Genomic DNA, 56,855 nt, shown 5'->3' on the forward strand with positions numbered 1-56,855 from the left:
GCACCAACTGCAGGCCGCTTAACCTTTAATGTCGATGAGCCAGAACCTCCGTTCCGAATAACCTGAAACTGTCTCAAATCATCTGACGACGGACACTCCGGATAAAATTTCCGTATCGCGCTTTCATCTTCGCCAAGAATTCCCGCAAGCGTTAATTCCAGGGCGGCGGTTTCGGAGTGATATTCCAATCCTAGTCCAATCCGAGCCCGCCCTTCGGATTGTTCCTCGCAGCTCTGTTGTTCTGTGATTGAAAGCTCCGCCAGAAAATCGCGACCTGCTTTCAGGATCAAAGCGTCACCGTTCGAAAGCAAAGAAATGATTTCTCGCGCGTCTTCGCGTTCATGCTCCGCCGTGCTCGTAAATTGCGGCTTTCCGTAAGGCGCGAGTGCAGCCTGCAAATCTTCCAGCGAGAATAATGTTTCCACTTAAATCACTCCGGCCGATTTGATTAAATCTGACAATCTCGGATCGTTAATCGCGCGCGCCAAATCGACCATTGCATGCCATTCGCCATCAGGAATGAATTCGCCCGCCAATTTCCGCTGGCGAGAGCCCATGAATGCCCCCTTGGTTTCGGAACCGATGACATATTTCCGCCCGCTATGGTTCTCTGCTTTCTCTGTCTTTTTCAGCGCGGCTTTGATCCGGCGGGTTGACATCTGTTTTTGCGCACGCGCCCGCGTGTCGGCAGTCTTGTAGGATAATTCGCCCGTTGCGTGACGGTCCGCGACCTTCTCAATTGAAAGCTTTTCGCCAATAAATTCGGCGTTGCGCTTCGTTTGATATTGGCGTTTCGAAATGGACGCTGTTTTCGACGTGACGCGCTTTACCGTCGAAGGGACATATCGTTCGGACAACGGCGAGAAGCCCGCCTTAATCAGTTCCGATGGATCAAGCTTGCGAAATTGTATCGACGTGGCGCGCTCTAGCCGCCGGGCAGTTCTTTCGCTGAATTGGCGGCGAAGCCATGACAGGAGACCCATGGCTTAAACCTCTTTCTTGGTAATGAGATGCGGCAACGCCGACGTGCGCTTTGTATCGGCGCGTCCGGCGCATCGAAACAGTTCGGTCACATCTCCGACAATTGTCAGATGATCGATGGCGCGAGAAACCGAAGTGTAGACACTTGATTTCGAGACGAACCGCGTCGGACGCGCCGTCACGAGGATCACCTGTGCAAATTGCGATCCTTGCGCCTTATGAACCGTCATCGCGTAGCCGAAGGCAGTGTGTTCCGGCAATCCGGCTCCGACCTCCGCCCGCAGTAACCGGACGTGACGCTCGTCACGGCGACCTCGTGCGGCGAACAGCAGGTCTAGCGTGTCGGGACCGACTGCGGTCACAACGCCGCGTTCGCCGTTGAAGATTTCGCAGTCAGTTTGCTCGCCATCTTCTCCAGGCGTAAGAGACGCCGCCGCATAGTTATTTTTCGTGACGAGCAATAAGTCTCCGGGTTCGACACGAGGTCCAAAACCAAGCGTCTTGCGAATATCGATATTGAGAGACCTTGTGCCATCATCGCCAACGTTCGCAGGCGTCAAGACCACGATGTCGGCATTGTCGACACTGTGCTCGTTCAACTCGCGCCATAGGTCTCCGGCAATCCTTCCGCGTTCGCCGAAGCGCGCGGCGATATAGGAAACGCCTTTCTTGTAGGATGCGAGGGACCAGCCTAAATCATCGGCAAGCTCGTCCGGAGGCTCGCCTTCTTCGGCGAGGATGTCTGCGCAGAGCGTGCGAATACCTGAATTGTCGGTCCGATAATTGCCACTCAGCCTTGTAATCGGCAGAGCGTCTCCCTCAATCAAATCGGCAAACGGCTTGCCAGCGCCAATCGGCGGAAGCTGATTGACGTCGCCGACGAAGACATAATGTTTCGCGTGCGCGGCCTTGACGAGATGCGCGGTAAGAAGCGAATTCGTCATGGAGCTTTCTTCGGATATGAACGCCCCGCACGAAATCTCTTTGCGTCCCGCAAGTTCTGAATTGTCATCGCCGCACTCGGGGTCCATGCCAAATGCGCGATGAATTGTAGAGGCTTTGAACTCAATCACTTCGCCGTCGCCGGTAAAGACTTCGGCGGCGGATGATGCGATAGACGCGGCGCGACCGGATAAGGCGACGCATCGGATATGATCCTCGTCGCCGGGGAACAGTAGTCGGGAGGCGGCGTTTGCGATGGCGAGGATCGCGGTTTTGCCAGAGCCAGGCGGGCCTGTAATGACGGAGACCTTGTGCTCGAAGATGCGACGCACTGCGGACGCTTGCTCCGGATCAAGTACAAAGCCGGGCCGGTTGAGAAGGTCCGCCGCGTTGGCGATACACCTATCAACAATCGCTTTGGATTTGCCTTTAAGAGCGGTTTTCGGGTTGTCGGCGATAAACGCGGCAATACGGCGCTCGGCTTGAATGATCGGCGCAAATCCGAAGAGGCGAACGTTATTGGTTCCAAACAAGTCTTTTTTCTCGAATGAAAAATCTTCGACAAAGCCAAGCGTTTTTAGCGCAGACAGCGCTTCAATCGTCGTCTCGCGTAATTGTTGAAAATTTGTCCATGCTGCTTCGCAAAGATCGTCAAGCGGTACAATGCTATCGCCTGGCATTTCGGCGCGACGGATTAGCGTATCGATGACGATGGCGCGAGAGCGTTCGCTTGCCAAACCTTTGGCGTCGAACGCAAACGCGAAACGATCTGCTTTGAGAAACGATTGTTTGCCAGAGTAGAGAAACTGGTAGACCGATGCGTCGCGATCATAAGCCTTCGCCAGGGCGCGGCTTTTCGAAAGGGTTTCGCCCGCGAAGCGGAGAGTGTTCACAACGCGAGACGAGAGCTTTCCGTCTCCCTTACGAGCGGCGACTTCGGCTGCGACTGCGGCGAGAATAATTTCGATTTTCGCGGTAGAATAGCGCGTGGTCTCTGACAAGAGAGAGGGCGCGGCGGTCAGAATGGAAACGAAGTCCGCGCCGAATTTCTTAAGCAGAGCCGCGCAGGTATCGGAAGGGAGACCGTCGATTTTGGCGCTAGAGGATTTTGGCGCGTAAGGGATTGCTTCGAGGGACGTCGCATCGAAAATTAGCGCGTTGGTTTTCCAAGGATGCGGACGTGTTTTTCCATCGATGATTTCAAGAATATCGGTAACTTCTAGCGGGCGCGCTGATATAGGCTGTTCGAATTGAATATCCGACACGACATTTTTGCCCGAACAATTGAGATACTTCGCAAAGGTTTTTTGTTGTGCTGTTGAAATAAGGATTTCATAGCGAATTGTTTCATCCGGTCCGAAAAGCCGTTTCGTGATAATCGGGTTTGAGAGGCGAAATCCAAGGGAAGCATGATCTAGGGGCGCTTTGGATTTGGCGCTGCGAGGGCGCGTGGGCGCGTTCATCGGGCGGCCCTTCCAACAATACGCGGACGAGGGGCGTCGCCACGTCGTGGGTGTCCCTCACCGTCGTCAGAGCCGCCTCCGTCACTGGCGCGTGCGTGGCGTTGCGCGGGTGAGCGGATTGCGCGGACAGTGCGGCGGGCGATGGGGCGGAGGATCAGGAAGGGACGGCGGACAATGCCTTCGAGACGGTCGAAGGCCATATCTACGCGCCGACGCCAGATAAATCTATTCCATGCCTCAATGGCGATTTCAGGCTGTGTGGGGGCGGGCAATTCTTCGACGCGGACGAAATCGACAGGGTCTACAGCAATTATGCCAAAGGGGATTTGAATATCGTCGGTTTCATTGTGAAGCGCTTGCTTTAATTGGGTGGAATTGTTATATCTCGCCATGACGCAATAAATCCTTTTCGGGTGTTGCGTGATTGCCCTGCCACAGGCATTTTATTCGAAGACGGAGAACCCCCTTGCACGGCGAATGCGGGGGGTTTTTCTTTATGCGCTCCGCTGTACGCCGAGCCGCTCAACCTTTTCCCGCAGCGCCTGTCGAGTTAGCTCCGCGCGAGTAGTGCCATGGGCCGCCGCGACCTCTCCCAACATGACGTATTCCGGCCAAGAGACAGACGTCGCGAGCGTGACGATGGCACGACCATCGCGCGTGGCTTTGCCGTTTTTAAGCTTGCGGTTGAGTTCCATCGAAAGGGGTCTCCAAACATCGTCTCCAAGAAGGTAAGATAACTAAACGTAATTACAAGGGCAAAAGCGCCGTCAAAACACGATTTATACTGCCTCACCCGCCCATAGGCCTCGTCATAGACTTCAATCTAGGGGTATAAATCTGGAAAAACTGTAAATTTGCGTGGGAACGCGAATAACGCGATGCAAGGCAGAGATGTCGAGACTTCGGAGTATTTCGACGGGAAGCGGAAGAACCGCGAATAAGCGCTAGAAGTGAGAACTTTCCGAAACAAATGACGGAATAGGCAAAACCGGATCAAACTGGAGATAACAGAAACATTCGTTCGTCAAAGCAAACAACACGCAGAATGCAAAGCAAACGCTAAAAGCGGGAGCAAACGTTAAAAGCCGAGAAATGCCGAAAGAAACGGAAAAACGGCCCAAAGAAGCGCGTCATTCCGGCAATTAGGTAAAGTTGCCGAACACACTTAGGCCAACGCCAAGAACGCGGTCGAGGTCGAGGGTCCGGCCGTGCTCGCGGCAAGAACGAGGGCGACGGCCAGACCTCGGCGCAAGTCCGCGCTCTCGCGCGAGGGCGAGGCTTTGCACTAGGGATAGTGTGTAGCACAGATACAACAGATGTGCGAAATGTCACACATACTAGATGTTGTCGCTACCGGACCCCCCGTTCCCCCCATTGACCGGATTGCGCGCCTCGAAAGCGCCCTTTCGCCGCAACCGGGACAAGCGGCGAGCCACGAGTGGTGATCGGGGCGAAGCAGACGAAGGACTTGCGGGACGAAAGACCCGCCAGACGAAAGACCTGCCCAAAGCCGGCCCATAATTATGCGGCGGTCGACTTCCTCGCCGGACCTTTGTCCCTGCGGCGCGCTTCTTCAAAACGCTGCATGATCACAAAAACCGATGGCGCGAAGACGACGGTGAGGAGGGTCGAGCCGAGCATTCCGGTGAGGACCGCGATGCCGATCGACTTCTGCGCGTTCGCGCCGGCTCCCGAACTGAGGACAAGCGGCACGACGCCAAGAATAAAAGCGAAGGAGGTCATCAGGATCGGCCGAAAACGCGCGCGCGCCGCTTCGATCGCGGCGCTGGCGATACCGCGCCCTTCCCTGATCCGAAGCTCGCGTGCGAACTCGACGATGAGAATGGCGTTTTTGCTCGACAGCGCGATCAGCAGGATCAAGCCGATCTGCGTGTAGAGGTTGCTCGCGACGTGCAGCGCCAGCAGTGCGAAAGCCGTTCCAAGCAGGGCGAGCGGCACCGAGGCGATCACGGTCAGAGGCGCGATCCAGCTTTCGTATTGGCCGGCGAGCACAAGATACACCAGCAGCAGACTCAACGCATAGATCCAGTAGATCTGATTGCCGACCTGCTTCTCCTGAAACGACATTTCCGTCCACTCGAAGCCGGCGCCGGCCGGCAAGGTGTCGGCCGCGATCTGCTCGAGAACCGACAGGCCCTGCCCCGAACTGTAGCCCGTCGCGGTCCCTGTGATGATCGTCGCGGCGGGATAGAGATTGAACAGGCTGATGAGCGGCGGCCCGGCGACGGTCTTGATGTTGGCCAGCGTGCCGAAGGGAACCATGTCGCCGGAATTGTTGCGCACCTGCAGGGTTTTCAGCGATTCCTCGTTGACGCGCGCCGAGGCCTCGGCCTGCACATAAATCTGGAACACCCTGCCGAACCGGTTGAACTGCCCGACGTAACTGGAGCCCATGTAGGAGCTCAAGGCGTCGAGGGCGCTGCCGAGCGGAACGCCGAGCGTTTCCGTTTTGACGCGATCGAAGGTCACGTCGAGCTGAGGCGCGCTCGCCGAGAAATAATTGCGGGCGAAAGCGAACATCGATTGCTGCGCCGCCCGACGGCTGATCGCGTTGGCCAGTTTCTGAAGTTCGGCGTAATCGAAGGAGCCGTTGCGCAGCTGCACCTTCATCGTCGAGCCGGCGGAATTGCCGACGCCCTGGATCGGCGGCGGCGGCACGACCAGGGCGACGCCGTCGGGCAGGACTTTCATCCGCTCCGACAACGCGGCGTAAAGCCCGCGCAAATCCTCTCCCTTGCCGCGCTCGCTCCAATCCTTGAGGATGACGTAGGCGACGCCCGCATTGGACAGGCTGGCGTTGTCGTTCAGCGCGGCGATTCCGGAGATCGCGACCACCTGTTCGACGCCCGGCTGCATCTTCGCGCGCCGTGTGACGTCATCCAATGCGCGCGTCGTGCGCTCCAGGGAGGCGCCGTCCGGGAGCTGCACCGCGACCACGAAATATCCTTGGTCCTCGATCGGCATGAAGGCTGTCGGAACAAGGCTGAGGGCATAGACGGACAGAACGACGAGCGCCGCGACGACCGAGCTCATGAGCGCCGCCCGCTTCACCATGAAAGCGATCAGCCGGGCGTACCAGTTCTCCGCCGCGTTGTAGGCCCGATTGAAGCCGCGATAGAAAAAGTTCCTTTCCTCCGGCGGCGTCGACGGCCGCAGCCAAAGCGCGCATTGCGTCGGCTTCAGGGTGAGGGCGTTGACCGCGCTGATCAACGCCGTCGCCGCGATCACCATGGCGAATTGCCGGTACATCTGGCCGCTCAGGCCGGGCAGGAACGCCGCCGGCACGAAGACCGCCATCAGCACCAGCGTAATGCCGATGATCGGACCCAGAAGCTGGTCCATCGCCTTGATCGCCGCGTCATGCGGCGTCATTCCCTCGTCGATGAACTTCGCCGCGCCCTCGACGACGATGATGGCGTCGTCGACGACGATCCCGATCGCGAGAATGATCGCGAACAAAGTCGAGAGATTGATCGTGAAGCCGAAGGCCGCGATGGCCGCGAAGGCGCCGATGATGGTGACGGGAACCGTCGTCGCCGGGACAAGCGTCGCGCGCCAGTCCTGAAGAAAAACCAGGATGACGATGAGGACAAGCAGCGCGGCCTCGATCAGGGTCTTGTAGACGTCATGAATCGCCACCGCGACGAACTTCGTCGTATTGAAGGGAATGGTCCATTTTATCCCCGGCGGAAACGACGGCGCCAGCTCGCGCATTTTCGCCTCGACGCGTTTTGCGACGTCAAGCGCGTTCGCCTCCGGCAACTGGAAAACGGAGAGTCCCGCGGAGGGATGACCGTCCAGCTTGAACGTCTGGCTGTATTGCTGCGCGCCGAGTTCTATCCGGGCGACGTCCTTCAGCCGGGTGATGCTGCCGCCGTTCGTCTGCTCGGCCTTGACGATGATGTTTTCGAACTCCGCGGCGTCGTCAAGATTGCTCGGCACGTTGATCGTGTATTGAAACGCCTGGCCTGGAGGAACCGGCGGAATGCCGACCTGCCCCGCCACGGTCGAACGGCTTTGCAGATTAACCGCCTTGATCACGTCGCTCGGGGACAGCTTGCGGGCCTCGAGCTTTTGCGGATCGAGCCAGATCCGCATGGCGTACTGACCGGCTCCGAAAATCGACACGCTGCCGACGCCGTCGAGCCGGGAGATCTGGTCGAGAAGATTGATCGTCGCAAAATTGGAGAGGTACAGCCCATCAAATTCGTCGCCAGGCGAGGACAAGGAGACGATTTCCAGGATCGACGTCGATTTCTTGTTTGTCTGCACCCCTTGCGTCTGCACCGCTTGCGGGAGAGTCGGAAGGGCGGTCGCGACCCTGTTCTGCACAAGGATCTGCGCCTTGTCCGCATCGGTTCCGATTTTGAACGTGACGGTCAGCGTGTATTGCCCGTCGCTGGTGCTCATCGACGACATGTAGATCATGCCTTCGACCCCGTTCACCTTCTGCTCGATCGGCAGGGCGACATCGCGGATGACCGTCGAGGGACTGGCCCCCGGATAGCGCGTCGTCACCTGTACGGTCGGCGGCACGACGTTCGGATAATGGGCGACCGGAAGGTTGAGCAGCGAGACCAGCCCGAGGATCACGATCAACAACGCGATGACGTTGGAAAGGACCGGGCGCTCGATAAAGAATTTTGCGATCATGGCGCGCCCGGCGGCGGACTCGCGCCGCCTTGAACGGGATGAACCTTATTGCCCGGCACCGCGAGTTCAAGGCCCCCGACGACGATCCGCTCTCCGGCCCGCAGGCCCGACTCGATGATTCTGAGGCCAGGGTCGACCTGCTCGCCGACGACGACCACCCGCTGCTCGACGATATTCTTGTCGTTGAGGACAAGCAGATAGCGGCCCTGCTGGCCCGTGGAGAGCGCGACCTCCGGAGCCAGCAAGGCCTCGGCGTTCCTTTCCACAGGCACGCGCACGCGCACGAAGAGGCCCGGCAACAGCCGCGTGTTCTTGTTGTCCAGAACGGCCCGCACCGTCAGGGTGCCCGTACTCGAATCGATTTGCGGCGCGACATAGTTGATCGCGCCCTCGTGAGGATAGCCGTCCTCGGTCTGGAGTCCGATCCCGACCGGGATGGGACCGAGATCCTTCAGCGAGAGGCCCATGCTTTTCAGCCGCTGACGGATCTTGAGCACCTGCTGTTCGTCGATATTGAAATAGACATAGATTGGATCGGTCTGGACAATGGTCGCGAGCTTTGTCGGACCATTGGCTCCGACAAAGGCGCCGGGGTCCGCGAGCCGGGCCGAGACCGCGCCGTCGAACGGCGCCGCGATGGTCGTATAGTCAAGATTGCGGCTCGCCTGCGCCACCTGGCCCTTTGCCTGGGCGAGGGCCGCGAAGGTGGAATCGCGTTTGGCCTTGGCTTCGTCGAGGGAGGCGACGGAGGAGGCCTGACGCGCCACAAGCTCCTGTTTGCGTTTCAGATCTGCGTCAGCCTGAACGAGAAGCGCGGCCTGCTGGTCCTGCGCGGCGCGGGCGATGTCGAGCGCGATCTTGTAGTCGTAGGGCTGGATCTGAAACAGCAGATCGCCCTTTGCGACCCTCGCGCCGTCATTGTAGCCTACCTTTTCGATGAATCCCTGGACGCGCGCGACAAGGTCCACCTTGTTCACGGCCGCGGTCGCGCCGGTCAGTTCGATGAACAACGTGACGCTTCGCTGTTCAGGCGTCACAATCGTGACGTCGGGGGGCGGCGGCGGCTGATAAGTGTTCCGGTCGCCGCAAGCCGCAAGCATGACAAGCATGGGCAGGGCGCCGGCGGCGGCGATGACGCCCCTGCGCGGTTTGGCCGCGATCTCGATCATGGCGTTCCCGATCAACCGTAAAAAATTCCGGTTTTGACTGTGAGTCCGTTTCAAACGCCCGGTTAAGCTGACGCTCGCCGGGCGGAGAGCCAGGACTTTCCCGCTTTTGAGGTCGCTTGCCATAGGACCGGCATAGGGTCTACCTTTATCGTCATAATGACATTCAGAATCAGATTTTTCGTTGCGGAAATCCACGTGGAAATCCTAGCTTCGGTTTCTGGGAAGGCGTTTTGATGAATGTTCGACGAGACTGACGCCACATCAAACGAGAGCAGGCGACAGCGTGACGGCCTCCCGGCCGCGTCCGCCAGCCCAAGCGAAGATCCGTCAAAAACCTTGCGCCAGGCGCGCAAGCCGTGGATGCGCGGTCTCTCGGCGTTGAGACATTGGTGGCGGCCTTGGAAAGATCGCCTTTTTAGCGCCGATCTCGCCGCGGTTCACTTTATCGCCCGGTCGGCGCGCACCGCCGCCGGACGCCAATCCGCGATCATCGTGAGCAAGCTGGGCGACGGTTGGCTTTATCCGTTGCTTGGCCTATTCGTGTTCGAATTCCTCGGGGATCAGGAAAGAAGGGTCATCCTGCTGGCGGGCGTCAACGTAGGGCTGCTGCATTGTCTCTATCCCCGGATCAAGCGCTTCGTGGGCCGGCCGCGCCCGTTCAATTCAGACCCGACCTTGTCGCCGCCGTTCAAGGCCATCGACGAGTTTTCGTTTCCGAGCGGGCACGCCATGACCCTCTCCGGCGCTCTCGTGCCCATCGTTCTTGCCTGTCCCGGCTTCTCCCTCTCGGCGGCCGCGCTGATGCTGACAATGGCGTGGGCGCGGATCGCGACGACTCACCATTATCCAAGCGATATTTTCGGCGGAATTCTGCTCAGTCTCGCCCTCGCCTATCCCCTTTCGGCCTGGGCTCTTGCGGAATGACCCTCCCTCACGAAACGATCCGGGGCGAGGATGCGCAAGGATTCGGAGCAGAATGAAGCGGATCCTCGTCGTCACCGATACATGGCGCCCTCAGGTCAATGGCGTCGTCCGGTCGCTTGAAGCGCTTTCGGCCGCCGCGCTCGAGCTCGGCGCCAGCGTTCAGTTCCTGTCGCCCCAGGGCTTCCGGTCGTTCCGCATGCCGACCTACCCGGAGCTTCGGCTCGCCTTGACGACCGCCGGGATCGTCGGACGGCGGATCGAAGCGCTTTCGGTGGACCATGTCCATATCGCCACGGAAGGCCCTCTTGGCTTCGCCGCCCGCCGGTACTGCCTGCGAAACGACATCTGCTTCACCACGAGTTACCATACGAAGTTTCCCGAATATGTCTCGGCCCGCGCCTTCGTCCCCAAAAGCCTCGTTTACCGCTGCCTGCGCTGGTTCCACAATGCCGGGTCAGGCGTGTTCGTCTCGACGGACAGCCTCGCGGCCGATCTCGAAGCCAGGGGCTTCAAACAGTTGATGCACTGGTCGCGCGGCGTCGATCACGATCGCTTCCGCATGCGGGAAACCTCCGTTCTCGATTTTCCCCGGCCGATCTTCCTGTCGGTCGGCCGGCTGGCGGTGGAGAAGAACCTGAAGGCCTTCCTGGACCTCGATCTTCCCGGCACGAAAGTCCTCGTCGGCGACGGGCCGGACCGGGCGAAACTTGAAGCCGCCTACCCGCAGGCCCGCTTTCTTGGCTCACGCAGCGGCGACGAACTCGCCGAGATCTATTCGAGCGCGGATGTGTTCGTTTTTCCCAGCATGACCGACACGTTCGGCATGGTCTTGCTGGAGGCGATGGCGAGCGGACTGCCTGTCGCCGCCTTTCCCGTTCCGGGGCCGCTCGACGTGGTCGGCGAAAGCGGCGCGGGCGTCCTCGACGAGGATTTGCGAAGCGCCTGCCTGAAGGCTTTATGGGTGCCGCCATGGAAAGCCCGCGCCCACGCCGAAACCTTCAGCTGGCAGGCGAGCGCGCGGCAATTTCTGGAAAATCTGTCGGCGGTAGACCCCTCTTTCACCATCGGGCTTGCGAACACCTGACCCTCAAATGTTCCGGCGCCGGGATTCACGCGCCGCCCCATGAAATTGCGGCGGTTCGCTCCGCGGCGCCCAACTCCAAAGCTTGCGATTCAGGGATCCGCGCCTTACCTCTCGGTCGTACGCCGAAGCCGGCGACCCGTCGAACCGGGCGCCGCTGGTGGTCGCCCAAGCCTAGGTCAACGCGTCAGGAGAGCCAGAAGTGCCCTTTCTCAGCATAGGCTTCATCATTGCGGCGAGCGTCTGGGCGGCTCTCTCCCTTTATCTGTCGATGCGTCAGGTCTCCTATGTGCTGGCTCGCCGCGACGCCGTCCCGGCGGATTTCGCCGGCGCGATTTCGCAGGAAGAACACCGGAAAGCCGCTGACTACACAGTGGCGCGCGAACGGTTCAGCCGGTACGAGACTCTGATCGAACTCGCCCTTTCCGCGGCTTGGGTTTTCGGCGGGATCAACCTCCTTTACGGCTCCCTTGCATCGGTCCTTTCGCCGTCGCTTTGGCTCGGCGTCGCTTTCTTCATCGGAACGATGGCCGTCGGCGCCATCGTGTCCCTTCCCCTCGATCTCTACAAAACCTTCGTCCTCGAGCAAAAGTTCGGCTTCAACCGGACGACGCTCCAGACTTTCGCAGCGGACCGCGTCAAGGGGGCCGTGATCTTCCTTGCCGTTGCGGTTCCGCTGCTGTTCGCGGCCCTCTTCGTCATGCGCGCCTTCGCCGGTCTGTGGTGGCTGTGGGTGTGGCTTGGCCTCGTCGTCCTGATGGTCGCCGCGCCGACCGTGTACGTCCGGCTGATCGCGCCTCGCTTCAACCAGTTCGCGCCGCTCGCCGACGAGGCGCTGCGGCTTCGCATCGAGCGGCTGCTGAACCGTTGCGGATTTCGCTCCTCGGGTCTCTTCACCATGGACGCGTCAAAGCGCTCCGCCCACGGAAACGCCTTTTTCATCGGCTTTGGCGCGGCGAAGCGGATCGTGCTGTTCGACACGCTCCTGTCGCACAGCACCCCCGAGGAGGTCGAAGCCGTCGTCGCCCACGAACTCGGGCATTTCAAGCATCGGCATGTTCTCTACTCGATTGTGCGCAGCGCGATCGTCACCTTCGCCGCGCTCGCAGCCTTCGGCTGGCTCGCAAAACAGCCCTGGCTGCTTCCGGCGTTCGGGATCGGCTACAAGGACGACGCGCTTGCGCTCTTTGTCTGCACGCTCCTCGCCTCCGTCGTCGGTCCGCTCGCCGCTCCCGTCGGCAACTGGATTTCGCGCCGCAACGAGTTTCAAGCCGACGATTATGCGCGCCAGAACGTCGGCGCGGGCCCCATGGTCAGCGCTCTGACCAAACTGGCGCGAGACAACGCCTCGACGCTGACGCCCGACCCGGTTTACGCCCTGGTCAATTACTCGCATCCTCCAGTGCCGATCCGCATCCGGCATCTGCGTCGCGCGGAAACGCCCGGCTCCGGCAAGATGGCCGCCCCCATCTCGGCCTGACCGCGCGCCGTCCGGCTCACCCCGCCCTCAAGCCATCACGGGCCGGCGCAGCGCGAGCATCCGTTTCAGCTCCGGAATGCACGAGCCGCAATTGGAGCCTGCCTTGAGGCTCTTTCCGATGGAAGCGACATCGTTGCAGCCGGCCTCGATCGCGGCCTCGATCCGGCCGCGAGCGACGCCGAAACAGGCGCAGACGTTCGGCCCTTCGTCCGGCATTCCGCTTGCGCGTCTGCCGGACAGCAGGCTCCGCCGCGCGGCGGGATCGAGGCGTTCATCCGCAAAGGCCTCGCGCAGGACTGTCCAGTCTGACGGCGGCGTTTGCGCCGCGAGAAATGACGCCGCGACCAGGCGATCATTAAAGATGAGGCCCGAGCGAAAGACGCCCTGGCCCGTATCCCTGAGCGAGAGCGCAGACGCCTCGCGCGGCCCAAGCCCCCGCAGGGCGTCCACCCATTCCTCGTCCGGGGCGTCGGTCTCGACGCGGGCGGTAAAGCCGCCCTCGATCGCCTGCCACGCCCAATAGGATTGCGCGGGCAAAGCGGCGCGCCGCCGCGCGAGCACGAACCCGGCGCGGCGCATCTCGACCGGCGCCAAGGCGACCGGCGTCGCCTTCGCGTCGGGCTGTCCCGATTCCGGATCGACGCAGCGATGGACCAGCGCCCCGACGCACGAATCGCTGGAGGTTTCATGGCTCCAGTGGATCGGCGCGAACACCTCGCCGCGCTGCTGCGTCCCGGTTACCTGCACGCGAAAGATCGCGGCGCCCTCCGCGCTCGCGACGCGCGCCAGGTGGCCGTCCTTTAGCCCGGCCGAAGCCGCGTCGTCTGGATGAATCGAAAGGCAGGGTTCGGCGCTATGGCCGCCAAGGCGCGGCGAAAGGCCTGTGCGGGTCATGGTGTGCCATTGATCGCGCAGCCGGCCGGTATTGAGAAGGAACGGGAAGCGGTCCGACGTCGCTTCGGCGAGCCGGGGCGGGTCGATGGGGATGAATCTCGCCTTGCCGGACGCCGTGTAGAACAAACCGTCGGAGAAAAGACGCCGCCGTCCCGAAGCCTCGCCGCGACGGACCGGCCATTGCGCCGGGGCGAGGCTGTCGTAGTCCCTCGGCTTCAGATCGGCGAGGCCGCTGATGTCGAAATCCCGTGCGCCGTCGTTTTCGAACCCAGAAAGAGCCGCGTGTTCGGCGAAAATCTCCGAGACGTTGTTGAATTCGAACCCGGCGAAGCCGAGGCGCCGCGCCGCCTGAGCCACGGCCCACCAATCGGGCCGCGCTTCGCCAGGGAGCGGCAGGAAAGGTCTCTGGCGCGAGATGCGGCGTTCCGAATTGGTGACGGTTCCGTCCTTTTCGCCCCAAGCCGCCGCCGGCAGGATCACATGCGCGCCCGCGCGCAAGGTGTCGTTGGAGCGGACGTTCTCGGACACGACAAAGAGTTCGAGCTTGCCCAACGCGGCCCGCACCCGGTTGACGTCCGGCAGGCTCACGGCGGGATTGGTGCCAATGACCCAGAGCGCCTTCACCTCACCCCTACCGATGGCCTCGAACAGATCGACGGCTTTGAGGCCCTCGCGGACCGCCATATTCGGCGCGTTCCAGAATCGCCGCACCCGGTCGATGTCGGCCGGCGAAAATCCCATATGCGCGGCCAATTGATTGGCGAGGCCGCCGACCTCGCGCCCGCCCATGGCGTTCGGCTGGCCCGTCAGCGAAAATGGTCCCATCCCTTCCCGGCCGATGCGTCCCGCCGCGAGATGGCAATTGAGGATGGCGGAGACCTTGTCGGCGCCCTGCGAGGACTGGTTGACGCCCTGACTGTAGAGCGTGACCACCCGTTCGGTCGAAATCCAGAGATCGAAAAATTCCTCGACGTCGCGCTCGCTGAGCCGCGCGGCCGCGGCCGTCGCGGCGATGGTCGGCGCGATCTGGCGCGCGCGCGCCAAGGCTTCAGTGAAGCCCTCGGTGTGCGAGTTGACGAACGTTTCGTCGACATGGCCGCGATCCGCGAGCTGGACCAGCAGGCCGGAAAACAACGTCCCGTCCCGTCCCGGCGCCACGGAAAGATGCAGGCTGGCGGCCTCCGACGTCGCGGTCCGGCGCGGATCGATGGTGACGAGGCGCGCGCCGCGCCGCTCCTGGGCCTTCGCCATCCGCTGAAACAGGACCGGATGGCACCAGGCCGCGTTGGACCCGGTGAGCACCAGGAGATCGGCCTCGTCGAGATCCTCGTAGCATCCAGGCACCGTATCCGACCCGAAGGCGCGCTTGTGCCCGGCGACCGACGAGGACATGCAGAGCCGCGAATTGGTGTCGACATTGGCCGAACCGATGAAGCCCTTCATCAGCTTGTTGGCGACGTAATAATCTTCGGTGAGCAGCTGGCCGGAAAGGTAGAACGCGACCGCATCCGGTCCGTGCTCCGCGATGATGCGCCCGATGTTCGACGCGACATGATCGAGCGCCGCGTCCCACGTGGCGCGCGCGCCACGAACAACCGGATAAAGCTGTCTCGTCTCCAGCCCGAGGGTCTCCCCGAGAGCCGAGCCTTTGGAGCACAGGCGGCCGAAATTCGACGGATGCGCTTCGTCGCCCTCGATCGCCGCGCCGCCGGCGCCGTCAGGGGAGGCGAGCACCCCGCACCCGACGCCGCAATAGGGACAGATCGTCCTGACCGCCGCGCGTCCGAGGCGCGTTTCCGCCAGCGTGTTCACGCGGCCTCGCTCAATGACGACGCCGCCTGTCCGAATGCAAGGGTGTCCCGTATCGATTCAATCGACGCTCCGGAGCGGATCAGATCCTGATACCAGAGCCCGTCCACTGCGTCGCCGAACAGCACCGCGCCGACGAGGCGGCCGGCCTCGATCACCAGCTTCTTGTAGACGCCGGCGGCGGGATCCTCGAAGACGATCGCCTCGCGTCCCGCATCATTAAAATCGCCAGCTGAAAACAGTGCGACCCCCGCGATCTTGAGATTGGTGGCGAGCGTGGAGCCCGCGAAGGCCGCGCGGGAATCGCCGGTAAGACGCCGGGCGAGAACCTTCGCCTGTTCATACGCCGGCTCGACGAGGCCATAGGCGACGCCGCGATGTTCCGCGCATTCCCCGAGCGCGAAAATGTCGGCGTCGCTCGTCGCCATTGCGTCGTCGACGACAATCCCACGGTTGACGGCAAGTCCCGCCGCGCGCGCGAGGTCCGCGTTCGGCCGCACGCCCACCGCGCAGACGACGAGGTCCGCCTCGATCTGAATCCCGTTCTTGAGCGCGACGCCCTCGGCGCGATCCGTCCCGACGATGAAATCGGTTTCTGCTTCGAGCATCACCTCGACGCCCTTGGTCCTCATCGCCTCGGCGAGGAGCCGCGCGGCGGACGCGTCGAGTTGGCGCTCCATCAGGCGGTCCACGACATGGATCAGCGTCACCTTCACGCCGGCTTTCGCAAGACCATAGGCGGCTTCAAGACCAAGAAGGCCGCCGCCGATCACGGCGGCGCGGCGACCCAGCGCCGCTTCGCGAAGCATCGCGTCCACATCGCCCATGGTCCGAAACGTCATGACCCCTTGCAGGTCCATGCCAGGCCGCGGCAGCCGGATCGGATGCGAGCCGGTGGCGAACACGAGCTTCGAATAGGGAAGCTCCAGCCCGCTCTCAAGACGAACCGTCTTCGCGTTCCTGTCGACGCCGGCGACCGGGGAGCCATAAAGATTGGTGACGCCGCGGCCTTCCCACCATTGCGAGGGTTTCAGTTCGATGTCGGCGGCGGCGATCTCACCCGCAAGGACCGACGACAAAAGGACGCGGTTATAGGCGCGGAAGGGTTCCGCCCCGATCACGACGATCGCATACCGGCCGAGGGCCCGCGCCGACAGTTCATCGGCGAGGCGGGCCGCCGCCATCCCCTGCCCCACGATCACCAGTGGCTCGCTCATCGCAGCTCCGCTTCGCCGTGAGGACGGCGCTCTGGCGCTCTCACGCCGCCTCCACGAAATGCTGACGCTCGTAGAGAAATCTGAGAACGGATTCGCGCGCGCCGATGTAGGCGGGGTCGGCGGCCAGTTCGAGCCGCTCGCGGGGTCGTGGAAGCGGAACGGACAGAACCTCGCCGATGGTCGCCGCGGGGCCATTGGTCATCATCACGATCTGGTCGGACAGCAACACAGCCTCATCGACGTCGTGCGTTATCATGAGGACCGTATTGCCGAGCGAGCCGTGAATGCGCATGAGCGAATCCTGCAGATGCGCCCTCGTCAGCGCGTCGAGCGCGCCGAACGGCTCGTCGAGCAAGAGAACCTTCGGCTCCATCGCGAGTGCCCGGGCGATGCCGACGCGCTGTTTCATTCCGCCCGAGATTTCCGATGGACGCTTGTCCCTGGCATGGACCATCTGAACGAGCTCAAGATTGTGCATTGTCCAGTCGTGGCGCTGCGCCCGCGTCTTGGCGCCGCTGAACACTTTGTCGACGGCGAGGCGGACATTCGCGTAGACGCTGAGCCAGGGCAGAAGCGAGTGGTTCTGGAACACGACGGCGCGGTCCGGGCCGGGACTGTTGACCTCCCGGTTATCGAGAATGACGCCGCCAGTCGTCGCCTGCGTCAACCCCGCGACGAGATTGAGCATGGTCGACTTGCCGCAGCCCGAATGGCCGATGATCGAGACGAACTGGCCTTTCTCGACGCCAAGGTTGATGTCCCGCAGCACTTCGCTCTCAACGCCGCGGCGGGAAAAGGTCTTTCCGACCTGATCGATTTTAAGGTAGGGCTGGCTCATAGTCCTCTCGCTTAATTCTGTGTTGTGCTGCGCGCGACGATCGCGCCCAGTCCGCCGACGATGCGGTCGAGCGCGAACCCGACGAGGCCGATATAGGCCAGCGCCACGACGATGTCGGAGAGGCGCGACGAGTTCCAGGCGTCCCAGATGAAAAAGCCGATCCCGACGCCGCCGGTCAGCATTTCCGCGGCGACGATGGCGAGCCAGGAAAGTCCGATTCCGATCCGCAAGCCGGTGAAGATATAAGGCGCCGCCGACGGCAGCATGATCTTCCAGAAGAATTCGAGATGGTTCAGCCGCAGCACCGCGGCGACGTTGCGGTAGTCCTGCGGAATGTTGCGGATTCCGACCGAGGTGTTGATGAGAATCGGCCAGATGCTGGTGATGAAGATCACGAAGATCGCCGACGGCCGGCTGTCCCGGAACGCGGCGAGCGCGATCGGCAGCCAGGCCAGCGGCGGAACCGTGCGCAGGACCTGGAACACCGGATCGAGGCCGCGCATCGCGAGATCCGACTGGCCGATGAGCGTGCCAACGAGCACGCCGGCGACGGCGGCGAGGCCGAATCCATACATGACCCGCTGCAGCGAGACCAGCACCCGCCAGCCAAGACCGATGTCCTGGGTTCCGTAATCGAAGAACGGATGCACGATCAGATCGCGCGAATCTTTCCAGATTTGCGAGGGCGACGGCAGGGCGGAGCCGGGCCTGCCGCAGGCGATCTGCCAGACGATCAGAAGAAGGATAAGAGTGACGAGAGGCGGCAGCAGATAGGTGACGATCCATTGCCCGACGGGCGGCATGTTCGACAACGCACTGGGGGCGGGCCCGTTGTATTCGTGAGCCTTTTTCGCAGCAGGCGGCCGCGCGGGCGCCTCGTGGCCGGCCTCGGATTGAGGATCTTTGGAAATCGCCAAATCCATGATCGTCCCTTCCTTTCGAAACAAAATGTCGGTTCTGGCGGCCTGCGACTCGCCGTTCATTCAAGCGACGCGCTTGATCGCAAGGCTTGCGAGATAGGCGGATGGATTGGCGGGGTCGAAAACCTTGCCGTCGAAGAAGGTTTCCTTGCCTCTCGAGGACGTGGCGGGGACGTCCTTGCCCGCGACGCCAAGGGTCTTCGCGGCCTCGCGCCACAGATCCTCGCGGTTCACCTTGTCGACCATCGCCTTGATGTCGGTCGAAGGCGCATATTTGCCCCAGCGGATGTCCTCGGCGACGAACCAGGAATCGTGGCTCTTGAACGGATAGGAGACGCCGCCAGCCCAGAATTTCATCTGCAGACCGGTGTTTTTGGCGACCCGGCCATTGCCGTAATTGATGTCGCCCTTGAGACGGCCGAGGACGTCGGCGGGCGGCACATTGAACCATTGGCGGCGGCCCAGAATGTCAGCCATTTCCGCCTTGTTCTCCATCTTGTCGCACCATTGCTGGCCTTCCATCACGGCCATCAAAACGGCTTTGGCGGCCTTCGGGTATTTGTCGACCCAGGCGGCGCGCAGGCCGAGCGCTTTCTCGGGATGGTTTTTCCAAATTTCGCTGGTCGTGCACGCCGTGAAGCCGATTCCCTGATTGACGAGCTGCTCGTTCCAAGGCTCGCCGACGCAGAACGCGTCCATGTTGCCGACCTTCATGTTCGCCACCATCTGCGGCGGCGGCACGACGATGGTCGATACATCCGTATCGGGATCGATGCCGCCGGCCGCGAGCCAGTACCGGAGCCAGAGATCGTGGGTTCCGCCGGGGAAAGTCATCGCGACCTTCACCTCCTTGCCGGCGGCTTTTTTCGCGGCGAACGCGGCTTTCAGCGGAGCCGAATTGAGGCCGACCTTGATGTCTTTATATTCGTTGGCGACGGAGATCGCCTGACTGTCGTAGTTGAGCCGCGCCAATATATACATCGGCGTCGGCTGGTTGTTCTGGGTGACCTTGCCCGCCGAGATGAGATAAGGCATCGGCGACAGGATATGCGCCCCGTCGATTCCATTCGCCTCCGACCCGAGGACGATGTTGTCGCGGGTCGCGCCCCAGGACGCCTGCTTCGCGACCTCGGCGTCCTTCAGACCGAATTTTTCAAAAAACCCTTTTTCCTTGGCGATGATCAGCGGCGCGGAATCGGTGAGCGCGATATAGCCGAGAACAACCTTGCTGATTTCGGGGCCGTCGGCGGCCGCGAAGACGCCGCCCGGAAACGCGCTTTGCGCCGAATAGACAGCAAGTCCCGCCATCGCTTTGGCGGCGGAGCCGAGGGCGGCTCGCCGCGTCGCCTGCGCGGTCAACGGCGAGGACGCCTTCTGATCTGCGGCCTTGTCTGACATTCTGGAGCTCCGCTCAAAAAAAAGCCGCTGACCGCCGACGCTCGGTCAAGCGCGGGTGGACAGCGGCGTTGCTGATCACGGGCCCTTCATTGGACCCATATCACTCAAAGCGAATTTTATGCCGCTGGCGAACCAAGGGCCCGAAGAAGGCTGAATCCGCCCACGCGCGCCACGTCCGAGCTCCGTACAGGAACGCGCCCAAAACGCGCCCAAGCTGCCGGATTATAGCGAGAGACGACGGCGCGGCCTCGCGGACGACGCGAAGTCAGGGGCCGGGAGAAAGGTCAAGATCCAAGGGGAGGACGCTCGGCCCAGCGGGCGCGTCTCCAAGGTCAGGACGGTACACTGAAAGGGCAATTGCTTCGTTTTCGGGTAAACTGACTACCTGGTGGGCATCGACCATTTGCCGGAACAGCCAACGCGCGTGGTCGCGATTCGCCCGCGTCGCCTCCCGGTCGAGCCGCAGCGTCGCCAGCGGCGAAGCGCCGGACCGTGGCGCCAGGATATCCCGCAGCAGCGCGGCGGAAATGCGCGCCCATTCTTGCTGGGTGATTGCGGCCTTGACGAGAAGCTCGACCAGCGCATCGAGATGCGCGGGGTCGGCGCTCCAGTCAGCGGCCTCGCGGATCGCGGCTGAAAGGGCGCTGACGCATGGCCGGTTGGCGAGGGCGAAACCGGCCCGGAGCGCCAGCACCTTCTCGGGACAATTTGCGACGATCTCGCGGGAGGCGTGAAGGATTCGTCCGGCCCCCGCCTGCGCCGCGACAGAATTCCAGGGAGCGCCGACGCAAAACCCGTCGATCGACCCGTTCGCGAGGCTCGCCGCCATGAAAGGCGGCGGCGTCACCATCAGCCGCAAATCCGCGTCGGGATCGATGCCGCCCGCCGCGAGCCACAGCCGCAATTGATAATGGTGGCTCGAAAACGGAAACACATGCGCGAGCGTGAGGGGCGGACCGGGTTTTTGTCGACGACCGCAATGAGAAAGCCGGAGTTCATTCGCTAATCGGCGTTTCGGCGCCGCCGTTCCTTCGAGATTAGACGTCCAACTCTCACGCGGCGAACGCCCTCATCGGCGTCGCCCCGGGCAGCGGAACCAAACGCATTTTCTTGAATTCATCGACACATCGGAACGCCAATTGCTCATCAGATCTCTGAAACAGGTCGGGCGTTGAGGATGCCGATTGCGCATCCAGCATAGAGGATCGATTTTTCGACGCAAACGGGAGTTTCAGCGCTGCTTTCGGCCAGGAGACTGGCGTCCTTGCAAGGAGAGGTAATGAACATGATTGCTCCTGGCCTCTTGGCGGCCGTCGCCATCGTCGCCATCTCTTCTCTCGTCGGGCGATGACGCGCCGGCCTCCGATGGCAGTGGCGATCTCCGTCATGGACGGACTTTTCTCGATCTGATCCAGACTGTCGCGGCGATTCGAACTCTTTCGCGTCACGGCGAAGTCTTTGACCTACGACCGAGCACCTCTCGACTAACCATCCGCCTCAAGGGGCACGAATATGGATAGTCTTCATCACGCAAAGCAAGTCCCAGGCAGGGGCTTTCCTCCCGGCGGGGATGCTTCGTACAGGAACGCGGACTGGACCGTCCCTCAGCGCTTTGACGCGTATTCCGACGTCGAGCATCAGACCTGGACAACTCTTTACGAGCGCCAGGCTGATCTTCTCCCCGGACGCGCTTGCGACGAATTTTTGCGCGGCCTCGACGCGCTTGACCTTCACGGAGCCGGAATTCCTGATTTCGAGCGATTGAACGCGCGCCTCGCCGCCCTGACGGGCTGGCGCGTCGCCGCTGTCCCCGGTCTCGTTCCTGACGAGGTTTTTTTCGAACATCTGGCCAACCGGCGCTTTCCGGCGAGCACCTTCATCCGCGGCGCCGATCAACTCGATTATCTCCAGGAGCCGGATGTCTTTCACGATGTCTTCGGGCACGTTCCCCTCCTCGCCGACCCCGTATTCGCCGATTACCTCCAGGCTTACGGGAAAGGCGGCCTTCGCGCCGCAAGGATGCGGCGGCTGCACAACTTGGCGCGGCTTTACTGGTACACCGTTGAATTCGGGCTTGTCCAAACGCCATCGGGCCTGCGCGTCTATGGCGCGGGCATCCTGTCTTCAAAGGCCGAAACGATCTACGCGATCGAGTCGCCGGCGCCCCATCGCATCGGCTTCGAGCTCGAGCGGGTCATGCGCACGCCTTACCGGATCGACGACCTCCAGCAGGTCTATTTCGTGATTTCCTCGCTGCGCAGCCTGCTTGAGTCCACTCTCAATACCGATTTTCTGCCCTTATACGAGCGCCTGGCCGGGCTCTCGGATATAGAGATTCAGGCGATCGAACCCGGCGACGCGCTGTTTGGCCCGCGCTGCGCCGATTGAACACGCCCCCAACCGAAGCTTGAGCCGATCCGCTTGCTCCTTTCCCTCGTTCGTGGCATAAATCCACGATTAGGCTGTCATCGGAGATCGGTCATGATCCCAGGAAAAATTATCGCTGGGCTTCTTGGGGCCTTTGCGGGAGCGCTTTGTTTCGCCTCTGCGGCGAGCGCTAACTCGCTGGGGAGCGTGGAAGGAATGCCGTTTTTTGGCCGCCCCTATCCATATGGCTTTGTTTATCACCGAGCTCCGTCCGAATGTTACGAGATTCGTCCGGTGGATACGCCCGACGGTCCCAAACTGATGGAGACCTGGATTTGCGATGCGCCGGTGAGCGCGCGTTATTGACGGCGGCCGTCGCTTCTTCCGAGCGTCCGGGACGAAGTCGACCTTGTATTCGAATCGCCGGATTCGAATCGGTCCAGATGGCTGTTTTGATTCGCGCGGACGCTAGCCTCACTCAAGTATAATTGGCCCTTAAAGTATAGATGCGTTCCCGCGCGTTCGCTCTGAACGCGGAATCGCCCCAGATTCATAAGCTTGAGTCCTATTCAGATCGGTCAGAACGAACCCGCCTGATCGAAATTTACTCTAGCGTTTTCCTTCGGCGAAAAATGGATCGAAGCGAAAACCTTGCAAAAAATTAAGTTGCTCACATCGCGAAAAGCGACAATTTTACCCTGGAGCATATTCCGATCGGATTGAATCAATCCCATCGACAAGACTATGCTCGAGCTTTTGACTCTGGAGCGATTTCTGATCGATCGCATGACTTCATGCGATCGAAAGCGCTCTAGCGCAAGCCAAAGTGATCATAGCATTTTAGCGAGAAGATTCGGGTGTTGTTATTGGCGTCAAAGAAATAAAGACTGTTTCTATTCATCATAATTGTCTTTTTCGCCATAATCTGCTAATTGGAAATCCGGTGCGTTCGATTTGACGCAGTCCGCCTTTTGCGATGCCTCTTTAAGTTTGCGCGTTTTGAGCTTCGGCGGGAACATCAGCCTTTATCCCGGCAAGAACCGGCCTCCTTAAGCGAACCGAGGTCAAGGGCGCCAAGCATTTGGACCGGGAAACAGGTGAATTCCTTTTCCGAATATGTTATTGCAACGCAACATCAGATTTTACGACTGAGAGTGAACAAAGATGCTGCAAATCAATAAGCGACCGCCGCTCTCGAACCCCAATTCCGGAAAGATGGCGGCGCCGCTTTTTGAGGGCGTCAACTTCGCCATTAAAACGCTTCGGCGGCAGCTCCCGATCGTCTCGGTCATCATGCTGTGCAGCCTGGCTCTCGCCCTGCTCTATCTCTTCAATACGCCGCCCATGTTCACCGCGGAAGGAGCAATGGTGATCGATACGCGCAAGGTGCAGATTCTGCAAATGGGCGCGCAGAATCAATCAGTTCTTGGCGACCTCCAGATCGACGCGTCAACCGTTCAAACGCAGGTCGAGGTGTTGAAGTCGGACAACATCGGCCTTGCGGTCATCCGCAAACTCAAGCTGACCGAGGATCCGGAATTCGTGGGTCCGGGCAAAGGGATTATAAGCCGAATCTTGCGATTTGTCCTCGGCGCCGGCGCCCCACCGACCGAGTTTGATCTCGAACAGTCTGCGCTGCAATATTTCAACGGCCAGCGAACGGTCACCCGCGAGGGTTTGACTTATGTCATCGAGATCGGATTCACCTCGCAAAACCCTGAAACGGCGGCGAAAGTCGTTAATGCGATCGTCGCCGCCTATGTCGACGATCAATTCGACTCAAAATATCAGGCCGCGCGGCGCGCCGGCGACTGGTTGATGGAGCGCGTCACCGAACTGCGCGGACAGGCTTCCGCAGCCGAACGCGCCGTAGCGGATTTCAAAGAAAAACATAACCTCGTCAGCGTCGATCCCAGCGGCAGGCTGATCAACGACCAGCAGCTCGGCGAGGTCAGCAGCCAGCTCATCATCGCAAGGGCCGCAACCGCAGAGGCGAAGGCGCGGCTGGACCGGATCCTCGCCGTGATGAGCCAGGAGGTGCCAGACGCTTCGGTGGCCGATGCGCTCAAGAGCGAAGTCATTATCAAGTTGCGTCAGCAATACCTTGAACTCGCCCAGCGCGAATCGATTTTTTCGCAGCGCTATGGCCCAAACCATCTGGCGACCATCAATCTGCGCACCCAGATGCAGGAGTTGCGACGCAGCATCAGCGATGAGATGCGCAAGATCGCCGGCAGTTTCAAGAGCGATTATGAGATCGCGCTGACGCGGGAGAACAGTCTGAAGGGCAGCCTCGCGAATGTCGTGACCGACGCCAACACCTCCGGTCAGGCGCAGATTCAGCTGCGCGAGCTCAAAAGCAGCGCGGACACGGCGCGCACGCTCTACGACAATTTTCTGGCCCGCTACATGGAGACCGTTCAGCAGCAGGATTCGGCTCCGATCTCCGAAACGAGATTGATCAGCCCCGCAGTCCCGCCGGACAGGAAGAGTTCGCCCAAAACGATGACGACATTGCTGATGGCGATTTTCGGGGGCGGCGCGCTGGGTTTTGCGGTCGCCTATCTGCGCGAGGCGTCTGACGGCGTCCTGCGAACCTCAGACCAGGTCGAAGACATCCTGCATGTGAATTGTCTCGCGATGGCTCCGTCCCTGAAGCCGCCGAAGGGAGCGTTCGCCTCAGCTTCGCCGCAACTCGCAGGATCAGGGGCAGGATCAGGAAACGAGTTTGACGGCGATTTTGATCAGGGCGTCGCGCCGTTCGACTATTACAACCATGTGGTGACGGCACCGTTTTCCCGTTACGCCGAGGCCGTGCGCTCGATCAAGATCGCGGCGGACCTGAACGGCGCCCTGAAATCCCACAAGGTCATCGGGTTGACGTCGACGTTGCCGAACGAAGGAAAATCAACGCTCGCCAGCAATCTGGCGCATTTGATCGCGGATGCGGGCGGCAGCGTCGTTCTTGTCGACGCGGACCTGCGCAGCCCGTCTTTATCGAAATATTTCAGTCCAGACGCCGCCGGGCTGATAGAGGTCGTGATTGGCAATATTCCGCTGGACGCGGCCATCGCCAAAGTTTCCGGCGGCAAGCTTGATTTTCTTCCGGCCGGCGCAACCTCAAGGTTGCCGCATACGAATGAGATCCTTGCTTCCGCCGCGATGAAGAAGCTGATCGACGCCCTGCGCGCCCGGTACGATTATATCATCGTCGATCTGTCTCCGGTGGCGCCGATCGTCGACGTGCGGACGACAGGACATATCATCGACACTTATGTTTATGTCGTCGAATGGGGCAAAACAAAAGTCGACGTCATCGAGCGCGGGCTTTCCGAGGCCCAGAGCGTGTACGACCGCTTGCTCGGCGTCGTGCTGAACAAGGTGGATATGTCCGCTCAGAGCCGTTACGAGCGCTACCACGGCAATCATTATTACCGGAAATATTACTCCAAATACGGCTATGTCGAATAGGCTGAGCCGCTGTTTTGTTCAGGACGGCCTTTGAAAAAAGGCGGTCCTTTTCAGCGGCGGAATCCGGGTCGCGGCAAGCCTGGGTTGGATTTGTCTCGCTCGAACCTTGCCTTGCCCGAACATGGACATTCCAGGGCGTCTGATCGAAACTCGATCGGGAAGCATTGGTGGGGGAGGTAGGACTCGAACCTACGAAGGCTTAGCCAGCGGATTTACAGTCCGCCCCCTTTGCCGCTCGGGACACTCCCCCAAAGCCCCTTGAAAGAGGCGATCGTGGTAGCGCTTATGCGAACCGGACCTTCCCATGTCAACCGGAAATCTCCGCAAGGGGGTACAAGGGACGCGTCAGCGCTGCGGGAGCGCGAATTCCTGATTGCGAACCGGAGCGTCATCCGCCGCGCTTCCAGCGGAGCAGCTTCTTTTGTCTCGCTATAAATCGGGCGGCTCACGCCGAAAACCGGGTGACGGCGTCTCCCGTCGCGCCCCGCTCCAGAAGGACGGAGTGAAAGCCCCGGGGACCCGCGTCGCGCCGGACAACGCCTCTTTCACGCCGGCCGCAAACGCCTCTGCTTCCGTCACGACGTTCCGGCGCGCGGGGGCCGGCCTCGCCGTGCTGTTTGGTTTTCACGCCGTGCGCGAGGTCTTGCGACGCAATCGTCGCGAGATTTTCGATCTCTACGCCACCCCTGCCGCGGCTGAACGGCTTGGCCCGGAAATCGCGGCGAGGGCGCTCAAGCCCAAACTCGTGGAGGCCGAGACTCTGTCCCGACGATTGGGCGCCAACGCCGTCCATCAGGGCGTCATGATCGAAGTCCGCCCCCTTCCTGATCTCGACATCTCGGAAATCGCGTCAAACAGCGGCCTGATCCTCGTTCTCGATCAGATCACCGATCCGCATAATGTCGGCGCGATTTTGCGCACCGCAGCGGCCTTCGCCGTGGACGCCCTCGTGACCACCGACCGCCACGCGCCGGAAATGACGGGAGTCCTGGCGAAGGCGGCGTCAGGGGGGCTGGAACATGTCTCGATCGTCAGCGTCGTCAATCTGGCCAGAACGCTCAAAAAGCTGGGCGAAATGGGCTATTGCCGCATTGGACTCGACTCGTCCGGCCCTGTAGCCCTCACCGAGGCTCAGATCGCCCGCCCTGTCGCGCTCGTGTTGGGCGGCGAAGGCAAAGGGATCAGGCGTCTCACCCGCGAAAATTGCGACCTTGTCGTGCGCCTGGACATGCCGGGCGCGATCAAAAGTCTCAATGTGTCGAACGCCTGTGCTGTCGCGCTGGCGATGCTGCAGACGCGTCCGCCGCAATAGACCGCAAGCCTCGAGACGACTTATTTCTTCCCAGACTCATTCCTTCCAAACTCACTCCTTCTCGTCAAAACCTCGATCCGCAGGCGACGATCCTCGATCTTTAGCAGGCAAGGCCTCCGGAACCGGGTCATACCCGGACGTTCCCCATGGATGGCAGCGGCAGACGCGCTTCAGCCCAAGAACGCCGCCCGTCCAAAGTCCATGCCGGCCGATCGCCTCGTCCATATAGGCCGAACAGGTCGGCAAATGCCGGCAATAGGACCCGACGAGCGATGAGAACGTCAGCTGGTAGGTCCGGATCGCCAGATGCGCCATCGTGCGGCCGAGGCTGGAAAGTCGAATCATCCTTAACAAGCGGTTTTCCCGTCTGGCCATTGCGCGATTTCGACCGGGAGCAATCGTTGCGGCGAAGCGATCGTCATCGGGTGTTGCATGTATGCACTGGCAGGATCGAAAACAGAGGGTCATAGTCCGGACGCTGATTTGTCTTGAACGCTCCAGGTGCCGCTTTGTCCTTGATCAAAAGCTTGGCTGTCGCAAATTTTCTCGCAATGTCCGCCGTTGCGGCCAACGCGGCTGATGTCGCCCCTTCTCCTGCGCCTGTCGAGGGCTGGACGGTGACGCTGGGGCTTGGCCCCCAGGTCGTGACGTCATTTCCGGGAGCGCAGACGGTCAGGGTCTGGCCGACGGGCAATTTTGCGTATCGTAAACCCAATGAACCGGCGCCTTTTGTCGCTCCGGACGACGGATTCGGCATCGCGCTCCTGGATTTTGGCTGGATCAAGGCGGGACCGGTCGGCCGCATCATGTCAAATCGCGGCCTCAGCGACGGCAACGGAAATTTCTACGGGCTGCGAAACGTCAACTGGACGCTGGAGCTCGGCGGCTTCCTTGATGTTTACCTTTCGGAACATCTGCGGACCCATCTGGAACTGCGTCAGGGCGTCAATGGCCACGATGGTCTTGTCGGCAATGTCGCGATCGACGCGATCCAGAAATTCGACGCCTTCACCTTCTCGATCGGCCCGCGTCTGGCACTTGGCAATAGCCAGTTCATGCAGTCCTATTTTTCGGTCTCGCCCTCCGAGGCTCTCGCGAATGGCAAGGTCTATCCCTACCAGGCCTATGGCGGCGTGACCTCGTTCGGCGGCCTCGCGACAGTCAAATACGATTTCGATCCGTCCTGGAGCGCCACTCTTTTTGGCGGCTACGACCGGCTGATGAACAGCGCGGCCGCCAGCCCCATCCCGAACAGGCTTGGTTCGCTCAACGAATACACGGGCGGCGTGATAATCGCTTATTCGTTCAATTTCAAAGGGATCGGCATCCTCGGATTTTAGGGGCGCCAATTCGGCCGGGATTATCTCGCTCCGGCGCGCTCCATGAGTTCGATCTGGTTCACGCAATCAACCGTGGCCTCGAACGTCAACAGGGTTGACGCGTGACGGGACTTGAAATCACGGACCGGCTCGAGCGCGCCAACCTCCGCCCATTTTCCATCTGGCGGCGGCCCGTTGTCTTTCAACATCGCCCGCACCTCCTCGCAAAGCTCCCGCAATTCAGCGGCGCTGGCCCCGATCACATTGCGCGCCATGATCGACGCGGCGGCTTGACCGAGGGCGCAGGCCTTCACGTCATGCGCGAAATCGGTCACTTTGCCGTCCTGCATCACGAGATCGACGATCACCGTCGATCCGCATAATTTCGAATGCGCCTTCGCGCTCGCCCCTGGCTCCGCCAGCCGTCCCTGCCGCGGAATGTTTCCTGCAAGCTCCAAGATGCGGCGATTGTAGACGTCAGTCAGCATTGGCTCGCTCGAAAATAAATGTTCAGGTGAAGGCGCACGCACACTATATAGGTTTCGAGGCCCGTCCGATCAAATCAGGCCGAGCTTCATATCGTTTGGTCCGGACAAACGTCCGTCCGGCGCTCTCCCTCCGGGAGCATGGCCAGGGACGCTCATTCAAACTCCAGGAGGCGCCACATGGATGACGTGGTTAAGTCCTTGTTCGAACGTCCTCAGCCCCAGTTAGATCAATCGCCTCCGCCGCGGCCAAGCCGCGAGGAAGCGGAGGCCGCCGTCGAGGTGCTGTTGCGCTGGACCGGCGACAATACCTCCCGCGAGGGTCTGCGCGATACGCCGAAGCGCGTGGTCAAGGCCTTCGAGGAATTCTTCTCAGGGTATCATGAAGACGCGGCGAGCGTCCTCGAGCGGATGTTCGAGGAAGTTCATGGCTACGACGACATTGTCCTCGTGCGCGACATTCCCTTCACGTCGCATTGCGAACATCACGTCGTGCCGTTTTTCGGCGTCGCTCATATCGCCTATTACCCGTCCGAACAGGGCGTCGTCGGACTGTCCAAACTCGCCAGGCTGGTCGATGTTTTCGCGAAAAGACTGCAGACCCAGGAGGCGTTGACCGCCCAGATCATCGGCGCGATCGATCTGCACCTGCGGCCGCGAGGCTGCGCGGTCATGCTCGAAGCCGAGCATATGTGTATGTCCATGCGCGGAGTCCGCAAGCAGGGTGCCGAGACGATCACCTCGCAATTCACCGGCGTCTTCCGTGACGACCCGGCCGAACAGGTCAGATTCCTGTCCATGCTGCGTCGCGGAAAGTGAACGGACGACAGAAACAAAGATGAGCGAGAACCACGCATTGGAGGAAGGCGCGGATTTCACGCCGCGATTCGACGAAAACGGCCTTATCACGTGCATTACCAGGGCGTCCGGCGACGGAGAGGTGCTGATGCTGGCCTATATGAACGCTGAAGCGTTGCGGCTGACCCTTGAAACCGGCGTCGCGCATTATTGGTCCCGTTCACGTAAAAGTCTCTGGCGCAAGGGCGACACGTCGGGGCAAATTCAGACCGTCAAGGAAATCAGGACCGATTGCGATCAGGATGCTCTCCTTCTGACCGTCGAGGCGGCCGGAGACGGAGGCGCGTGCCATACCGGACGCCGCTCGTGCTTTTACCGCAAGGTCATCGCTGACGGCCCGAATGTTCGCTTGATGATCGAGGCCTGATCGCAATTTTGTTCGCCGCCTCGCGGCTCGCGGAAGGAGCGATTTCATGAAAAAAGTCTATCTGGCGTACCTGCTTCTGTTCGTCATCGTCGCCATGCTTCTCGTGGCGGCGCTCATGCCGGCGGGCGCCGGGTCGATGTGACGCGCCCAAGCGGCGCGCTGAGCTGAGCGGTCCTTGATTCCACCAAAATTTAATCCATTTCTATGGGTACGGATCTGGTTGATTTGGGACGCGCCAGTTTGAGACGCGCCAGAACGCGAAACGGCGGCGGGCCAAGGGGCGGCGGGCGTCACACTCGAAGGCATGAAGACGCCGCCTTTTAATGTTTGATTGAGATCGCCGATTCTATCACGGCCGCCGCGAATTTATTTTCGTGAACGCGAGAGTTCTTGAAGAATTGTCAACGCAGGAGGGGAGACAGTCTGGAGGTGTAGGACGTGTTCAAGAAAGCGAAGGATTTCGGTCCGGACGCGCAGAAGGTCGTTCGTATCCGCCGTGGCTCTCACCTGAAAGTCGGGGACTTGCATTCAAAGAACGAAGATCTGCATCCCGCGTTCGACCCCAGGTCGGAAGAACGACGCCCGAGGGTTGAGGAGTTGCACCCGGCGAGTTCTCGGACGTCGCACCATGACTCGAGCGATCTCCACCGCCACCGCGCGAAAGCTCATTCGGTTCTTCGCACCGGAAACTTAAAGATCGGAATCGCCCTCGGGGCCGGCGCGGCGCGCGGCTGGTCTCACATCGGCGTCTTGCGTGAACTCGCCGATCACGGGATTCATCCCAACGTCGTCGTGGGCACCTCTATCGGCGCCGTGGTGGGCGGCTGCTACGCTGCTGGCGGCCTCGACGATGTCGCGAATTTCGCGCTTGGCCTGACCAAGCAGCGGGTCGTCGGAATGATGGACGTGTCTTTTTCCGGCGTCGGCCTTCTCGGAGGAGGCAAGCTCCGGCATCGCCTTGAGCAGGTGCTGGCGGGACGCCGCATCGAAGACCTTGACCGGCGTTTTGGCGCCGTGGCGACAGAGGTCGGCACCGGTCATGAAATCTGGCTGACAAAAGGTGACGCGGCGACCGCGATCCGCGCCTCCTATGCCTTGCCGGGCATTTTCGAACCGGTTCAGATCAATGGCCGCTGGCTGTTCGACGGCGCCCTCGTCAATCCCGTTCCCGTCACGGTTTGCCGGGCGCTCGGCGCAGAACTGGTCATCGGCATCAACCTGATCGGCGACAATTCATTTCGCGGGTCGGTCATCGACGATCGCCTTTCAATCGAGCCGGCGCTGGAACATCTTTCCGAAAAGCCCTCGAACCCGCTCACCCTGAAGGCGCGGCTTTTCGGTGGAATGCGGGGCAATTTTCGGCGGCTTTTTGGACGTCGCGAGGATGGCGCGCCGGGCATCGCCAGCGCCATGATGGACGCGTTCAATATCGCGCAGGGCAGGATATCGCGCTCGCGCCTCGCGGGCGATCCGCCGGACGTGATCGTCAACACGCGCCTCAGCAAGATCGGCCTGTTCGATTTTCACCGGGCCGACGAACTGATCGAACTGGGACGCGAGGCGACTCGCCGCGCGATCCCCGAGATCGCCGATCAGATCGCGATGACGCCTTTGAGCGAAGCCGAAGCGTCGTAGAGCATATTTTGGGCCTCAAGCCGTCGCGATATATTCGCGCAAAGCCTGATGCTCGTGCTCCATTTCCTCGAGACGATATTTGACGATGTCGCCAATCGAGACGAGACCCACGAGCCGGCCGTCCCGGAGAACCGGAAGATGCCGGAAACGGTCCTTGGTCATCCGCTCGACGGAGGCGCGCACGCATTCGCCTTCGTGAGTGGTGTAGACGTTTTTGGTCATGTGCGCGGCGATCGGATCATTCAGCGCGCTGGCGCCGTGGTCGCTGATCGCGCGAATGATGTCGCGCTCGGAAAGAATGCCAACGACGCCGCCGCGCGCATCCGTGACGACGACAGCGCCGATTTTGTGGAACCTCAGTTTCTCGGCGGCCTGGACCAAGGTCGCGCTTGGTTGAGTGGTGATGATCTCCCGGCCTTTGGATGCAAGAATACGCGCAATCGTCATGCGTTCCTCCGTAAAAAAGCGGGCGCCGGCTTTAGCAGGCTTATTGTTCGCCGTGCTGGGACGGCGGTCTTGAACCGCGGAAGAATGCGCCCGTTCCAGCGTCTTCGCAAGCGAGACCGCCGCCAGTCAAATCGATGCGGACAAATCGATACTGTCAGAACGTAAAGGGGTCTAGAATCGCGGCTCGGCGAAAGCGTCGCCATGCGCCTTGGCTGAGACGGCTTCAAAACGCCCGTTCGCCTCGTCGAGGGCCAGCAGCTTGCCTTCAGCTATGCTGAAATAGGCGCCGTGAAGGCTAAGATCGCCTTGTTTCTCGCGCGCGGCGATCGCCGGAAAACTCCGCAGATTTTCCAGCCCCTGCACAATCGACGCAAGCGCGAGCCGTTCGCAATAATCATCGAGGGGCAGGCTCGTGGGCCCGATCTTCTCGGCGGCCGCGCCGATGAGGCTGATCCACTTGCCGATGAAATCGCCCGAAGACAGCGGCCTTTTGGTCGGATCGAGCGCGTTTTCCGCGAAGGCGCGCACGCCGCCGCAACTGGCGTGCCCGAACACCACGACATGCTCGACCCCAAGGCCAAGCACGGCATATTCGAGGGCCGCGGATGTGCCATGGAGATCATCATTGGGCGCATAGGGGGGAACCAGATTGGCGACATTCCTCACAACGAAAATCTCGCCCGGGCCCGCGTCGAAGATGACTTCGGGGGACACGCGCGAATCGCAGCACCCGATCAGCATGATGCTCGGGTTCTGCCCTTTCGCGGCCAGCTGGTGAAAACGGCTTTGTTCGCGCGCAAACCGGCCCGTCAAAAAGGATTCGTAACCAATGACCAGCCGCTCCGGCAGGTGCAGATCGATCGAGGTGTTTGCTGAGGGCGCCGGCATGTCTAGGTTGAGACCCCTTTAAACGGCGAAGGCGCCGGAACTGGCTATAGAACACAGGGCGTCACAGCCGGTCAATTCGCGGGATTTTTGTTCAAAAATTGCGAGTGGTTAAACCGTGACGATTCCATTTGTGGCGAAAAGCTCGAATCGCCGCTCTCTGATCTGGCGGATCAATTTTGATCCGCAGTCCATCAAACATGAGCGCGCGGTTCCGCAAGGACGCCTCAAGCACGTTTGATCCGCTCGCGCCAGTTGTGGGGCGAAAGCATTTCACCATATAACTTTTCCATAAGGAAAGCCGATGCCAAAGATCACGATCTATACGACAGCCGCCTGTCCATATTGCCTTAGCGCCAAGGATCTCTTGCGCCGCAAGCGCCTCGATTTCACCGAGATTCCCGTTGACGGCGATCCCGCGGACCGACGGAAGATGAGCGAACGGGCGGGCGGAAGCACGACAGTCCCGCAAATCTTCCTTGGCGACCGCCACATTGGCGGCTGTGACGAACTCTATGAACTGGAACGGCTCGGCAAACTGGATGTGCTGCTCGTCGGCGCGGACCATGATTAAGTTCTCGCTGGTCTGCGCCAAGGGACACGAGTTTATCAGCTGGTTCCGCAATGGAGCGGCCTATGAGTCCCAGACTAAAGCTGGGCTTATCTCCTGTCCGGAATGCCAGGAGACAATCGTCAGGAAAGCGATCATGGCGCCGGCCATCGCCGTCACGCGCCCCGGTGAGATCAAGGATCCGTCGGCTTCGTCCGAATCAACGCCTGGGCCGCTGCTCGGCGAGGACGATCGAACCCTCCGGGCGGCCGTCGAGGAACTGCGGTCGAGGATCCTCGAACATTCCGATGACGTCGGCGCGGACTTCCCAAGGGAAGCGCGAAAAATCCACGACGGCCTCGTCAGCGAACGCGCGATTCATGGAAGAGCAAGTTACGAAGAAGCTCGCGCCTTGATCGAGGATGGAATTCGGATTCTCCCGCTTCCTACTCTCCCCGAGGATTTTCATTAGTCTTTGCGCCAGTCTTTGCGATGGAAGCGCTTTTCAACAGACCCTCAGGCGGCATGCCCGAAAGCACTTGTGTTTCCGCAACATCATGATCCGGGACATCTTTATAATCGGCCCTGGGCAATCCCCGCCGGGCGTCGGTCGAACACGCTCTCTCTTTCGTTTAAATAACGATCTCAAGCAGCGAATTTTCTCGTCTCATAGGCGGCGTAACGAACCTCGGAATCCGTAAGGACCGAGGTGATGACCAGATGGATCAGCTTGATCACGTCCTCGCGGCAGGTCGCGACGTTATCATTCCAGCGCGTATAGGTATAAGGATAGTTATACTTTTCGAGAAGCACTTCAGAGATCTTTTTCTCGAAGTACGGAAAGTAAAATTCCTCATTCCCCGGATCGATTGTGCGCCAGGCTTTCACGAGAGCGCCGGACAGGCAATAGCAAGCCGCGTCCTGACTGTCAGGGCTGCACAGATGGCCCTTGGTGTCCCGGGCCATCGTATATTTGTTCCACCCTTTGCCTTCGAGAAGCCGGCGGGTTTCCATCAGTACTCTAATAATGTTCTCGTTGTTGGTCATCTCAGCCTCTGTAGAAAACGAGCCGTCAGGGCGATAAATTGCCAAAGCCTGGACCAGAGAAGCTGACCGCTTTCTGATTCATGATAACTTTTCATAAATAATATTTTTCAGTATAAATCTATCAGGGATAGTTTTAATCAGATGCTCGCGAACATGTTTTATTCGTTATCGCCCCCCTGATCTACCTTTAGACTGATCCGACAAAAAGACCCATTTGCGGAGTCAAAGCGCCGAACTTTCACAACACTTTTATTTTTAACTTAGGAAGCGCGATGAACTTCCGATCTGTCGTTGTCGTACAGATAGGAGGCGGTCAAGTTCAGCAAAATCAACTTTTAGTGTACGCAATTTCTCGCTTTTGACAGCGGCTTTGCGTGATTCAACTGTAACGTGCAAGGTTCGCCGACGGTAAAGCCTTCTCGTGACGGCCTTCGCCTGGGCGCTTTTTTGTTGGGCTGTGTGTATTCACACGACCAGGACCAAGATGTGCGTTGACGCACACAGCCCTTTCCCAGCCGCCGGGACGACGCGGTCGAGACAGGGATCGCGCAAGAGATTGAGAGACGATGATCGTTCCAAGGCTTGACGAACGCATGTGCATGTTTCAATGAAACGAGTCTGATCCAGAGCGTCCAAGTCCGCCAGCGCGCAGAGGCGCCGCTGGCCGCGGACGCTGAAACAGGCGTGCCGCCCAATGCTCTGCCGATTGGTGAAGGCGCAAGGAACAGCGCAGGAAGTCGGCACCCGGTTGTCGCCTTGATCTGGAAACCGCGCCTCCCCGGCGTCTCTCACGAGCTGACGCGCCCCTTCATTCCAAAAGGCGTAAGGGTTTACGCGATCGGCGATATCCACGGCAGGGCTGATCTGCTCGCCGAGATGTTCGAGCGGATTGACGCGGACCTCGCCGAAAACCCGATCGCCGATCCCATTCATATTTTTCTGGGCGATTATATCGATCGCGGGCCGGAGTCCGCGGCGGTTCTCGACCTGCTGATCAAGCGGGGCCTCGCCTATCCGACGAAGTGCCTGAAAGGGAACCACGAACTCTATTTGATGGAGTTTTTTGAAAATCCCGAGATTCTCAGGATTTGGGGACAATACGGCGGCCTGACGACGCTCCTCTCCTATGGACTCCAGCCGAGCATGAACGCGAGGCCGCAGGAGCAGGAGGATCTTTCGTTAGCGCTCAGGCGCGCCATGCCTAAAGCTCATCTCAAGTTCTTGTCGGACCTACCGCTGTCCGTGACGTGCGGCGATTTCTTTTTCGTCCATGCCGGGGTCCGCCCGGGATCGGCGTTGTCGCGCCAGCGGGAGGAAGATATGCTGTGGATCAGAGATGATTTTCTGGAAAGCGACGAAATTTTTGAAAAAGTCATCGTGCATGGACACACGCCGGTGATGGAGCCTCAGGTGCGAAAAAACCGCATCAATATCGACACCGGCGCCTACGCGACAGGCCGCCTGACCTGTTTGAGGCTGGAGAGGGACCAAATCACCTTCCTCTAGAGATGGCCTCTAAAGCTGGCCTCTAGAGCGCTTTCCGATCGCATGACGTCATGCAATCGATCAGAAATCGCTCCAGAGTCAAAAGCTTGAGCATAGTCTTGTCGATGGGATGGATTCACTCCCATCGGAATATGCTCTAGATCTGGCCTGTTTATTGTTTTGGTCCATCGGATCAAGGCTCGACGCGGCGTCATGCGGTTCATTCAGGGACACGGCAATAGAATGCGGTCATCCATTCCTGTTCAGGGCGCAAGTTTCCATTCCCCCGACGCCATGCCGGGACTCATGGCTCCCCCCAAGAACCTCCGCGCCGCGCTGTTCGCTTTCGGGGTCCTGCTCGCACTGGGCGGGGGCTGGAATCTCGTTCCGCAAATCCTGAGCCCGAGAGACATCGGACTTGCGTCCGATCGAGAAGCCGCCATGGCTCTGGAGTCTGACTTCCCCCGAGCTCTTTGGGCGGCCCGCACCGCGCAGATCCGCGGCGATCTGTGGGCAAGCGCCGCCTTTGCGGAGTCCAGCCTGCTTTGGCTCGATCGATCGGCCCCTTTGAGCGGCGCGGCGCTGGAACGGGTTCAAAGGGCGCGGGCCAATGCCGAAGCCGCGCTCGCGCTCGCGCCGATCAATGGCGGGGCCTGGCTTTTTCTCTCCGCCCTGCCCTCTGGATCCGCCGACCCGAATGACGCGGCGCGCGTCGCCACCTTGCTCGAAATGTCCTATTTCACGGCGCCCTCGGATGTGGACATTGCGCCCCGCCGCCTGGAGCGCGCAGCCGCATCCGGCGCGCTTTCGGATCCCGATCTTCGCGAGTTCGTCAAAGGCGACATCCGCGTCTTGCTCGCGGGCAGGCCGCCGTTGACACGGCCGATCATCGCCGCTTATCGAAACGCGTCGCCGCAGAATCAGCCGATCTTCGGATCTCTCGTGATGGACGTCGATCCCGTTTTTGGTCAATCGCTGCGCTCCGGATCAACGAAATGAACCTGACCGTTCTGCGATAGGGGTCGGCGTCGTAGGCGGTTTCCGGGCCACTCAAGGCTAGGCCGCCGACGCGCGCGAATCCGCAACCGCTTCCATTGAATTCAAAAAGGGGCCGTCACGATGAATAAAATCAAAGTCGCCAATCCGATCGTCGAACTCGATGGCGACGAGATGACCCGAATCATCTGGCACCACATCCGCGAGAAACTCGTCAAAGCCTATGTCGACGTCGATCTCGAATATTACGACCTTTCCATCGAAAATCGCGACGCGACCAAGGACCAGGTCACTTTCGACGCCGCCTACGCGATCAAACGGCACGGGGTCGGCGTGAAATGCGCGACGATCACGCCGGACGAACAGCGGGTCGAAGAATTCAAACTGAAGCAGATGTGGAAGTCTCCGAACGGCACGATCCGGAACATTCTCGGCGGCGTCATCTTCCGCGAACCGATCATTTGCCAGAACGTGCCCCGCCTTGTTCCGGGCTGGACCAACCCGATCGTCATCGGCAGGCATGCGTTCGGCGATCAATACGCCGCGACGGACTTCAAGGTTCCCGGCAAGGGACGGCTGACGATCAAATTCACCGGGGAAGACGGCGCTATCATCGAGAAGGAAATTTTCTCGTACCCCGGCGCCGGCGTCGCCCTCGCCATGTACAATCTCGACGAATCGATTCGGGATTTCGCCCGCGCATCGATGAACTACGGCCTGATGAACAAATATCCGGTCTATCTGTCGACCAAGAACACGATTCTCAAGGCCTACGACGGACGCTTCAAGGACATCTTCCAGGAAGTTTACGAAACGGAATTCAAGGCCGCGTTCGGCGCCGCCGGCATCACCTACCAGCACCGCCTGATCGACGACATGGTGGCCTCCTCCCTGAAATGGTCGGGCGGTTATGTCTGGGCCTGCAAGAACTATGACGGCGACGTTCAGTCGGATACGGTCGCGCAAGGGTTCGGGTCGCTCGGGCTCATGACTTCGGTTCTGATGACGCCCGACGGCAAGACCGTCGAAGCCGAGGCCGCGCACGGCACGGTCACTCGCCATTATCGCGAATATCAGCAGGGCAAGGAAACCTCGACCAATTCCATCGCCTCCATTTTCGCCTGGACCCGTGGACTGACCCATCGCGCCAAGCTCGACGACAATCTGGAGCTCGCCAAATTCGCCCAGACCCTCGAGCGCGTTTGCGTCGCGACTGTCGAATCGGGCTCCATGACCAAGGATCTCGCCCTTCTCGTGGGCGCGGATCAAAAGTGGTTGTCGACGACCGGATTTCTGGACGCGGTGGACGCTAACCTGCAAAAGGCGATGGCGGCTCAATAACGCGGAGGCCCATCCACCCATTAGAGCGCTTTCCGATCGCATGAAGCCATGCGATCGGTCGGAAATCGCTCCAGAGTCAAAAGCTTGAGCTTAATCTTGTCGATTGGATTGATTCACTCCGATCGGAATATGCTCTAAAGACGCCCGCCTTCGAGGCGAGGCGGCCGCGGATATGTGGCCGCCGCTGACCGCCTTTCGCTCAAACCGTGGATTACATCCCGGTCGCAATTGTCTATCGGTGAGGCAATCGGTATAAGGGCGTCGATTTGGTTTTGGGGAGACGCATGTGCCTGCCGAACTGATCGAAGACTCTTACCGGCCATCGGAAGATGAGCCTTTTATGAACGATCGCCAGCGAGATTACTTCCGGCGTAAACTCATAGCCTGGAAAGAGGACATTCTGCGGGAAAGCCGCGAAACGCTGGTGATCCTGCAAAGTGAAAACGAGAATCATCCAGACCATGCGGATCGCGCCTCATCGGAGACCGACCGGGCCATCGAATTGCGCGCGCGAGACCGGCAGCGCAAGTTGATTTCAAAGATCGACGCCGCGCTCGGGCGGCTTGATGACGGCGTCTACGGCTATTGCGAAGAGACGGGCGAACCGATCTCCCTCAAGCGCCTCGACGCGCGACCGATCGCAACCCTGTCCGTCGAAGCGCAGGAGCGCCACGAAAAACGTGAGCGTGTGTACCGCGACAATTGAAGCGCCCCTTGATCATGGCCGGGCCTCGCGGCCGGGCGGAAAGGGAACGCTGAGCCGTACACGATTTTCGCAATGAATATTTTTGCGATAAGTATTTTTGCGATTGTCTGAAGCAGCGTCGCATCGACCCCCTGCCGGGCGCCTTTTCCAGAACAGCGCCGCCTCTATTTGCTCGGGCCGCGACCCAGAAGCTTCGCCATCTCCTGCTCGAGCGTATCGACGGGATTTGAGCCCGCCGGCGACTTGAACGGGTCGGGAGACGATTTGAAAATCTCGGCGAAGGATGGCCCGTCCAGGCTCTCAGGAAAAGAGGACGCCGCGACAGCCGGCGGCGGCGTGTCGGCGGCCGGCGGCGGCTCCAGCGCCGCGGAACTCTCCGCCATCCCATGAGGAGCGCCTGTCTCGACCGGAAGATCGCCGGAACGCGGCGAGGCGTCGCTTGCGGCGGCGCCAGAGGCCGGCGGTTGCTTCGCCGTATCCTGAGCAACGCGCGGCGGCGGCCGCAAAAAGGGAGTCGCGAGAGGCGCGCGCGGCGGCGGCGGAGCGCTGGATCCTGAACCCGGTTCGCCTTTTTGACTCAAGTCGGAGCGCGAGACGGAGTCCCGCTGAGGCCTCTGGGCGTAGGGCGTGAACGTCGGGGTGCGTCGCGGCGGCAACGGAAACGTCGGGCGTTGCGGCGCGGGGGGCGGACTCGGCTCCTCGGGAACCAGCGGAGGCGCCGGTTCGGCCACAAGGTCGGCGGCGACGGGCGCCGGCTTCCTTTCGGGCGCGACCGGACGGGCAGGCATGCGGGCCGGCTCCGCTTCGGGCGGCCAGTTCACACCGGCCTGGATCGCCTCGCGCGGCTCCTTTTCCCTCGGCTCCTTTTCGCGCAATCTGACGTCGCGCCCTTCAACTCTAATGATTTCCGCCTCGATGACGAGATCGTTCGGTCCCCCGATCATCAGGAGATGCTCGACATTATCCCTGCGCACGATGACGAGCTGGCGGTTACGGTCGAGATCGAAGGCATCGACGATTCCAAGCCGCGGCATCCGGGTTCTGGCGTTGGACGCCATTCGCAACCGCCGTCCGAAGATCAGACGAAAGATCAACAAAATCAAAACCGCGGCGACAAGCAGGCCCAGCGCGCTTGCGGCAAACACCATCGTCTTGTTTTGAAAAAGGGTTTCTGCCCACATCCTGACGGCTCATTCAATGGAACGCGCAATGGAACGCGTAATGGACGCAGCGGATCGTCGATCCAGGGACCTTAGAGCTTTTTCCGTTCGCGCGGAATTGGAAAACAGCCCAGACTTTTTGTTTCGCGTTACATTCTTAACGCGATCAAATACTTGGGCGCGCGATCCCTGTCCGGTCCGCAGAAAGTCCGCTTTCGGTCAGAGCCAGCGCCCACAAAGGCCCCGCGGGCGACGATCCCGCCACGTTGTGCGGAGCGTTGCGGAAGTTTTTACCTACCGAACGTGGAATTGCCCGGCCCCTCGGGACGCATCGGGTCGGCCCCGAGCCCCATGCGGCCGCGCGTCCCGGAATAATCATAGCGATAGCGGTCCCAGCCGGCGACGGAGCGGCCTTCCTCCAGCCATTGCCGAGGCGGATTCACGGGCGGCGGCGAGCCGTAATAGCCCTGCGGCGGATCGTAATAACGGCCCCCGGATTGCGCCATCGCGCCCCCCGAGAAGGCGGCGCCGGCGGCGGCGAGACAAAGGATCTTTACGGACGTTCTCATGCGCATTCTCCTTGGCGGAACATAAAGCATTTTCCGGCAAAGTGGAAACCCGCCGCTCGCCTCTCAAGAGAGCTTGAACCCTGGCCTTCGCCGCGCGAGTCTCGCTCCTGACGTAGGTTTAGGAAAGGAGATCGGCCTATGATGACGGCGTGCGGCGATTCGAGTCCTCGTTCAGAACCCGGCGCCGAACGTTCATTCTGCACATTCCGCGTGGAAGAACATGACAGAACAAGACATTTCCGCACGAGACTCCACGATCGGCCGCCCCTGGACCCCGCGGGCCGGAGGCAATCCCTTCCTCGTGCTGGCGTTGGCCTTGGCGACGGCGGCCATCGCGGCGGCGTTCTCATTCTTGCCGAAAGAACTGGCCGCGCACCTCGCCGCCGGCGCGTTGGGCGTTCTTGCGGTCATCGGAGTTTGCGCGCTCTTCGCCTTCGCATTGGGCCTCGCCGGCTTCGCCTCACAAAGCCCTGACGGCGAATTTGCCCGGCTTGCGAGCGACGGCGCCCCCGAAGGATTGGTCGCGACCGACAGCGCCGGCGCGCTCCTCTACGCCAACGCCGCCTACCGCAATTATTGCGGGGCCGCGGCTGTTCGCCCGGTGGAGCAGCTCTTTTCCGGCGCGCCGGAGGTTTCCGAAGCGATCTACCGGCTGGCTCAAGCCTCGCGGCGGAACCGGCGGGGCGAAGAAGAATTGCGTCTGTCCCGGGCCCTCGAAGGCGGGGGGCAGGCTGGCTGGTACAAGATCAGCGTCAGGCCGATCGAGACGGCGGACGGCGCGCGCGTCAGCCTCTGGAGCGTCGTCGACGTCACGCACGAGCGAAAACGGCAAGAAGACGCTTTTCAGGATCTGCGCCGCGCTATCGATTTTCTCGACGACGCTCCAGCCGGCTTTTTTTCCTCGAACGCCCATGGAAGCGTCTCCTATATGAACGCGACGCTTGCGGCCTGGCTCGGCTATGACGTCGCCCACGCCGCTGGGGGCGGTCTTCGCCTCGGCGAATTTCTGGCCGGCGACGGCGTCTCGCTGCTAGCGTCGGTCGCGGGCGGCCCCGGCGAAGTCCGCACCGAACAATTCGACATCGACCTCAAGCGCGCGGGTGGAGAAATCCTCCCCGCCCGCCTGCTCCACCGCGTCGCCTTCGACGAGGAAGGCAGGCCGGGCCCGTCACGCACGCTCGTGCTCAACCGTGAGTCCGGAGTGGAGCCGGCGGAAGACTTGCGCGCGGCGGAGGTCCGTTTCGCCCGCGTCTTCAACGCGACGCCTGTCGCGATCGCGCTTCTCGACGGCGAAGGCCGGATCAAGCGCTCGAACGCCGCTTTCGCCCGGCTCATGCCTCGGGCGCTGAAAGCCGCCGAGCCGATCTATTCGGCCATCGCCGAGCCGGACCGCAACGCCCTCAAAACGGCCCTCGCCGCAGCCTTGAGATCGAAGACCGACATCGCTCCGCTGGACGCGGCCCTTGAAGGCGACGGCGAGCGCTCGGCGCGCCTGTTCGTTTCCCCCTCGGACGACCGCGACGGCCGGGGCGCGACCATCTACGCGCTCGACACCACCGAACAGCAGGCCCTGCGGACGAATTTCGAGCAATCGCAAAAGATGCAGGCGATTGGACAGCTCGCCGGCGGCGTCGCGCATGATTTCAACAATGTCCTCACCGCCATCATCGGCTTTTCCGATCTGCTTCTCGCGAACCACCGTCCGACGGACCCCTCGTTCCACGACATCATGCAGATCAAGCAGAACGCCAACCGCGCAGCCGGCCTCGTGCGGCAATTGCTAGCGTTCTCCCGCCGTCAGACGATGCGGCCGCAGATTCTGCAGCTCGGCGACGTTCTCGCCGACCTTCAGATCCTCATGCGCCGGCTCGTCGGCGAAAAGATCGATCTCGACCTGCGGCACGGCCGCGATCTCTGGCTCGTGAAAGCGGACGTCAACCAATTCGAACAGGTGATCGTCAACCTGATCGTGAACGCCCGCGACGCCATGCCGGAGGGCGGCAAAATCCTGCTTCGGACCCGCAATGTCGCCGCGGCGGATTGCGGCGAATTCGACGAGCCCTCCCTCACTCCGGCGGATTATGTCGCGATCGAGGTCGTGGACGCCGGGCACGGCATCGCACCCGAAGTCAGAGACAAGATCTTCGAGCCCTTCTTCACGACCAAGGAGATCGGCAAGGGAACCGGCCTCGGACTGTCAATGGTCTATGGCATCGTCAAACAGACCGGCGGCTTCGTCGTTTGCGCCAGCACGGTCGGCAAGGGTTCGACATTTTCCATCCTTCTGCCTCGCCATGTCGCCAGCGAGAGCGACGCTCCGCCCGCGGCCGAAGCGGCGAAGGCTCCGGCGAAGGATCTGACCGGTCACGGCACCATTCTCCTTGTCGAGGACGAGGAGGCGGTCCGCGCCTTCGGGGCGCGAGCGCTTGCCTCGCGGGGCTACACCGTGCTCCAGGCTGCCTCCGGCCTTGAGGCGCTCGAAGTCGTCGAGCAGAACGAGGGCAAAATCGATCTTGTCGTCTCCGACGTCGTCATGCCGGAAATGGACGGGCCGACGATGTTCGGCGAATTACGCAAGCGCGGCGTCAAGGCGAAGGTGATTTTTGTGTCCGGCTACGCCGAGGATGCGTTCCAGAAAAACCTGCCCGAGGGCGAAGTTTTCAGTTTTTTGCCCAAGCCTTTTTCCCTGAAGCAGCTGATCGAGGCGGTGAAGGGAGCCAAGGACTGACTCGGCGCCAGATTGCGCAGCGCCCTCATCTGAGCGATGAGTCGCTCCATCGCCGCAACCCCGGAGGCAAGCCGTGCTCAATATTGGACAAGCCATGCTCAATATTGGAAAAGCGCTGTCGCTCCTCGCCGCGGGCGCGATTTGCGCCGCCGGAGCCGCCGCGGCGGACCTGGCCGAAAGCGCGCCTTCAAACGTCTATCTGTTCCGGGTGAACTGCCCGATGGAGCGCTATGTCGCGCAATGGGCGCCCGGCTCCGCCGATCGCGGCCAGACCTATTTCCGAATCGCGACGGGGAACGCAAATCTCGACTGCTCGATCTATGATTACAACGCCGCGACAGACGCCGCCCTGCCCCGTCGCGACTGCGGCGATCCCGGCGGGATCATCCAGGGTTTTCCTGGATTTTTGGCCCTTCTCGGAGCGACCCATTGCCAATGAGCTCGCGCCTCGGTCGGTAAGCGCTTGCTCGAGGTCGGTAAGATTTTGTCTTGGCCGGCGGCGCTCTTGGTCGACAGCGCTAGTCTTGACGATTCATCCCGCTTGCGGGATCGCTTGGTGGAGCTGAGCGGAATCGAACCGCTGGCCTCTGCAGTGCGATTGCAGCGCTCTCCCATCTGAGCTACAGCCCCTGTCGCAGGGGTTCTACGCGAGCATCGCGGCCCGCGCAAGACCGCTTTTCAAGTCAGCTTTCCTGGCGGAGTTCAGAAATCCCGCCCGACCCGGTCCCTGTCGCCACAGACTTGCCAGCCCGGCTCAAGCCGGGTAAACGATTCTGCCGCTTGAGCCGGATGGCTTTGGTTCAAAGCAGGAAAGCGCCGGACATACGGCCACCCTTTCCAGGGCTCCTGCTTAAGACGGCGCCAGGGAGCACAAATGCGCGCGATTCTCGATCTCATCGTCGTTGTTCTGCATCTTTACACCTATGTGATCATCATCTCGGCGGTTCTGTCCTGGCTCGTCGCATTCAACATCGTCAACCTGCACAACGATCTCGTGCGCTCGCTCTGGAACGGGCTGAACGCCCTGACCGAACCTGTCCTGCGCCCCATCCGGAGGCAAATCCCGGATCTGGGCGGCATCGATATTTCGCCGGTGATTGTGCTTTTGCTGCTCTATTTCATCGAGCAGGTCATTTTTCTCTATATTTACCCCTTCGTCTTCTGAACCGGCGTCCGGAGCCTTCCGGCTGATGTCCTTTGGCTGAGTTTCCCTGGCGGACGCACGGCGCCGAAGTGCTGCTTAAAGTTCGCCTGACGCCGAAAAGCAGCCGCGACGAAATCGAGGGACCGGGACAGGATTCCAACGGCGGACAATTCCTGAAAGTCCGGGTCCGCGCCGTTCCGCAGGACGGCGAGGCGAACGCCGCCTTGATTCGCCTTGTCGCCAAGGCGCTTCGCCTTCCATCCTCGTCGGTGCGGATCGCCTCCGGCGGCGCCAGCCGGGTCAAGACGCTGGCCCTCAACGGCGACCCGGCCGCAATCTCTCAGGCGTTGACGCAATTATGCGGAGCCTGATTCCTCCCGTTCGGCAAGGTTCGGCCTTGCCGCAACAACACGTGATCCAAATCAAAACTTGACCCAAATCTCGGCCCAAAGTCTCGGGCCTGATTTCTGGGTTCTTATTCCTTGGTCTTATGCTTTATTCTCGGTCTTATTCTTGGTCTTATTGTTGGCCTTATTCTTGGGCCTCACGAAAAAAATCCCAGATCAGTTTGGCGCTCTCGATGTCGTTATTGCGCGCCGCCGGTCCGGATTCAGGATCGCCGGGATTCCAGTGGCCGGGAATCGAATGGCCGCCGCCTTCGATCCGGACGAGCGCGACCGGAACCTTGCATCCCGTCAGCTTGTCGAGATAGGCCCGGCTGCCGTCGCGGGGATTACGGTCGGGGAAAGCCATGCTCGTCCGCCCCTCACCACACCCTGCGGCCTTGCCGAAAATACCGAGAGTTGCGTCGACCGCGAGAAATTCGCTCTTGTTGTCCGGCAAATTGGCCTTGCCGCCGGTGAAGGGCACCTGGGTGTCCGCCGTCCCCGCGATGATGAGGAACGGTAGCGGACGGGACGGCGCGCAGGTTGCGCCGAGATCGGCCGGCATGCTGGAAATGACCACGGCGACCCCGGCAAAAAGGGCGGAATTTTCACAGGCGAGACGCAGGGCCAGGGCGCCGCCGCTCGAAATTCCGATCAGGAACACCTTTCGGCGGTCAGCGAGACCATCGGACACGAGCTTTCCAATCAGATCCCGGACGAACCCGGTGTCGCGGTTCATTTCGGGACCGGGGGATTCGGCCCAATGCCCTTGCGGATCAGGATAGACGAGGATCGGTCCCGAGCCGCGCGCCATGTCTTCGAGGCCGAAGATACGCCGCTGGTGGGAGGCCTTGTCGCGGCCGCCACGCAGAACGACGACGACCGGACGCCTCGCTTGCTTGAGCCTGCGGTGCTGGACGAGCAAGGCGGTGCGCGCGCTGCCTCCGGACTCGATCGTAACGCGGCCCGCCGCGGCGAAAGCCGTCGCGGAAGCCCCGGCGATCGCCAGGACGGCCAAACCAGCGGCCATGACCGAGCGCAAGACCAGACGCCCCAGACTCGTCCCGACGCTCCTGCCGACCGCCATTTCGCACAACCCCGCCATGCGTTCTCGCTTCTCATGGTTGCGGCCAACAGCCATGATTTCACGGCTTTAGCCCGGATTTTTCCGCCAGCACAGCTTCGATACGCAAAAAACAGTCGCGGCGAAAGGCCCACAACGCAAATCTCGAACCAATGTGCGCAACCGATGCCGTCTCATGCGCGGGACTGCGGCTTCGCGCCGTCACGTGTTTCCCGGCAGAAGCGTTGCTCCGCCCATCGGTTTAGTTTAATGGAGCAAAGTCGCATTATTACAAGGATCGGGTTCGAATCGATGGCGGAAGTGGAGTTAGGTCGGGGCAGCCCTGAAAGCCGGCGTCCGCTGTCCCCCCATTTGCAAATTTATACGCCAATGCTGACGATGATGATGTCGATCGCCCATCGCATCACCGGTGTTGCGCTGTATGGCGGCACATTGCTTCTCGCCTGGTTTTTGATCGCCGCCGCCTCGGGCCCCGAATCCTTCGCCGTCGCCGCCTCGTTCTTCAATTCGATCATCGGCAAATTGATCCTGTTCGGACTGACATGGGCTTTGTTCCATCATTTTCTAGGCGGCGTCCGCCACGCGATCTGGGACGCCGGATTTGGTATGGATCATCCGCAGCGGGAATGGCTGGCCCAAGGCACCTTGGTCGGCGGGGCGGTCCTGACGCTCGCGGTCTGGATCTTCGCTTTTTTCGCGCGTTAGGCGCGTCTGAACCGGACGCCGCTCCAGGATCTGGCCGGCGCAACGAAGGAACCAATATCAATGGCGCATGATTCCACCTCGACCCGAACCGCGGCGAGCCGGGTGCGATATCTTGGCTCCGCCAAGTCGGGCGCCGCCGAGAACTGGGCCATGCGGGTCACGGCGACGGCGCTGTTTCCGCTCTCGATCGGATTCGTTTGCATCATCGCCTCGCTTGCGGGCAAGGACTATGCGGCGGCGCGCGCGGAACTCAGCCACCCTTTCGCGGCTCTGACGCTGCTTTTGTTCATCCTGGCCGGCGTCTACCACATGAAGCTCGGAATGCAGACGATCATCGACGATTACGTTCACGACGCGCATTGGAAAGACTGGTCGCTGATCGCCAATCTTTTCTTCTGCCTCGGCGTCGGCCTGGCGTGCGTCTATGCCGCCCTCAAGCTGAGTTTCGTCTGACGGCTCTTTTGATTCAATAAAGCTGATTCAATAAACACGGTACGGGCGGAAGCGCGAAAAGCGCGGCCGCGGCGATTTTCGAAAGGCGACATCTATGGCCATCAATGGCTCAACGAGCGGCATCGCGGCGCCCGCCAGGAATGGCTCCGCCTATCCGGTCACCGACCACACGTTTGACGTTGTCGTGGTCGGCGCCGGTGGCGCGGGATTGCGGGCGACGGTCGGCTGTTCGCAGGCCGGACTGCGCACCGCCTGCATCAGCAAGGTTTTTCCGACCCGCTCCCACACCGTGGCCGCCCAAGGAGGAGTCGCCGCCTCGCTCGCCAATATGGGTCCCGATAACTGGAAATGGCACATGTACGACACCGTCAAGGGGTCGGACTGGCTTGGCGATCAGGATTCCATCGAATATCTCTGCCGGAATGCGCCGGCGGCCGTCTATGAACTGGAGCATTGGGGCGTGCCGTTCTCGCGGACGGAGGACGGCCGGATTTATCAGCGCCCGTTCGGCGGCATGACCACCGAATTCGGCAAGGGCCCGCCCGCGCAACGCACCTGCGCCGCCGCCGACCGCACCGGCCACGCGATGCTGCACACTTTGTATGGCCAGGCGCTGCGCTACAACACCGAATTCTTCATCGAATATTTCGCCATCGACCTCATCATGGAGGACGGCGCCTGCCGCGGGGTCGTCTGCATCAAGCTCGACGACGGCACCATCCACCGCTTCCGCTCGCAACTCGTCATGCTGGCGACCGGCGGCTACGGCCGGGCGTATTTTTCCGCGACGTCGGCGCATACCTGCACCGGCGACGGCAACGCCATGCTGCTGCGCGCCGGCCTGCCGCTGCAGGACATGGAGTTCGTGCAGTTCCATCCCACCGGCATCTACGGCGCCGGCTGCCTCATCACGGAAGGCGCACGCGGCGAGGGCGGATACCTCACCAATTCGCAAGGCGAGCGCTTCATGGAGCGCTATGCGCCGTCGGTGAAGGACCTCGCCCCGCGCGACATCGTCTCGCGTTCGATGACCGTCGAAATCCGCGAAGGGCGCGGCGTCGGCAAGGGCGCGGACCACATTCATCTGCACCTCGAACATCTCGACCCGGCCGTGCTGCATGAGCGCCTCCCCGGCATTTCGGAAAGCGCCCGCATTTTCTGCGGCGTCGACGTCACCAAGGAGCCGATTCCGGTTCTCCCGACCGTCCATTACAACATGGGCGGCATCCCGACCAATTTCCATGGCGAGGTCGTCACCAAGAAGGACGGCGATCCGGACAGGATCGTGCCCGGCCTGATGGCCATCGGCGAAGCCGCCTGCGTCTCGGTCCACGGCGCGAACCGGCTCGGCTCGAACTCGCTGATCGATCTTGTCGTGTTCGGGCGCGCCGCGGGCCTGCGCGCCGCCGAACTCGTGACCAAGGGCGCGAAACAGCCCGAGCTCGCCCCCGATTCGGCCGACCTCGCGCTCTCGCGGCTCGATCATTTCCGCCACGCCAAGGGCGGGCTGCCGACCGCAGAATTACGCTTGCGGATGCAGAAGGTGATGCAGAATAATTGCGCCGTCTACCGCACCGGCGCGACGCTCGACGAAGGCTGCCGGCTGATCCGCGAAGTGTGGGACGCCAAGGACCAGATTTCGGTCACCGACCGTTCGCTGATCTGGAACTCTGACCTCATCGAGACGCTCGAATTCGACAATCTCATCGTTCAGGCCGTCGTCACCATGGCGGGCGCGGCCAACCGCACCGAATCGCGCGGCGCCCATGCGCGCGAGGACTATACCGAACGCGACGACAAGAACTGGATGAAACACACGCTGGCGACGGTCGACGCCGAGGCGCACGCGGTCAAGATCGACTACCGCCCGGTGCACAGCCAGACCATGACCAACGAGATGCATTCGATCGAGCCGATGAAGCGGGTGTATTGAGAGCGTCGACTATTTACAGACAAGCTGATCGCCACATACGCTCGCCGAGATGAGCGTCTGCCGCCAGGACGATAAACTATGGTTGAATTCAATCTCCCCAAAAAATCCCGTCCCGTCGCCGGCAAGGTCTGGCCGAAGCCAGAAGGCGCAAAGCGCCTCACCGAGTTCAAGATCTACCGCTACAATCCGGACGACGATCAGAACCCGCGCATCGACGCCTATTACGTCGATCGCGATGATTGCGCGCCGATGGTTCTCGACGCGCTGATCTGGATCAAGACCAACATCGATCCGACCCTGACCTTCCGGCGCTCGTGCCGCGAAGGGATCTGCGGCTCCTGCGCGATGAACATCGGCGGGACCAACACGCTCGCCTGCACCAAGGGCATCGACGAAGTGAAGGGCGCGGTGACTATCTATCCCCTGCCGCATATGGCGGTGGTGAAGGATCTCGTGCCCGACCTCACCCAGTTCTACGCCCAGCACGCCTCGATCGAACCCTGGCTGCAGACGTCGACGCCCGCGCCCGAAAAGGAATGGCGGCAGTCGCCGGGCGAGCGCCGCAAACTCGACGGCCTCTACGAGTGCATCCTGTGCGCGTGCTGCTCCACCTCCTGCCCGAGCTATTGGTGGAACGGCGACCGCTATCTCGGCCCCGCCGCCTTGCTGCAGGCCTACCGCTGGCTGATCGATTCGCGCGACGAGTCGACCGGGGACCGGCTCGACAACGTCGAAGACCCGTTCCGCCTCTATCGCTGCCATACGATCATGAATTGCGCCAAGGCCTGCCCCAAGGGGTTGAACCCGGCGAAAGCCATCGCCGAAATCAAGAACATGATGCTGGCGCGCCAGCTTTAGACGGACGCCTTTTCGCTGGCCTGCACGCCCCGAACTTCTTAATAGCCGGGCCGCCAGGCGCGCGGGAAAAAGTCCTGCCCCAAAGTGACGGTCGGCGGGGGCGTTCAACGGGAGCGCCTCGCGCCTCCAAGGGAAACCGTTAACCCTTCCGGCAAGCCCGCCCGGACTGTGGCTTTCCCGCAACGGGTCCGAAGTCCTTCACCAGCCTCAGCTGTGCCGCCTTTTTGCCGCCACGATCCGCCCGGACAAACAAGGCGTGGAGGCAAAGCTCATGTTGCGCATTTCGTCACTCGCCCTCGCGGCGCTCGTTCCCACTTCCTTGGCGTTCGCCGCCGAGCGGCCGACCAACAAGTTCGACGATGAAATCGCGCGCCACGCCGCGGCCCATGGCGTTCCGGAAAAGCTGATCCATCGCGTCATCATGCGCGAGAGCCGTTATCAGCCTCGGCTCGTCCACAACGCCTGCTACGGGATGATGCAGATCAAATATTCGACCGCGCATAGCATGGGATATTCGGGTCCTGTGAACGGCCTGCTCGACCCCCATGTCAACCTCACCTACGCCATTCCCTATCTCGCCAACGCTTACCGCATCGCCGGCGGCGACGAAGACCGGGCCGTCGTCCTTTATTCGGCCGGTTATTATTTCACAGCGAAACAAAAGCACATGCTGGGAGACCTGCGGACGGCGTCCTCCGAGCCTGTGAAACCCATCCCCGACGCCGCGGCGGTCGCGGCGGCGTCCGCGCCGCAGCAAGCCCCGGGCTTCAGCTTCGCCTCGCTCTTCTCCCCGCCAGACCAGGCGGCGCAGCCGGCGGGTCAATAAATTCCGGAGCATATCAGCGCTCCGATGCGCCGGATCGCCCGGTCCCGCAATTTACTCCTCGGCTCGGCTCTCGCACTTTTTGTGTGGGGAGGAACGGAGGCGGCCCCGGCGCTCGAAAAAGCGCAGCCCTCCCCCGCCGCCGCGCCCGCCGACTCCGGGTTTCGCCAGTTCCTGCAGACCGCATGGCCGCTCGCGCAAGCCAAAGGCGTCCGGCGCGCGACCTTCGACGCGGCGTTCGAGGGGATGGAGCCCGACCCCGCCGCGCCCAGCGCCGCAAGTCCGCAGGCAGAATTCGACAAGCCGCTGAAATCCTACCTCACTGATGCGGCGTCGCCGCAGCGAATCAGCCGCGGCGGCGACGTGCTGACGAAATGGAAAGCCGACCTTGCGCAAATCGAAGAGCGTTTCGGCGTGCCGGGCGAAATCGTCGTCGCCGCCTACGGAGTCGAAACGGACTTCGGCCGGGCGATGGGCGGCAAGGACATCGTGCGCTCCCTGGCGAGCCTCGCCTACCGGCGGCAGGACCGCGCCCTCTTCCTTGACGAATTGATCGCGGCGCTCGTCATCCTCGACAAGGGCGACGTGGACCGCGCCAAAATGCGCGGCTCCTGGGCCGGGGCGATGGGCGGCCCGCAATTCATGCCGTCGGCCTATCTCAAATACGCCCTCAGCTACGATGGATCGGGCCCGCCCGACATCTGGGACCGCCCGCAGGATATTCTGGCCTCGATCGCTCATTTCCTGCGTCAATCGGGCTGGCGCCCCGGCCTTCCCTGGGGGATGGAGGTCGTGCTCCCGGCAGGCTTCGATTTTTCCTCCCTGCATCGCGGTTTTCCGGCCTTCGCCGCCCTTGGAGTCGTGAGCGCGGACGGCCGTCCGCTTCCGGCGGCGGGCGAGGCGACGCTTTTTCTTCCGTCCGGCGCGGCCGGCCCCGCCTTTCTGCTGTCGGAGAATTACTGGGTTCTCAAGGCCTACAACAATTCAGATTCGTACGCGCTCTCGCTGGCCCTCCTGGGAAATCGCATCCTTGGCCGGCCGGGTCTTCAGGGGCGCTGGCCCGCCGGCGAAATCGCGATGAGCCGCGCCCAAAAATCCGAGATTCAGACGCTGCTGCGCACGGCGGGCTTTTATCGGGGCGACATCGACGGACGGTTCGGTCAGGCCTCGCGCGACGCCATCCACGCGTTTCAGGTCAGCGCCAGGATCGATCCCGCCGACGGCTTTGGGTCGCCGGACGTTCTGAAAAAATTGAAAGAGCAGGCCGCCGCTCCGCCGGGGCGCTGATTGTGATCATCAGGAAGGCTTTGGCTGGCCTTCGCCTTCGCCGAGCGCCCAATCCTCCTTGGTCCGGGCGCAAAAATCCGCGTAGTCTCCGGCCGCGATGGCCCGCCGCGCCGCCTCCATCAGATCTTCGTAATAGGCGAGATTGATTTCGGTCAGCAGCATCATGCCGAGGATTTCACCCGATTTCACGAGGTGATGCAGATAGGCCCGCGAATAGGTCCGCGCCGCGGCGCTGGCGGACAGCGGATCGACGGGCGCCGGGTCGCCCGCATGGCGGGCGTTGCGCAGATTGAGGCGGCCCCTCCGCGTATAGGCGAGCCCATGGCGCCCCGCCCGCGTCGGCATCACGCAGTCGAACATATCGATTCCGCGCCTGACGCTTTCCAGAAGATCGTCGGGGGCGCCGACGCCCATCAGATAGCGGGGCTTTCCGGCCGGAAGAAGCGGCAGCGCCGTCTCGATCATCGCCAGCATGATCTCCTGCGGTTCGCCGACGGCGAGACCCCCGAGGGCGTAGCCGTGAAAGTCCATGCCGGTCAGCGCCGTCGCGCTTTCGATCCGAAGAGCCGGCGACGCGCCGCCCTGAACGATGCCGAACAAAGCCCGCCCCGGCGCAGGCGTAAACGCGGCCCTGGAGCGTTCCGCCCAGCGCAGCGAAAGCAGCATCGCGCGCCGCGCCTCGTCCTCTTCGCAGGGCAGCCGCACGCATTCGTCGAACTGCATCTGGATGTCGGAGCCGAGAAGGGCCTGAATTTCCATCGCGCGTTCCGGCGTCAGACGATGCCGGGCGCCGTCGATGTGGGACTGGAAGGTCACGCCGTCCTCGTCGAGCTTCCGCAACTTGGCGAGCGACATGACCTGGAACCCGCCGGAATCGGTCAGGATCGGCCACGGCCAGTTCATAAATCGATGCAGCCCGCCGAGTTCGGCGACGCGCTCCGCCCCCGGCCGCAGCATGAGATGGTAGGTGTTGGCGAGTACGATGTCGGCGCCAAGGGCCTTCACCGCCTCGGGATGCATGGCCTTCACGGTCGCCGCCGTCCCCACCGGCATGAAGGCCGGCGTGCGAATCTCGCCGCGCGCCGTCGCGATCACGCCCGTTCGAGCCTGGCCGTCCGTCCGGGTCACATTGAAACGAAAGCCGCCGGTCATGCTGATTGCGCCGGGAAAAGCAGGCATGCGTCGCCATAGCTGTAGAAGCGATAGTCCGACGCGATCGCATGAGAATAGGCGGCCTGCATCGTCTCCAGCCCGCAGAAGGCCGAAACCAGCATGAAGAGCGTCGATCGCGGCAGATGGAAATTCGTGAGCAGCGCGCCGACCGCCTTGAACACATATCCCGGCGTGATGAAAATCGACGTATCGTCCGCAAAAGGGGCGATGACGCCGTCGTCGCCCGCCGCCGACTCGAGGATTCGCAAACTGGTCGTGCCGACGGCTACGATCCGCCCGCCGGAAGCCCGCGCGCGGTTGAGGGCGTCCGCCGTCGCCGCGCTCACCTCGCCCCATTCGGCGTGCATCTTATGATCTCCGGTCTCGTCCGCCTTGACTGGCAGGAACGTGCCCGCGCCGACATGCAGCGTGACGGTCTGGATCAGAAGTCCGCGCGCCTTGAGGGCGGCGACGAGTCCGGGCGTAAAGTGGAGGCCGGCCGTCGGCGCCGCCACCGCCCCCGCGCGTTGCGCGAACAGGGTTTGATAGTCCAGCGCATCCCGGCCGTCGGCGGGCCGTCGCGCGGCGATATAGGGAGGGAGCGGCATTTGTCCGATCCGCTCGATCGCCGCATCAAGCGCCGCGCCGGAGAGATCGAAAGCAAGGAGAACCTCGCCCGCCTCGCCTTTTTCGGCGACCGCCGCCGCCAGGCCCGGCGCGTCGGAAAAACGGACGATCTCACCCTGTTTCAGCTTCTTGGCCGGGCGCACGAAGGCTCGCCAGCGCGCCTCTCCCTCGCGCTTGTGCAAGGTCGCCTCGATCCGCGCTCGGTCGGCTCCTCTCGTGCGAACGCCTTGAAGCCGGGCCGGAATGACGCGCGTGTCGTTGACGACAAGAACGTCGCCGGGCCTCAGCAACCCCGGCAGGTCGAGAATGGCGCCATCGTCGAATGGATCGGATTCCCCGGGCCGGACGACGAGCAGCCTCGCATGGTCGCGCGGCTCCGCCGGACGAACCGCGATGCGATCCGCCGGGAGATCGAAATCAAAAAGATCGACGCGCATGAAAGGCTAAAACGGCTGGGACGATGGAATGGCTTCGCCGCCGGAATCTTCAGAATCATGAGAGACCGGATGCTTCAGATTCCCGGGTGCTTCAAATTCCGAAGAGATAGCGCATGCGGACAACGACCCGGCCGAACAGAAAAAGCGCCGCGAAGGCGATCATGAAGAAGATCATGACGCTGATCTTGTCCGGAAAGGTCTCATTCCACCCCTCCACAAACCGATTCCATTGCGTCTTTGGCCCAGCGGGAGCGCCGGTCTCCTGGGGAGATTCCGAAGGTTGTGGGGTGTTGTCTTGCAATTTTGACATGGGCGCGTCTCCGGCGGGCTTGGGCGCTTCTCTTTTCGCGAACGGCCACGATGAACCACCCGCTCAAGGCTTGCAAGCCGAAGCCTACGTTCCGCGCCCCACTGGCGCTCAGCTGATTGTCGCCGACACGATTTTATCGGGATCCTTGACCGGCTCGCCGCGCTTGATCTGGTCGACGTTTTCCATGCCCGAAATCACCTGACCCCAGACCGTATATTGCCGGTCAAGGAAGCGGGCGTCGGTAAAGCAGATGAAAAACTGCGAGTTCGCGGAGTTCGGATCCTGCGCCCGCGCCATCGAGCACGTGCCGCGAACATGCGGCTCGGCGTTGAACTCGGCCTTGATGTTAGGATATTTCGAGCCGCCCGTGCCGGAGCCGTGCGGACACCCCGTCTGCGCCATGAAGTCGTTGATCACGCGGTGGAAGACGATTCCATCGTAGAACTTTTCTTCGACGAGCTTCTTGATATGAGCGACGTGGCCCGGCGCGAGATCGGGCCGCATCTGGATCACGACAGGGCCCTTCGTCGTCTCCAACGTCAGCGTGTTTCCCGCTTCCGGCATCTCAGCACTCCCATTTTAAACGGCGATTGTCTTTGTAAATCCTGGGCCCTTTGATCCTGAGCCCAGTAAATCCTGGGCCCTGTGAATCCCGGGCCTGTTCGTCATCCAGGACGCCCGGCGGCGCGCTTTCGCTGCACCGCCATATCCGATCGGCCGGCCGAGGTAAATGGCGCGTCCGCAATCTATTTGGCTATTTGGCCTTGGCGGCGGCCGGGGCCGGAACGGCGTCGGCGGCGATCTGCATCTTGATGATCTTGTCGGGGGCCGTCACGCTTCCGTTGTTTTCTTTTGCGCCCTTCTTGATCTTGTCGACGACATCCATTCCCGAGACGACCTGACCGACCACCGTGTATTTATTGTTGAGGAACGACGCGTCGCCAAAAGTAATGAAGAACTGCGAATTGGCGGAATCGGGATCCTGGGAGCGGGCCATTCCGACCGTGCCGCGTTTGAACGGCTCGGACGAGAACTCGGCGGGAATGTTCGGCAGGTCGGATTTGCCCATTCCGGTGCCGGTCGGATCGCCTGTCTGAGCCATGAAGCCGTCAATGACGCGATGGAAAACGATTCCATCGTAAAAGCCCCGCTTGGTCAGCGCCTCGATCTGGGCGACATGCTTTGGCGCTAGGTCCGGACGCAGCGCGATGACGATCCGGCCGTCCTTGGTGTCGAGGTAGATCGTATTCTTCGGGTCCTGCGCCGGAGCCGAAGACCCCGTGCCCACCGCCAGCGCGGAAAAAAGAACAAGCGCCGAAGCGAGGCCAAAAATCGACCGGAGGAGCGTCATCTCGTAAAATCCTTCCCTGTGGTTTCTTGTCATGCGGGTTTAACCGACGCGTTTGGCCGCCAGCGCCCGGACGACGGGCTCTGGCACGAATCGCGACACGTCGCCGCCCATGCCCGCGATCTGCCGCACCAATGTCGCCGTAATATGACGAACGGCGGGCGAGGCCGCGAGAAACACCGTCTGGATGTCCGGCGCCATCGCCATGTTCATTCCGGCCATCTGCATTTCGTAGTCGAAATCGCCGCCGTCCCGAAGTCCGCGCACGATGATGTTCGCGCCCGCCTCGCGCGCCGCCGTCACCGCGAGCCCCGCGAAGGGCCGCACCGAAAGTCTGCAGGATTTCAGCGCGGCGAGAGCGCCACAGGAGCGTTCGATCAAGTCCCGCCGCTCATCGAGGCTGAACAAGGGGGTTTTCCCCGGATGCGCCCCGATCGCGACGATGAGTTCGTCGCACAGTTTCGCCGCGCCGGCGATGACGTCGATATGACCATTGGTCAGGGGATCGAAGGAGCCCGGATAGAGCGCGATCCGCGTCATCCTCGCGGCTCCGCGCGAATTCTGGTCGAGCCCTGACTCAATTCACCCCGAGCTTCTTCTGCAGATTGGTCGACGAGGTCGTATATTGAAACGTCAGTTTTTTCTCGGGATAGACATAACGGTGCGCCCGTTGCGCCGCCAGCGCGCCTTCATGGAAGCCGCAGAGGATCAGCTTCAATTTCCCCTTGTAGGTGTTGATGTCTCCGATCGCAAAGATTCCGGGAATGTTTGTCTCGAACCGTTCGGTGTC

The 56,855-nt window shown here is 61.4% G+C and carries 53 protein-coding genes, 2 tRNA genes and 1 pseudogene (1 of these 56 running past the window's edge); 26 read left to right on the top strand and 30 right to left on the bottom strand.

The features are described 5' to 3' along the window. From BM177_RS16025 to BM177_RS16055, 6 genes are all read right to left on the bottom strand, one after another. Nucleotides 1–425: hypothetical protein (locus BM177_RS16025; protein ID WP_139223672.1), on the bottom strand; the 425-nt coding region annotated here is incomplete at its 3' end. After that, entirely contained in the window at nt 426–983 is a 558-nt protein-coding gene (locus tag BM177_RS16030) for a hypothetical protein (protein WP_091685582.1), read from the bottom strand. It abuts the gene before it with no gap. A gap of 3 nt (nt 984–986) precedes the next feature. After that, nucleotides 987–3,386 carry an ATP-dependent DNA helicase gene (locus tag BM177_RS16035; protein WP_091685585.1) on the bottom strand — a complete coding sequence of 800 codons (2,400 nt, stop codon included), beginning with the start codon at nt 3,384–3,386 and terminating at the stop codon, nt 987–989. Nucleotides 3,387–3,880: 494 nt separating this feature from the next. Further along, the gene (locus BM177_RS16045) at nt 3,881–4,081 is read right to left on the bottom strand and encodes a hypothetical protein (RefSeq protein WP_091685589.1); all 201 of its coding nucleotides are present in this window, start codon (nt 4,079–4,081) and stop codon (nt 3,881–3,883) included. A gap of 826 nt (nt 4,082–4,907) precedes the next feature. Continuing rightward, nucleotides 4,908–8,060 carry an efflux RND transporter permease subunit gene (locus tag BM177_RS16050; protein ID WP_091685592.1) on the bottom strand — a complete coding sequence of 1,051 codons (3,153 nt, stop codon included), beginning with the start codon at nt 8,058–8,060 and terminating at the stop codon, nt 4,908–4,910. Beyond that, entirely contained in the window at nt 8,057–9,229 is a 1,173-nt protein-coding gene (locus BM177_RS16055) for an efflux RND transporter periplasmic adaptor subunit (RefSeq protein WP_244532388.1), read from the bottom strand. The genes BM177_RS16050 and BM177_RS16055 overlap by 4 nt, the downstream gene beginning before the upstream one ends. A 237-nt stretch (nt 9,230–9,466) precedes the next feature. Between BM177_RS16055 and BM177_RS16060 the strand changes: the two genes are divergently transcribed. The 3 genes from BM177_RS16060 to BM177_RS16070 all read left to right on the top strand — a co-directional run bounded on the left by BM177_RS16060 (nt 9,467) and on the right by BM177_RS16070 (nt 12,714). Continuing rightward, nucleotides 9,467–10,153, top strand: a complete 687-nt coding sequence (locus BM177_RS16060) for a phosphatase PAP2 family protein (protein WP_244532389.1) — start codon at nt 9,467–9,469, stop codon at nt 10,151–10,153. Between the two features lie 52 nt (nt 10,154–10,205). Beyond that, nucleotides 10,206–11,237 (top strand): glycosyltransferase family 4 protein, encoded by a 1,032-nt coding sequence (locus tag BM177_RS16065; protein ID WP_091685595.1) that lies wholly within the window; start codon nt 10,206–10,208, stop codon nt 11,235–11,237. 199 nt (nt 11,238–11,436) lie between these two features. Further along, a complete protein-coding gene (locus BM177_RS16070) occupies nt 11,437–12,714 on the top strand; it encodes a M48 family metallopeptidase (RefSeq protein ID WP_091685597.1) in 1,278 nt (425 codons plus the stop codon). Between the two features lie 27 nt (nt 12,715–12,741). Here the strand turns inward: BM177_RS16070 and BM177_RS16075 are convergent, their stop codons facing one another. The 7 genes and pseudogenes from BM177_RS16075 to BM177_RS20160 all read right to left on the bottom strand — a co-directional run bounded on the left by BM177_RS16075 (nt 12,742) and on the right by BM177_RS20160 (nt 21,077). Beyond that, nucleotides 12,742–15,420: a nitrate reductase gene (locus BM177_RS16075; protein WP_244532390.1), complete on the bottom strand. Its 2,679-nt coding sequence runs from the start codon at nt 15,418–15,420 to the stop codon at nt 12,742–12,744. Then, nucleotides 15,417–16,634: an NAD(P)/FAD-dependent oxidoreductase gene (locus BM177_RS16080; RefSeq protein WP_091685600.1), complete on the bottom strand. Its 1,218-nt coding sequence runs from the start codon at nt 16,632–16,634 to the stop codon at nt 15,417–15,419. The genes BM177_RS16075 and BM177_RS16080 overlap by 4 nt, the downstream gene beginning before the upstream one ends. A gap of 40 nt (nt 16,635–16,674) precedes the next feature. After that, complete coding sequence (locus BM177_RS16085; protein WP_091685602.1) at nt 16,675–17,472, bottom strand: ABC transporter ATP-binding protein; 798 nt, start codon at nt 17,470–17,472, stop codon at nt 16,675–16,677. A gap of 11 nt (nt 17,473–17,483) precedes the next feature. Further along, the gene (gene ntrB / locus BM177_RS16090; protein WP_091685702.1) at nt 17,484–18,395 is read right to left on the bottom strand and encodes a nitrate ABC transporter permease; all 912 of its coding nucleotides are present in this window, start codon (nt 18,393–18,395) and stop codon (nt 17,484–17,486) included. Nucleotides 18,396–18,455: 60 nt separating this feature from the next. Then, complete coding sequence (locus BM177_RS16095; RefSeq protein ID WP_091685604.1) at nt 18,456–19,790, bottom strand: CmpA/NrtA family ABC transporter substrate-binding protein; 1,335 nt, start codon at nt 19,788–19,790, stop codon at nt 18,456–18,458. Between the two features lie 265 nt (nt 19,791–20,055). Further along, a pseudogene (locus tag BM177_RS16100) lies at nt 20,056–20,763 on the bottom strand (ABC transporter substrate-binding protein); the annotation flags it as partial. 173 nt (nt 20,764–20,936) lie between these two features. Further along, on the bottom strand, nt 20,937–21,077 hold the full coding sequence (locus tag BM177_RS20160; protein ID WP_175492653.1) for a hypothetical protein: 141 nt from the start codon (nt 21,075–21,077) through the stop codon (nt 20,937–20,939). Nucleotides 21,078–21,302: 225 nt separating this feature from the next. Between BM177_RS20160 and phhA the strand changes: the two genes are divergently transcribed. Continuing rightward, a complete protein-coding gene (phhA, locus tag BM177_RS16110) occupies nt 21,303–22,178 on the top strand; it encodes a phenylalanine 4-monooxygenase (RefSeq protein ID WP_091685610.1) in 876 nt (291 codons plus the stop codon). 1,143 nt (nt 22,179–23,321) lie between these two features. Beyond that, nucleotides 23,322–25,628 carry a polysaccharide biosynthesis tyrosine autokinase gene (locus BM177_RS16125; protein ID WP_091685619.1) on the top strand — a complete coding sequence of 769 codons (2,307 nt, stop codon included), beginning with the start codon at nt 23,322–23,324 and terminating at the stop codon, nt 25,626–25,628. A 165-nt stretch (nt 25,629–25,793) separates the two neighbouring features. Here the strand turns inward: BM177_RS16125 and BM177_RS16130 are convergent. Beyond that, nucleotides 25,794–25,878 (bottom strand) — tRNA-Tyr (locus tag BM177_RS16130). 252 nt (nt 25,879–26,130) lie between these two features. Here BM177_RS16130 and rlmB point away from each other — a divergent pair. After that, entirely contained in the window at nt 26,131–26,940 is an 810-nt protein-coding gene (rlmB, locus tag BM177_RS16135) for a 23S rRNA (guanosine(2251)-2'-O)-methyltransferase RlmB (RefSeq protein ID WP_091685704.1), read from the top strand. A 51-nt stretch (nt 26,941–26,991) separates the two neighbouring features. Here rlmB and yidD read toward each other — a convergent pair whose 3' ends face one another. Beyond that, nucleotides 26,992–27,285 (bottom strand): membrane protein insertion efficiency factor YidD, encoded by a 294-nt coding sequence (yidD, locus tag BM177_RS16140; protein WP_091685621.1) that lies wholly within the window; start codon nt 27,283–27,285, stop codon nt 26,992–26,994. Between the two features lie 182 nt (nt 27,286–27,467). Here yidD and BM177_RS16145 point away from each other — a divergent pair, with 182 nt between their 5' ends. Next, nucleotides 27,468–28,280: a MipA/OmpV family protein gene (locus BM177_RS16145; RefSeq protein ID WP_139223673.1), complete on the top strand. Its 813-nt coding sequence runs from the start codon at nt 27,468–27,470 to the stop codon at nt 28,278–28,280. Nucleotides 28,281–28,300: 20 nt separating this feature from the next. Here the strand turns inward: BM177_RS16145 and BM177_RS16150 are convergent, their stop codons facing one another. Next, a complete protein-coding gene (locus BM177_RS16150; protein WP_091685625.1) occupies nt 28,301–28,747 on the bottom strand; it encodes an iron-sulfur cluster assembly scaffold protein in 447 nt (148 codons plus the stop codon). A gap of 177 nt (nt 28,748–28,924) precedes the next feature. On the opposite strand from BM177_RS16150, the gene folE reads away from it, so the two are divergent. The 3 genes from folE to BM177_RS16165 all read left to right on the top strand — a co-directional run bounded on the left by folE (nt 28,925) and on the right by BM177_RS16165 (nt 31,604). Next, on the top strand, nt 28,925–29,563 hold the full coding sequence (folE, locus tag BM177_RS16155) for a GTP cyclohydrolase I FolE (protein ID WP_091685627.1): 639 nt from the start codon (nt 28,925–28,927) through the stop codon (nt 29,561–29,563). Between the two features lie 19 nt (nt 29,564–29,582). Next, nucleotides 29,583–29,969, top strand: coding sequence for a phosphoribosyl-AMP cyclohydrolase (gene hisI / locus BM177_RS16160; protein WP_091685629.1), 387 nt, complete (start codon nt 29,583–29,585; stop codon nt 29,967–29,969). Nucleotides 29,970–30,407: 438 nt separating this feature from the next. After that, nucleotides 30,408–31,604: a patatin-like phospholipase family protein gene (locus tag BM177_RS16165; RefSeq protein WP_244532391.1), complete on the top strand. Its 1,197-nt coding sequence runs from the start codon at nt 30,408–30,410 to the stop codon at nt 31,602–31,604. A 15-nt stretch (nt 31,605–31,619) separates the two neighbouring features. Here the strand turns inward: BM177_RS16165 and BM177_RS16170 are convergent, their stop codons facing one another. Both BM177_RS16170 and BM177_RS16175 read right to left on the bottom strand, forming a co-directional pair. Then, nucleotides 31,620–32,051, bottom strand: a complete 432-nt coding sequence (locus BM177_RS16170; protein ID WP_091685632.1) for a CBS domain-containing protein — start codon at nt 32,049–32,051, stop codon at nt 31,620–31,622. Nucleotides 32,052–32,222: 171 nt separating this feature from the next. Beyond that, nucleotides 32,223–32,939: a carbonic anhydrase gene (locus BM177_RS16175; RefSeq protein ID WP_091685635.1), complete on the bottom strand. Its 717-nt coding sequence runs from the start codon at nt 32,937–32,939 to the stop codon at nt 32,223–32,225. Nucleotides 32,940–33,240: 301 nt separating this feature from the next. Between BM177_RS16175 and grxC the strand changes: the two genes are divergently transcribed. Then, a complete protein-coding gene (gene grxC, locus BM177_RS16180) occupies nt 33,241–33,510 on the top strand; it encodes a glutaredoxin 3 (protein ID WP_091685638.1) in 270 nt (89 codons plus the stop codon). Next, complete coding sequence (locus tag BM177_RS16185) at nt 33,503–33,958, top strand: DUF1178 family protein (RefSeq protein ID WP_091685640.1); 456 nt, start codon at nt 33,503–33,505, stop codon at nt 33,956–33,958. The genes grxC and BM177_RS16185 overlap by 8 nt, the downstream gene beginning before the upstream one ends. A gap of 173 nt (nt 33,959–34,131) precedes the next feature. Here the strand turns inward: BM177_RS16185 and BM177_RS16190 are convergent, their stop codons facing one another. Then, nucleotides 34,132–34,533 (bottom strand): DUF6197 family protein, encoded by a 402-nt coding sequence (locus tag BM177_RS16190; RefSeq protein WP_139223674.1) that lies wholly within the window; start codon nt 34,531–34,533, stop codon nt 34,132–34,134. A gap of 756 nt (nt 34,534–35,289) precedes the next feature. Between BM177_RS16190 and BM177_RS16195 the strand changes: the two genes are divergently transcribed. The 4 genes from BM177_RS16195 (at nt 35,290) to dksA (ending at nt 39,061) form a co-directional block, all read left to right on the top strand. Beyond that, nucleotides 35,290–36,039 carry a metallophosphoesterase family protein gene (locus BM177_RS16195; protein ID WP_244532392.1) on the top strand — a complete coding sequence of 250 codons (750 nt, stop codon included), beginning with the start codon at nt 35,290–35,292 and terminating at the stop codon, nt 36,037–36,039. A 222-nt stretch (nt 36,040–36,261) separates the two neighbouring features. Beyond that, nucleotides 36,262–37,017 carry a hypothetical protein gene (locus BM177_RS16200; RefSeq protein WP_139223675.1) on the top strand — a complete coding sequence of 252 codons (756 nt, stop codon included), beginning with the start codon at nt 36,262–36,264 and terminating at the stop codon, nt 37,015–37,017. A 120-nt stretch (nt 37,018–37,137) separates the two neighbouring features. Beyond that, the gene (locus BM177_RS16205; protein WP_091685646.1) at nt 37,138–38,355 is read left to right on the top strand and encodes an NADP-dependent isocitrate dehydrogenase; all 1,218 of its coding nucleotides are present in this window, start codon (nt 37,138–37,140) and stop codon (nt 38,353–38,355) included. Between the two features lie 340 nt (nt 38,356–38,695). Continuing rightward, a complete protein-coding gene (dksA, locus tag BM177_RS16210) occupies nt 38,696–39,061 on the top strand; it encodes an RNA polymerase-binding protein DksA (protein WP_091685710.1) in 366 nt (121 codons plus the stop codon). A 164-nt stretch (nt 39,062–39,225) separates the two neighbouring features. Here the strand turns inward: dksA and BM177_RS16215 are convergent, their stop codons facing one another. After that, complete coding sequence (locus tag BM177_RS16215) at nt 39,226–40,242, bottom strand: flagellar biosynthetic protein FliO (protein ID WP_244532393.1); 1,017 nt, start codon at nt 40,240–40,242, stop codon at nt 39,226–39,228. A 269-nt stretch (nt 40,243–40,511) separates the two neighbouring features. Next, nucleotides 40,512–40,790: a hypothetical protein gene (locus tag BM177_RS16220; protein ID WP_139223676.1), complete on the bottom strand. Its 279-nt coding sequence runs from the start codon at nt 40,788–40,790 to the stop codon at nt 40,512–40,514. Between the two features lie 220 nt (nt 40,791–41,010). On the opposite strand from BM177_RS16220, the gene cckA reads away from it, so the two are divergent. Together cckA and BM177_RS16230 are read left to right on the top strand one after the other, a co-directional pair. Beyond that, a complete protein-coding gene (gene cckA / locus BM177_RS16225; RefSeq protein WP_091685651.1) occupies nt 41,011–43,518 on the top strand; it encodes a cell cycle histidine kinase CckA in 2,508 nt (835 codons plus the stop codon). 73 nt (nt 43,519–43,591) lie between these two features. Then, complete coding sequence (locus BM177_RS16230; protein WP_139223677.1) at nt 43,592–43,957, top strand: hypothetical protein; 366 nt, start codon at nt 43,592–43,594, stop codon at nt 43,955–43,957. Between the two features lie 115 nt (nt 43,958–44,072). On the opposite strand, the gene BM177_RS16235 is transcribed toward BM177_RS16230, so the two are convergent. After that, a tRNA-Ala gene (locus BM177_RS16235) sits at nt 44,073–44,148 on the bottom strand. A gap of 244 nt (nt 44,149–44,392) precedes the next feature. On the opposite strand from BM177_RS16235, the gene BM177_RS16240 reads away from it, so the two are divergent. Both BM177_RS16240 and BM177_RS16245 read left to right on the top strand, forming a co-directional pair. Beyond that, entirely contained in the window at nt 44,393–44,683 is a 291-nt protein-coding gene (locus BM177_RS16240) for a YggT family protein (protein ID WP_091685656.1), read from the top strand. A 32-nt stretch (nt 44,684–44,715) separates the two neighbouring features. Then, nucleotides 44,716–45,033 (top strand): DUF167 family protein, encoded by a 318-nt coding sequence (locus BM177_RS16245; RefSeq protein WP_091685658.1) that lies wholly within the window; start codon nt 44,716–44,718, stop codon nt 45,031–45,033. Between the two features lie 160 nt (nt 45,034–45,193). Here the strand turns inward: BM177_RS16245 and BM177_RS16250 are convergent, their stop codons facing one another. Further along, nucleotides 45,194–46,153, bottom strand: coding sequence for a CE1 family esterase (locus BM177_RS16250; RefSeq protein WP_244532394.1), 960 nt, complete (start codon nt 46,151–46,153; stop codon nt 45,194–45,196). Nucleotides 46,154–46,423: 270 nt separating this feature from the next. On the opposite strand from BM177_RS16250, the gene sdhC reads away from it, so the two are divergent. The 6 genes from sdhC (at nt 46,424) to BM177_RS16280 (ending at nt 52,191) form a co-directional block, all read left to right on the top strand. Then, nucleotides 46,424–46,837, top strand: a complete 414-nt coding sequence (sdhC, locus tag BM177_RS16255) for a succinate dehydrogenase, cytochrome b556 subunit (RefSeq protein ID WP_091685719.1) — start codon at nt 46,424–46,426, stop codon at nt 46,835–46,837. 60 nt (nt 46,838–46,897) lie between these two features. After that, nucleotides 46,898–47,290: a succinate dehydrogenase, hydrophobic membrane anchor protein gene (gene sdhD / locus BM177_RS16260; RefSeq protein ID WP_091685660.1), complete on the top strand. Its 393-nt coding sequence runs from the start codon at nt 46,898–46,900 to the stop codon at nt 47,288–47,290. A 94-nt stretch (nt 47,291–47,384) separates the two neighbouring features. Further along, a complete protein-coding gene (gene sdhA, locus BM177_RS16265) occupies nt 47,385–49,223 on the top strand; it encodes a succinate dehydrogenase flavoprotein subunit (protein ID WP_091685662.1) in 1,839 nt (612 codons plus the stop codon). 78 nt (nt 49,224–49,301) lie between these two features. Further along, the gene (locus BM177_RS16270; protein WP_091685665.1) at nt 49,302–50,081 is read left to right on the top strand and encodes a succinate dehydrogenase iron-sulfur subunit; all 780 of its coding nucleotides are present in this window, start codon (nt 49,302–49,304) and stop codon (nt 50,079–50,081) included. 271 nt (nt 50,082–50,352) lie between these two features. Next, on the top strand, nt 50,353–50,907 hold the full coding sequence (locus BM177_RS16275; RefSeq protein WP_091685721.1) for a lytic transglycosylase domain-containing protein: 555 nt from the start codon (nt 50,353–50,355) through the stop codon (nt 50,905–50,907). Between the two features lie 24 nt (nt 50,908–50,931). Next, nucleotides 50,932–52,191, top strand: coding sequence for a lytic murein transglycosylase (locus BM177_RS16280; RefSeq protein ID WP_091685667.1), 1,260 nt, complete (start codon nt 50,932–50,934; stop codon nt 52,189–52,191). Between the two features lie 9 nt (nt 52,192–52,200). On the opposite strand, the gene tgt is transcribed toward BM177_RS16280, so the two are convergent. The 7 genes from tgt to BM177_RS16310 all read right to left on the bottom strand — a co-directional run. Next, a complete protein-coding gene (gene tgt, locus BM177_RS16285; RefSeq protein ID WP_091685670.1) occupies nt 52,201–53,343 on the bottom strand; it encodes a tRNA guanosine(34) transglycosylase Tgt in 1,143 nt (380 codons plus the stop codon). Next, nucleotides 53,340–54,407 carry a tRNA preQ1(34) S-adenosylmethionine ribosyltransferase-isomerase QueA gene (gene queA / locus BM177_RS16290; protein WP_091685672.1) on the bottom strand — a complete coding sequence of 356 codons (1,068 nt, stop codon included), beginning with the start codon at nt 54,405–54,407 and terminating at the stop codon, nt 53,340–53,342. The genes tgt and queA overlap by 4 nt, the downstream gene beginning before the upstream one ends. 91 nt (nt 54,408–54,498) lie before the next feature. Further along, entirely contained in the window at nt 54,499–54,717 is a 219-nt protein-coding gene (locus BM177_RS19630) for a hypothetical protein (RefSeq protein WP_139223678.1), read from the bottom strand. A gap of 108 nt (nt 54,718–54,825) precedes the next feature. Further along, complete coding sequence (locus BM177_RS16295) at nt 54,826–55,281, bottom strand: peptidylprolyl isomerase (RefSeq protein ID WP_091685674.1); 456 nt, start codon at nt 55,279–55,281, stop codon at nt 54,826–54,828. Nucleotides 55,282–55,471: 190 nt separating this feature from the next. Then, a complete protein-coding gene (locus BM177_RS16300) occupies nt 55,472–56,068 on the bottom strand; it encodes a peptidylprolyl isomerase (protein WP_091685676.1) in 597 nt (198 codons plus the stop codon). Between the two features lie 39 nt (nt 56,069–56,107). Next, nucleotides 56,108–56,605, bottom strand: coding sequence for a pantetheine-phosphate adenylyltransferase (gene coaD / locus BM177_RS16305; protein ID WP_091685679.1), 498 nt, complete (start codon nt 56,603–56,605; stop codon nt 56,108–56,110). Between the two features lie 37 nt (nt 56,606–56,642). Then, nucleotides 56,643–56,855: the end of an NAD(P)/FAD-dependent oxidoreductase gene (locus BM177_RS16310; protein ID WP_091685682.1), read on the bottom strand. The gene runs 825 nt beyond the window's last position; the window shows 213 of its 1,038 coding nt (coding positions 826–1,038); its start codon lies beyond the right edge, outside the window — the gene reads right to left on this strand; the stop codon is at nt 56,643–56,645.

The organism is Methylocapsa palsarum (assembly GCF_900114285.1).
In the GTDB taxonomy this organism is placed as follows: Bacteria; Pseudomonadota; Alphaproteobacteria; order Rhizobiales; family Beijerinckiaceae; genus Methylocapsa; species Methylocapsa palsarum.

Bases quoted from the DNA above. Each gene is read 5' to 3' on its own strand.
- BM177_RS16030 (WP_091685582.1), bottom strand. From the start codon at position 983: ATGGGTCTCCTGTCATGGCTTCGCCGCCAATTCAGCGAAAGAACTGCC.
- BM177_RS16035 (WP_091685585.1), bottom strand. From the start codon at position 3,386: ATGAACGCGCCCACGCGCCCTCGCAGCGCCAAATCCAAAGCGCCCCTA.
- BM177_RS16045 (WP_091685589.1), bottom strand. From the start codon at position 4,081: ATGGAACTCAACCGCAAGCTTAAAAACGGCAAAGCCACGCGCGATGGT.
- BM177_RS16050 (WP_091685592.1), bottom strand. From the start codon at position 8,060: ATGATCGCAAAATTCTTTATCGAGCGCCCGGTCCTTTCCAACGTCATC.
- BM177_RS16055 (WP_244532388.1), bottom strand. From the start codon at position 9,229: ATGATCGAGATCGCGGCCAAACCGCGCAGGGGCGTCATCGCCGCCGCC.
- BM177_RS16060 (WP_244532389.1), top strand. From the start codon at position 9,467: ATGTTCGACGAGACTGACGCCACATCAAACGAGAGCAGGCGACAGCGT.
- BM177_RS16065 (WP_091685595.1), top strand. From the start codon at position 10,206: ATGAAGCGGATCCTCGTCGTCACCGATACATGGCGCCCTCAGGTCAAT.
- BM177_RS16080 (WP_091685600.1), bottom strand. From the start codon at position 16,634: ATGAGCGAGCCACTGGTGATCGTGGGGCAGGGGATGGCGGCGGCCCGC.
- BM177_RS16085 (WP_091685602.1), bottom strand. From the start codon at position 17,472: ATGAGCCAGCCCTACCTTAAAATCGATCAGGTCGGAAAGACCTTTTCC.
- ntrB (WP_091685702.1), bottom strand. From the start codon at position 18,395: ATGGATTTGGCGATTTCCAAAGATCCTCAATCCGAGGCCGGCCACGAG.
- BM177_RS16095 (WP_091685604.1), bottom strand. From the start codon at position 19,790: ATGTCAGACAAGGCCGCAGATCAGAAGGCGTCCTCGCCGTTGACCGCG.
- BM177_RS20160 (WP_175492653.1), bottom strand. From the start codon at position 21,077: ATGTTCATTACCTCTCCTTGCAAGGACGCCAGTCTCCTGGCCGAAAGC.
- phhA (WP_091685610.1), top strand. From the start codon at position 21,303: ATGGATAGTCTTCATCACGCAAAGCAAGTCCCAGGCAGGGGCTTTCCT.
- BM177_RS16125 (WP_091685619.1), top strand. From the start codon at position 23,322: ATGCTGCAAATCAATAAGCGACCGCCGCTCTCGAACCCCAATTCCGGA.
- yidD (WP_091685621.1), bottom strand. From the start codon at position 27,285: ATGATTCGACTTTCCAGCCTCGGCCGCACGATGGCGCATCTGGCGATC.
- BM177_RS16150 (WP_091685625.1), bottom strand. From the start codon at position 28,747: ATGCTGACTGACGTCTACAATCGCCGCATCTTGGAGCTTGCAGGAAAC.
- folE (WP_091685627.1), top strand. From the start codon at position 28,925: ATGGATGACGTGGTTAAGTCCTTGTTCGAACGTCCTCAGCCCCAGTTA.
- hisI (WP_091685629.1), top strand. From the start codon at position 29,583: ATGAGCGAGAACCACGCATTGGAGGAAGGCGCGGATTTCACGCCGCGA.
- BM177_RS16170 (WP_091685632.1), bottom strand. From the start codon at position 32,051: ATGACGATTGCGCGTATTCTTGCATCCAAAGGCCGGGAGATCATCACC.
- BM177_RS16175 (WP_091685635.1), bottom strand. From the start codon at position 32,939: ATGCCGGCGCCCTCAGCAAACACCTCGATCGATCTGCACCTGCCGGAG.
- grxC (WP_091685638.1), top strand. From the start codon at position 33,241: ATGCCAAAGATCACGATCTATACGACAGCCGCCTGTCCATATTGCCTT.
- BM177_RS16185 (WP_091685640.1), top strand. From the start codon at position 33,503: ATGATTAAGTTCTCGCTGGTCTGCGCCAAGGGACACGAGTTTATCAGC.
- BM177_RS16190 (WP_139223674.1), bottom strand. From the start codon at position 34,533: ATGACCAACAACGAGAACATTATTAGAGTACTGATGGAAACCCGCCGG.
- BM177_RS16200 (WP_139223675.1), top strand. From the start codon at position 36,262: ATGCGGTCATCCATTCCTGTTCAGGGCGCAAGTTTCCATTCCCCCGAC.
- BM177_RS16205 (WP_091685646.1), top strand. From the start codon at position 37,138: ATGAATAAAATCAAAGTCGCCAATCCGATCGTCGAACTCGATGGCGAC.
- dksA (WP_091685710.1), top strand. From the start codon at position 38,696: ATGAACGATCGCCAGCGAGATTACTTCCGGCGTAAACTCATAGCCTGG.
- BM177_RS16215 (WP_244532393.1), bottom strand. From the start codon at position 40,242: ATGTGGGCAGAAACCCTTTTTCAAAACAAGACGATGGTGTTTGCCGCA.
- BM177_RS16220 (WP_139223676.1), bottom strand. From the start codon at position 40,790: ATGAGAACGTCCGTAAAGATCCTTTGTCTCGCCGCCGCCGGCGCCGCC.
- cckA (WP_091685651.1), top strand. From the start codon at position 41,011: ATGACAGAACAAGACATTTCCGCACGAGACTCCACGATCGGCCGCCCC.
- BM177_RS16240 (WP_091685656.1), top strand. From the start codon at position 44,393: ATGCGCGCGATTCTCGATCTCATCGTCGTTGTTCTGCATCTTTACACC.
- BM177_RS16250 (WP_244532394.1), bottom strand. From the start codon at position 46,153: ATGGCGGGGTTGTGCGAAATGGCGGTCGGCAGGAGCGTCGGGACGAGT.
- sdhC (WP_091685719.1), top strand. From the start codon at position 46,424: ATGGCGGAAGTGGAGTTAGGTCGGGGCAGCCCTGAAAGCCGGCGTCCG.
- sdhD (WP_091685660.1), top strand. From the start codon at position 46,898: ATGGCGCATGATTCCACCTCGACCCGAACCGCGGCGAGCCGGGTGCGA.
- sdhA (WP_091685662.1), top strand. From the start codon at position 47,385: ATGGCCATCAATGGCTCAACGAGCGGCATCGCGGCGCCCGCCAGGAAT.
- BM177_RS16270 (WP_091685665.1), top strand. From the start codon at position 49,302: ATGGTTGAATTCAATCTCCCCAAAAAATCCCGTCCCGTCGCCGGCAAG.
- BM177_RS16275 (WP_091685721.1), top strand. From the start codon at position 50,353: ATGTTGCGCATTTCGTCACTCGCCCTCGCGGCGCTCGTTCCCACTTCC.
- BM177_RS16280 (WP_091685667.1), top strand. From the start codon at position 50,932: ATGCGCCGGATCGCCCGGTCCCGCAATTTACTCCTCGGCTCGGCTCTC.
- tgt (WP_091685670.1), bottom strand. From the start codon at position 53,343: ATGACCGGCGGCTTTCGTTTCAATGTGACCCGGACGGACGGCCAGGCT.
- queA (WP_091685672.1), bottom strand. From the start codon at position 54,407: ATGCGCGTCGATCTTTTTGATTTCGATCTCCCGGCGGATCGCATCGCG.
- BM177_RS19630 (WP_139223678.1), bottom strand. From the start codon at position 54,717: ATGTCAAAATTGCAAGACAACACCCCACAACCTTCGGAATCTCCCCAG.
- BM177_RS16295 (WP_091685674.1), bottom strand. From the start codon at position 55,281: ATGCCGGAAGCGGGAAACACGCTGACGTTGGAGACGACGAAGGGCCCT.
- BM177_RS16300 (WP_091685676.1), bottom strand. From the start codon at position 56,068: ATGACGCTCCTCCGGTCGATTTTTGGCCTCGCTTCGGCGCTTGTTCTT.
- coaD (WP_091685679.1), bottom strand. From the start codon at position 56,605: ATGACGCGGATCGCGCTCTATCCGGGCTCCTTCGATCCCCTGACCAAT.